General features: G+C 56.3%; 63 protein-coding genes and 4 tRNA genes (1 of these 67 running past the window's edge). 13 read left to right on the top strand and 54 right to left on the bottom strand.

Annotated elements, in window-relative coordinates; genetic code table 11:
• Positions 1–1,225, top strand: partial view of a cardiolipin synthase ClsB gene (clsB, locus tag IC37_RS24540; protein ID WP_030131191.1) — the 3' portion only. It extends 62 nt beyond the left edge of the window; the window shows 1,225 of its 1,287 coding nt (coding positions 63–1,287); the start codon falls outside the window, past its left edge; its stop codon occupies positions 1,223–1,225.
• Positions 1,222–2,208 (top strand): lysylphosphatidylglycerol synthase domain-containing protein, encoded by a 987-nt coding sequence (locus tag IC37_RS24535; protein ID WP_030131192.1) that lies wholly within the window; start codon positions 1,222–1,224, stop codon positions 2,206–2,208. The genes clsB and IC37_RS24535 overlap by 4 nt, the downstream gene beginning before the upstream one ends.
• Positions 2,209–2,337: 129 nt before the next feature.
• Here IC37_RS24535 and IC37_RS24530 read toward each other — a convergent pair whose 3' ends face one another.
• The 3 genes from IC37_RS24530 to IC37_RS24520 form a co-directional block, all read right to left on the bottom strand.
• Positions 2,338–3,096, bottom strand: coding sequence for a S9 family peptidase (locus IC37_RS24530; RefSeq protein ID WP_030131193.1), 759 nt, complete (start codon positions 3,094–3,096; stop codon positions 2,338–2,340).
• Positions 3,086–4,195, bottom strand: a complete 1,110-nt coding sequence (locus IC37_RS24525) for a DUF3182 family protein (protein WP_030131194.1) — start codon at positions 4,193–4,195, stop codon at positions 3,086–3,088. The genes IC37_RS24530 and IC37_RS24525 overlap by 11 nt, the downstream gene beginning before the upstream one ends.
• A gap of 336 nt (positions 4,196–4,531) precedes the next feature.
• Complete coding sequence (locus tag IC37_RS24520) at positions 4,532–5,527, bottom strand: GlxA family transcriptional regulator (protein WP_030131195.1); 996 nt, start codon at positions 5,525–5,527, stop codon at positions 4,532–4,534.
• Between the two features lie 102 nt (positions 5,528–5,629).
• On the opposite strand from IC37_RS24520, the gene IC37_RS24515 reads away from it, so the two are divergent.
• The 10 genes from IC37_RS24515 (at position 5,630) to IC37_RS24465 (ending at position 14,973) form a co-directional block, all read left to right on the top strand.
• Complete coding sequence (locus tag IC37_RS24515) at positions 5,630–6,178, top strand: cysteine hydrolase family protein (protein ID WP_030131196.1); 549 nt, start codon at positions 5,630–5,632, stop codon at positions 6,176–6,178.
• A gap of 302 nt (positions 6,179–6,480) precedes the next feature.
• Positions 6,481–7,062 (top strand): YjfI family protein, encoded by a 582-nt coding sequence (locus IC37_RS24505; protein WP_030131197.1) that lies wholly within the window; start codon positions 6,481–6,483, stop codon positions 7,060–7,062.
• A gap of 24 nt (positions 7,063–7,086) precedes the next feature.
• Positions 7,087–7,785 carry a PspA/IM30 family protein gene (locus tag IC37_RS24500; protein ID WP_030131198.1) on the top strand — a complete coding sequence of 233 codons (699 nt, stop codon included), beginning with the start codon at positions 7,087–7,089 and terminating at the stop codon, positions 7,783–7,785.
• 187 nt (positions 7,786–7,972) lie between these two features.
• The gene (locus tag IC37_RS24495; protein ID WP_030131199.1) at positions 7,973–8,536 is read left to right on the top strand and encodes a rhomboid family intramembrane serine protease; all 564 of its coding nucleotides are present in this window, start codon (positions 7,973–7,975) and stop codon (positions 8,534–8,536) included.
• A 70-nt stretch (positions 8,537–8,606) separates the two neighbouring features.
• Positions 8,607–9,641, top strand: coding sequence for an ion channel (locus IC37_RS24490; RefSeq protein ID WP_030131200.1), 1,035 nt, complete (start codon positions 8,607–8,609; stop codon positions 9,639–9,641).
• Positions 9,628–10,302, top strand: coding sequence for a DUF2491 family protein (locus tag IC37_RS24485; protein ID WP_030131201.1), 675 nt, complete (start codon positions 9,628–9,630; stop codon positions 10,300–10,302). The genes IC37_RS24490 and IC37_RS24485 overlap by 14 nt, the downstream gene beginning before the upstream one ends.
• Positions 10,303–10,316: 14 nt before the next feature.
• Positions 10,317–10,745, top strand: a complete 429-nt coding sequence (locus tag IC37_RS24480) for a DUF350 domain-containing protein (protein WP_030131202.1) — start codon at positions 10,317–10,319, stop codon at positions 10,743–10,745.
• A 19-nt stretch (positions 10,746–10,764) separates the two neighbouring features.
• Positions 10,765–11,490 carry a DUF1190 domain-containing protein gene (locus IC37_RS24475; protein ID WP_030131203.1) on the top strand — a complete coding sequence of 242 codons (726 nt, stop codon included), beginning with the start codon at positions 10,765–10,767 and terminating at the stop codon, positions 11,488–11,490.
• A gap of 12 nt (positions 11,491–11,502) precedes the next feature.
• Positions 11,503–12,660 (top strand): glutathionylspermidine synthase family protein, encoded by a 1,158-nt coding sequence (locus IC37_RS24470; protein ID WP_030131204.1) that lies wholly within the window; start codon positions 11,503–11,505, stop codon positions 12,658–12,660.
• Between the two features lie 108 nt (positions 12,661–12,768).
• Positions 12,769–14,973 carry an OsmC domain/YcaO domain-containing protein gene (locus tag IC37_RS24465; RefSeq protein WP_030131205.1) on the top strand — a complete coding sequence of 735 codons (2,205 nt, stop codon included), beginning with the start codon at positions 12,769–12,771 and terminating at the stop codon, positions 14,971–14,973.
• A 71-nt stretch (positions 14,974–15,044) separates the two neighbouring features.
• On the opposite strand, the gene IC37_RS24460 is transcribed toward IC37_RS24465, so the two are convergent.
• Both IC37_RS24460 and IC37_RS24455 read right to left on the bottom strand, forming a co-directional pair.
• Entirely contained in the window at positions 15,045–15,569 is a 525-nt protein-coding gene (locus IC37_RS24460) for a single-stranded DNA-binding protein (RefSeq protein WP_007896798.1), read from the bottom strand.
• Positions 15,570–15,578: 9 nt separating this feature from the next.
• Positions 15,579–16,976 carry an MFS transporter gene (locus IC37_RS24455; protein ID WP_030131206.1) on the bottom strand — a complete coding sequence of 466 codons (1,398 nt, stop codon included), beginning with the start codon at positions 16,974–16,976 and terminating at the stop codon, positions 15,579–15,581.
• Between the two features lie 191 nt (positions 16,977–17,167).
• Here IC37_RS24455 and uvrA point away from each other — a divergent pair, with 191 nt between their 5' ends.
• Positions 17,168–20,002, top strand: coding sequence for an excinuclease ABC subunit UvrA (uvrA, locus tag IC37_RS24450; protein ID WP_030131207.1), 2,835 nt, complete (start codon positions 17,168–17,170; stop codon positions 20,000–20,002).
• 157 nt (positions 20,003–20,159) lie between these two features.
• Here the strand turns inward: uvrA and bfr are convergent, their stop codons facing one another.
• The 49 genes from bfr to birA form a co-directional block, all read right to left on the bottom strand.
• Positions 20,160–20,624 (bottom strand): bacterioferritin, encoded by a 465-nt coding sequence (gene bfr / locus IC37_RS24445; RefSeq protein WP_030131208.1) that lies wholly within the window; start codon positions 20,622–20,624, stop codon positions 20,160–20,162.
• A 155-nt stretch (positions 20,625–20,779) separates the two neighbouring features.
• Positions 20,780–22,228 (bottom strand): catalase, encoded by a 1,449-nt coding sequence (locus tag IC37_RS24440; RefSeq protein ID WP_030131209.1) that lies wholly within the window; start codon positions 22,226–22,228, stop codon positions 20,780–20,782.
• Positions 22,229–22,467: 239 nt separating this feature from the next.
• Positions 22,468–22,854, bottom strand: a complete 387-nt coding sequence (rplQ, locus tag IC37_RS24435; protein ID WP_007924175.1) for a 50S ribosomal protein L17 — start codon at positions 22,852–22,854, stop codon at positions 22,468–22,470.
• 42 nt (positions 22,855–22,896) lie between these two features.
• Positions 22,897–23,898: a DNA-directed RNA polymerase subunit alpha gene (gene rpoA, locus IC37_RS24430; protein ID WP_003186012.1), complete on the bottom strand. Its 1,002-nt coding sequence runs from the start codon at positions 23,896–23,898 to the stop codon at positions 22,897–22,899.
• 22 nt (positions 23,899–23,920) lie between these two features.
• Positions 23,921–24,541: a 30S ribosomal protein S4 gene (gene rpsD / locus IC37_RS24425; RefSeq protein WP_003176404.1), complete on the bottom strand. Its 621-nt coding sequence runs from the start codon at positions 24,539–24,541 to the stop codon at positions 23,921–23,923.
• Positions 24,542–24,559: 18 nt separating this feature from the next.
• Positions 24,560–24,949 (bottom strand): 30S ribosomal protein S11, encoded by a 390-nt coding sequence (rpsK, locus tag IC37_RS24420; protein WP_002555466.1) that lies wholly within the window; start codon positions 24,947–24,949, stop codon positions 24,560–24,562.
• A gap of 30 nt (positions 24,950–24,979) precedes the next feature.
• Positions 24,980–25,336, bottom strand: a complete 357-nt coding sequence (gene rpsM / locus IC37_RS24415) for a 30S ribosomal protein S13 (RefSeq protein ID WP_003186020.1) — start codon at positions 25,334–25,336, stop codon at positions 24,980–24,982.
• 130 nt (positions 25,337–25,466) lie between these two features.
• On the bottom strand, positions 25,467–25,583 hold the full coding sequence (gene rpmJ, locus IC37_RS24410; protein WP_002555468.1) for a 50S ribosomal protein L36: 117 nt from the start codon (positions 25,581–25,583) through the stop codon (positions 25,467–25,469).
• Between the two features lie 27 nt (positions 25,584–25,610).
• Positions 25,611–26,939 carry a preprotein translocase subunit SecY gene (gene secY, locus IC37_RS24405; protein ID WP_007896784.1) on the bottom strand — a complete coding sequence of 443 codons (1,329 nt, stop codon included), beginning with the start codon at positions 26,937–26,939 and terminating at the stop codon, positions 25,611–25,613.
• Positions 26,940–27,377, bottom strand: a complete 438-nt coding sequence (gene rplO, locus IC37_RS24400; protein ID WP_007896782.1) for a 50S ribosomal protein L15 — start codon at positions 27,375–27,377, stop codon at positions 26,940–26,942.
• A gap of 3 nt (positions 27,378–27,380) precedes the next feature.
• Positions 27,381–27,557, bottom strand: a complete 177-nt coding sequence (rpmD, locus tag IC37_RS24395; RefSeq protein ID WP_003186033.1) for a 50S ribosomal protein L30 — start codon at positions 27,555–27,557, stop codon at positions 27,381–27,383.
• A gap of 2 nt (positions 27,558–27,559) precedes the next feature.
• Entirely contained in the window at positions 27,560–28,060 is a 501-nt protein-coding gene (gene rpsE, locus IC37_RS24390; protein WP_003186035.1) for a 30S ribosomal protein S5, read from the bottom strand.
• 3 nt (positions 28,061–28,063) lie between these two features.
• Positions 28,064–28,414 carry a 50S ribosomal protein L18 gene (rplR, locus tag IC37_RS24385; RefSeq protein ID WP_003186037.1) on the bottom strand — a complete coding sequence of 117 codons (351 nt, stop codon included), beginning with the start codon at positions 28,412–28,414 and terminating at the stop codon, positions 28,064–28,066.
• Between the two features lie 10 nt (positions 28,415–28,424).
• Complete coding sequence (gene rplF, locus IC37_RS24380) at positions 28,425–28,958, bottom strand: 50S ribosomal protein L6 (RefSeq protein ID WP_003176412.1); 534 nt, start codon at positions 28,956–28,958, stop codon at positions 28,425–28,427.
• Positions 28,959–28,970: 12 nt separating this feature from the next.
• A complete protein-coding gene (gene rpsH / locus IC37_RS24375) occupies positions 28,971–29,363 on the bottom strand; it encodes a 30S ribosomal protein S8 (RefSeq protein ID WP_008065722.1) in 393 nt (130 codons plus the stop codon).
• Positions 29,364–29,571: 208 nt separating this feature from the next.
• On the bottom strand, positions 29,572–29,877 hold the full coding sequence (rpsN, locus tag IC37_RS24370; RefSeq protein WP_003176414.1) for a 30S ribosomal protein S14: 306 nt from the start codon (positions 29,875–29,877) through the stop codon (positions 29,572–29,574).
• Between the two features lie 13 nt (positions 29,878–29,890).
• The gene (gene rplE / locus IC37_RS24365) at positions 29,891–30,430 is read right to left on the bottom strand and encodes a 50S ribosomal protein L5 (RefSeq protein ID WP_003176415.1); all 540 of its coding nucleotides are present in this window, start codon (positions 30,428–30,430) and stop codon (positions 29,891–29,893) included.
• Between the two features lie 22 nt (positions 30,431–30,452).
• Complete coding sequence (gene rplX / locus IC37_RS24360; RefSeq protein ID WP_003176416.1) at positions 30,453–30,767, bottom strand: 50S ribosomal protein L24; 315 nt, start codon at positions 30,765–30,767, stop codon at positions 30,453–30,455.
• A gap of 11 nt (positions 30,768–30,778) precedes the next feature.
• Complete coding sequence (rplN, locus tag IC37_RS24355) at positions 30,779–31,147, bottom strand: 50S ribosomal protein L14 (RefSeq protein ID WP_002555479.1); 369 nt, start codon at positions 31,145–31,147, stop codon at positions 30,779–30,781.
• Positions 31,148–31,170: 23 nt separating this feature from the next.
• Positions 31,171–31,437: a 30S ribosomal protein S17 gene (gene rpsQ, locus IC37_RS24350; protein WP_003176419.1), complete on the bottom strand. Its 267-nt coding sequence runs from the start codon at positions 31,435–31,437 to the stop codon at positions 31,171–31,173.
• A gap of 2 nt (positions 31,438–31,439) precedes the next feature.
• Entirely contained in the window at positions 31,440–31,631 is a 192-nt protein-coding gene (gene rpmC, locus IC37_RS24345; RefSeq protein ID WP_008030901.1) for a 50S ribosomal protein L29, read from the bottom strand.
• A complete protein-coding gene (rplP, locus tag IC37_RS24340) occupies positions 31,631–32,044 on the bottom strand; it encodes a 50S ribosomal protein L16 (protein WP_007943783.1) in 414 nt (137 codons plus the stop codon). The genes rpmC and rplP overlap by 1 nt, the downstream gene beginning before the upstream one ends.
• Before the next feature lie 12 nt (positions 32,045–32,056).
• On the bottom strand, positions 32,057–32,743 hold the full coding sequence (rpsC, locus tag IC37_RS24335; RefSeq protein ID WP_003176422.1) for a 30S ribosomal protein S3: 687 nt from the start codon (positions 32,741–32,743) through the stop codon (positions 32,057–32,059).
• Between the two features lie 13 nt (positions 32,744–32,756).
• Complete coding sequence (gene rplV / locus IC37_RS24330; RefSeq protein WP_003103908.1) at positions 32,757–33,089, bottom strand: 50S ribosomal protein L22; 333 nt, start codon at positions 33,087–33,089, stop codon at positions 32,757–32,759.
• Positions 33,090–33,100: 11 nt separating this feature from the next.
• The gene (gene rpsS / locus IC37_RS24325; RefSeq protein WP_003232420.1) at positions 33,101–33,376 is read right to left on the bottom strand and encodes a 30S ribosomal protein S19; all 276 of its coding nucleotides are present in this window, start codon (positions 33,374–33,376) and stop codon (positions 33,101–33,103) included.
• Between the two features lie 16 nt (positions 33,377–33,392).
• Positions 33,393–34,217, bottom strand: a complete 825-nt coding sequence (gene rplB / locus IC37_RS24320; protein ID WP_008030897.1) for a 50S ribosomal protein L2 — start codon at positions 34,215–34,217, stop codon at positions 33,393–33,395.
• A gap of 14 nt (positions 34,218–34,231) precedes the next feature.
• Positions 34,232–34,531, bottom strand: a complete 300-nt coding sequence (gene rplW, locus IC37_RS24315) for a 50S ribosomal protein L23 (protein WP_002555488.1) — start codon at positions 34,529–34,531, stop codon at positions 34,232–34,234.
• Entirely contained in the window at positions 34,528–35,130 is a 603-nt protein-coding gene (gene rplD / locus IC37_RS24310; RefSeq protein WP_003228735.1) for a 50S ribosomal protein L4, read from the bottom strand. The genes rplW and rplD overlap by 4 nt, the downstream gene beginning before the upstream one ends.
• A gap of 12 nt (positions 35,131–35,142) precedes the next feature.
• Positions 35,143–35,778, bottom strand: coding sequence for a 50S ribosomal protein L3 (rplC, locus tag IC37_RS24305; RefSeq protein WP_003186059.1), 636 nt, complete (start codon positions 35,776–35,778; stop codon positions 35,143–35,145).
• An 80-nt stretch (positions 35,779–35,858) separates the two neighbouring features.
• The gene (gene rpsJ / locus IC37_RS24300) at positions 35,859–36,170 is read right to left on the bottom strand and encodes a 30S ribosomal protein S10 (RefSeq protein WP_003186070.1); all 312 of its coding nucleotides are present in this window, start codon (positions 36,168–36,170) and stop codon (positions 35,859–35,861) included.
• A 157-nt stretch (positions 36,171–36,327) separates the two neighbouring features.
• Complete coding sequence (gene tuf / locus IC37_RS24295) at positions 36,328–37,521, bottom strand: elongation factor Tu (RefSeq protein ID WP_030131210.1); 1,194 nt, start codon at positions 37,519–37,521, stop codon at positions 36,328–36,330.
• Between the two features lie 31 nt (positions 37,522–37,552).
• The gene (gene fusA / locus IC37_RS24290; protein WP_030131211.1) at positions 37,553–39,658 is read right to left on the bottom strand and encodes an elongation factor G; all 2,106 of its coding nucleotides are present in this window, start codon (positions 39,656–39,658) and stop codon (positions 37,553–37,555) included.
• A 30-nt stretch (positions 39,659–39,688) separates the two neighbouring features.
• Positions 39,689–40,159 carry a 30S ribosomal protein S7 gene (gene rpsG, locus IC37_RS24285; protein ID WP_002555493.1) on the bottom strand — a complete coding sequence of 157 codons (471 nt, stop codon included), beginning with the start codon at positions 40,157–40,159 and terminating at the stop codon, positions 39,689–39,691.
• A gap of 118 nt (positions 40,160–40,277) precedes the next feature.
• Positions 40,278–40,649 carry a 30S ribosomal protein S12 gene (rpsL, locus tag IC37_RS24280; protein WP_002555494.1) on the bottom strand — a complete coding sequence of 124 codons (372 nt, stop codon included), beginning with the start codon at positions 40,647–40,649 and terminating at the stop codon, positions 40,278–40,280.
• A 216-nt stretch (positions 40,650–40,865) separates the two neighbouring features.
• A complete protein-coding gene (gene rpoC / locus IC37_RS24275) occupies positions 40,866–45,065 on the bottom strand; it encodes a DNA-directed RNA polymerase subunit beta' (protein WP_030131212.1) in 4,200 nt (1,399 codons plus the stop codon).
• 64 nt (positions 45,066–45,129) lie between these two features.
• The gene (rpoB, locus tag IC37_RS24270; RefSeq protein ID WP_095920387.1) at positions 45,130–49,203 is read right to left on the bottom strand and encodes a DNA-directed RNA polymerase subunit beta; all 4,074 of its coding nucleotides are present in this window, start codon (positions 49,201–49,203) and stop codon (positions 45,130–45,132) included.
• A gap of 220 nt (positions 49,204–49,423) precedes the next feature.
• On the bottom strand, positions 49,424–49,789 hold the full coding sequence (gene rplL / locus IC37_RS24265; protein ID WP_030131213.1) for a 50S ribosomal protein L7/L12: 366 nt from the start codon (positions 49,787–49,789) through the stop codon (positions 49,424–49,426).
• A gap of 75 nt (positions 49,790–49,864) precedes the next feature.
• Positions 49,865–50,365 (bottom strand): 50S ribosomal protein L10, encoded by a 501-nt coding sequence (gene rplJ, locus IC37_RS24260; protein ID WP_030131214.1) that lies wholly within the window; start codon positions 50,363–50,365, stop codon positions 49,865–49,867.
• A 198-nt stretch (positions 50,366–50,563) separates the two neighbouring features.
• A complete protein-coding gene (rplA, locus tag IC37_RS24255) occupies positions 50,564–51,259 on the bottom strand; it encodes a 50S ribosomal protein L1 (RefSeq protein WP_003186095.1) in 696 nt (231 codons plus the stop codon).
• The gene (rplK, locus tag IC37_RS24250; RefSeq protein ID WP_007933726.1) at positions 51,259–51,690 is read right to left on the bottom strand and encodes a 50S ribosomal protein L11; all 432 of its coding nucleotides are present in this window, start codon (positions 51,688–51,690) and stop codon (positions 51,259–51,261) included. Before rplK ends, rplA begins: the two co-directional genes overlap by 1 nt.
• Before the next feature lie 117 nt (positions 51,691–51,807).
• Positions 51,808–52,341, bottom strand: coding sequence for a transcription termination/antitermination protein NusG (gene nusG, locus IC37_RS24245; RefSeq protein ID WP_007933727.1), 534 nt, complete (start codon positions 52,339–52,341; stop codon positions 51,808–51,810).
• Between the two features lie 9 nt (positions 52,342–52,350).
• On the bottom strand, positions 52,351–52,719 hold the full coding sequence (secE, locus tag IC37_RS24240) for a preprotein translocase subunit SecE (RefSeq protein ID WP_030131215.1): 369 nt from the start codon (positions 52,717–52,719) through the stop codon (positions 52,351–52,353).
• A 45-nt stretch (positions 52,720–52,764) separates the two neighbouring features.
• Positions 52,765–52,840: transfer RNA gene (locus IC37_RS24235), tRNA-Trp, on the bottom strand.
• A 173-nt stretch (positions 52,841–53,013) separates the two neighbouring features.
• A tRNA-Thr gene (locus IC37_RS24230) sits at positions 53,014–53,089 on the bottom strand.
• Between the two features lie 26 nt (positions 53,090–53,115).
• Positions 53,116–53,189 (bottom strand) — tRNA-Gly (locus tag IC37_RS24225).
• 24 nt (positions 53,190–53,213) lie between these two features.
• Positions 53,214–53,298: transfer RNA gene (locus IC37_RS24220), tRNA-Tyr, on the bottom strand.
• Between the two features lie 143 nt (positions 53,299–53,441).
• A complete protein-coding gene (locus IC37_RS24215) occupies positions 53,442–53,882 on the bottom strand; it encodes a hypothetical protein (RefSeq protein ID WP_030131216.1) in 441 nt (146 codons plus the stop codon).
• A 7-nt stretch (positions 53,883–53,889) separates the two neighbouring features.
• The gene (locus tag IC37_RS24210; protein WP_030131217.1) at positions 53,890–54,639 is read right to left on the bottom strand and encodes a pantothenate kinase; all 750 of its coding nucleotides are present in this window, start codon (positions 54,637–54,639) and stop codon (positions 53,890–53,892) included.
• Positions 54,629–55,588: a bifunctional biotin--[acetyl-CoA-carboxylase] ligase/biotin operon repressor BirA gene (gene birA, locus IC37_RS24205; protein ID WP_030131218.1), complete on the bottom strand. Its 960-nt coding sequence runs from the start codon at positions 55,586–55,588 to the stop codon at positions 54,629–54,631. Before birA ends, IC37_RS24210 begins: the two co-directional genes overlap by 11 nt.
• Positions 55,589–55,727 lie beyond the last annotated feature (139 nt).

Below are 55,727 nucleotides of genomic sequence, written 5' to 3'. Positions count from 1 at the left end.
TAAGCCGGCGGTAGTTGGCGTCGAATACGGTTGGCACGGTAACAACCGGGTCGAATTGCTGGAGAACGGCGAGGAATACTTTCCACGGGTGTTTGAAGCGCTGCGCCAGGCCCAGAGTGAAATCCTGCTGGAGACCTTCATTGTGTTCGAGGACAAGGTCGGCAATGAGCTGCAAAAAATCCTGATTGAAGCGGCTCAACGCGGCGTGCGCATCACCGTCAGCCTCGACGGTTTTGGCTGTGGCGAGTTGAGTACGGAGTTCCTCGCCGCCCTGAGCAATGCCGGTGTGCGCCTGCAAATATTCGACCCCGCCCCGCGTCACTTTGGCATTCGCACCAACTGGTTCCGCCGCCTTCACCGCAAGATTGTGGTGGTCGATGGCACGATTGCGTTCCTCGGCGGAATCAACTTTTCCGCCGACCATTTGGCCGACTTCGGCCCCGAGGCCAAACAGGATTATTCGGTTGAAGTGCAAGGCCCGGCGGTGGCCGATATTCATCATTTCACCTTGTTGCAAAGCGGTCGCCCGGCCCGCGCCAAGTACTGGTGGCAACGCCGCAGACAGAGGCGCGCGGAACTGGCGGTCAGCGATCATGATGGCCAGGTACGGCTGGTGTATCGCGACAATGGCGAACACCCGGGCGATATCGAAGAGGTGTACTTGCAGGTCGTGCGCAGTGCCCGACGTCGCGTGGTGATCGCCAACGCCTACTTCTTTCCAGGCTATCGGCTGCTGCGCGAGATCCGCAACGCGGCGCGGCGCGGAGTCGAGGTGCGCCTGATTCTTCAGGGCCAGCCGGATTTGCGCGTGGCCAGACTCGCCGCACGCATGACCTACGATTACCTGTTGCGGGCCGGGGTAGCGATTTACGAATATTGCGACCGCCCACTGCATGGCAAAGTCGCCCTGGTCGACGAGGACTGGAGCACTGTCGGCTCAAGCAATCTCGACCCGCTGAGCCTGTCCCTGAACCTGGAGGCCAACGTGTTGATCCGCGACCGAGCCTTCAACCGCGACCTGTTCGAGCGTCTCGACGAATTGAGCAGCAACCACTGCAAGGTCATGTCGGCGGACAAGGCCCCTCGCGGATGGGTCTGGCACATGACCATCGGTTTTCTGGTGTTTCACTTCCTGCGGCATTTCCCGGCGTGGGCCGGTTGGCTGCCGGCGCATAAACCGCGCCTGAAACCCTTCATCCATCCGACCGGGAGCGATAAGGCATGAGCCATTCTGATGCGCGGCCTGCCCCTCACTCCGACACGCCGCGAAAATCCCACTGGCACCGCTGGAAAAAGCCGCTGACGATGCTGTTTTTTCTGGCGTTGATCGTGCTGTTCACGATGCTTGCCCAGCGCATCGAGTGGGGCGAAGTGTTCGATACCCTCGCCGATTTCAAAGTGCGCACACTGATCATCGCGTCCGGACTGACGTTGATGAGTTTTCTGGTGTACGCCTGTTTCGACCTGATCGGTCGCACCTATATCCGGCAGGACCTGACTTGGCGGCAGATCCTGCCGGTGGGCATCATCAGCTATGCCTTCAACTTAAACCTGAGCGCCTGGGTCGGTGGGGTCGCCATGCGTTATCGGCTGTATTCGCGGCTCGGCGTGAGCAAAAGCAACATCGCGAAAATCCTCGGGCTGAGCCTGGCAACCAATTGGTTTGGCTACATGGTGATCGCCGGCACAGTGTTCAGCAGCGGACTGGTGCGAATGCCGCCGGGCTGGAAGCTGAGCAGTGGTGCCCTGCAAGGCGTGGGCGCGTTGTTACTGCTGTTGAGCGCGGGGTATCTGGCGGCCTGTCGGTTTTCCAGGCGGCGGGAGTGGTCGATTCGCGGCGTGGAAATCAACCTGCCGTCGCTGCACATGGCAGTCCTGCAACTGGCCCTCGGCGCGCTGAACTGGTCGCTGATGGCAGCGGTGATCTTCACTCTGTTGCCGAGCAAGCTGGACTATCCGCTGGTGCTTGGCGTGTTGCTGATCAGCGCCATTGCCGGGGTCATCACCCACATTCCGGCCGGGCTCGGGGTGCTGGAGGCGGTGTTCGTGGCGTTGCTGCAACATGAGGCTTCGCGGGGAAGCCTGGTGGCGGGGTTGCTCGCTTATCGGGCGATCTATTTCCTCTTGCCGCTGCTGATTACTGTGGTGATGTATCTGGTGGTGGAGGCCAAGGCGAAGTCGTTGCGGATCCAGAAGAAACCTTCTTGAGAGATTGGTTGAAACGGATGCCGCTTTCGCGAGCAAGCCCGCTCCCACATTTGATCCGCGCAGCCTGTCTAAACGCGTTCAATGTGGGAGCGGGCTTGCTCGCGAATAATCGCAAGAACACTGCAAATCTCAACGCGACTGAATAATGCTCAACCGCTCGCCCACCACCATTTCCGTGATCCAGCCCACGAGGATCGAGGTGTACGCCTGTTGCGAGACAGGCTCGCTCAAGGCGTGATCGGCACCATCGATGATCCGGTGAGTCAGCGAGTGGGTCTGCTGACACGCCGCGCGGTAACTCATGATGGTCGCGTGGGGCACATAGGCATCGGTCTCGGACTCCACCAGCAATACATCCCCGGTGAATTGCGAACAGGCATGGAGCGCGCGATTGCTGTCGGCGCTGATCCGCGTGCTGCGGTAATCGCGCAAATCGAGCTTGTCCAGCTCACGCTTGGGCGTATGCCAGAAGTCGTCGCGATACAACGCCGGCACCCGCAGCGCCAACCAGCGCACCGGGCGCAACGACGTCAGGATCGACGCCAGATAACCGCCATAACTGGTGCCGACCACGGCAATCGCCGACGTATCGAGCGCTGGGTGTGCAAGCAAGCGGTCGTAGGCCGCCAGCAGGTCGCGCAGGTTGTCTTCGCGGGTTACCCGGGACAACGGAATACCGGTCCCGCCGGTGTGGCCGCGCAAGTCGAATGTCAGGCACACGCAACCCAACCCGGCAATGCCTTTGGCGCGCTCCAGGTCGCGCTCTTGACTACCGCCCCAACCGTGGACGAAAAGCACACCCGGGACTTTCGATTTGGGACTGAGAAAGGTCCCGCTCATCTGTTCATCGTCGATGTCGATCGCAATGGTTTCGCTTCTAGCCGTCATAGGATTTGACCGTTACGTACTTGAGAAGAAAGTCACTGTGTTCCGCTGGCCCGCGGTAGACCTCAATGGCGTTGGCCGGCAGCGGTTGATCGGTATAGGTTTCGACCGACGACACGCGAATCGCGCGCAAGCCGGGGTTGTTGACGAAGCTCTGCAGTGCCGCGACTTCAGCACTGCTGGCACCGCCCAGGCGCCAGGATTGTTCGAGCACGCCGCTGCGTTGTTTGCCGTCGCAATCCAGCCCCTGGGCGATGTCGTAGTTGCGCCGCGAGGCGTAGAAACCGGGGTAGGCTTCATCGGCCGCGCTGTCGAATACCTGCGCTTGCTGGATCGCCAGCCTCGTATCTTCCGGTAGTTCCAGCGCCAGCAGGTCCTCGTAATAACCCTGCACCACCAACAGATTGGACCCTCCATAAACCTGCTCGCCCTGATCGTCTTCGGTCAAGTATTGATCACCGCAATAACTCAGCACCTTGTCGCCGATAAAACTCTGGCCGACGCTGTGGGTGACCACCTCGGTCAAGTCTTGTTCCAGCACCACGCCTTCGGTGAACAAGGTTTTGGCATCGGGGCGAGCGAGGATGGCGTCGAACTGGTCGAGGCTTTTGATCACTTCCTGACCGCGTCCGGCGCAGGCATGAATAGGCTTCATGCGGATCGGACCGCTGTAGAGCAGATGCTCCGCTGCCGGGCGAGCATCGTCCAGGGAGAACACGCTGAGGCCATCGAGCACGACGCTGCGCACCCGTTCGGAAAACAACGACGACCAGCCTTCGGGCGCGAACGCATAGCGATTCAACAACCCATGGCTGATGGCTTTGGTGCAGATGAAATCGTGGTCGACGTAACCGCCCCACAAATCCTCCGGCCCTTTGACGCCCAACTGCCGGGCGGCAGCAACGCCCACCAGTGTTTGGGTCGGCAACAGATAAACGTCACGACTCCTGTGCAATTCGGGGTTGTAACTGCCACCGTATTCGAGCCCGGCGACCTGCGCCAGCCAACGGGCCAGCGCGCGATTGGTGTCGACTTCGTGCAGCGGGGCATCAGGCCGCACCGAATGGGCGAGCACCAGTTTCTTGCGGTTTGTTGGGGTCATGCGTTCCCCTTCAATCTGCGCTTGATAAATGTAGCTGAAGGAGGTGCAGAGATCAGGCCAATGGCGGCTGAAAAGAAACGGTTTTTAAATCAGCCAATTGCGAAATGGGTAGTAGCACAAGGCCTGTTTTATTCTGCACGACACCTTCCAATGCTCCCGGCATTTTGCACGATTCAAAGTCTGACATAGACCCAATGTGGGAGCGGCGGTGCGACGATTCGACTTGCTCGCGAATGCGGTGGGTCAGTTAGCATCAATTTCGACTGATAGACCGCTTTCGCGAGCAAGTCGAATCGTCGCACCGCCGCTCCCACACTTGTTCTACGGTGAGGCTGGCTACCGAGCTACGACTGCGGTCGGCGTCACACCAAACCGCCCCCGGTAATCACTCGGCGCCAGCCCGGTAATCTTCTTGAACGTTGCCCGAAACGCACTCGGGTCCTGGTAACCCACGGTCCAGGCAATGTGATCAATGGTGCCGTTGGTGAATTCGAGCATTTCCCGCGCTTTGCCGACCCGCAGGTGCTGGCAGTACTCGGTGGGTTTCAACCCGGTTGCCGCACGGAATCGTCGCAGGAAGGTGCGCTCTTCCAGCCCTGCCCGCTCGGCCATCGCCGCCAACGAGACATCGGTCGCACCGGTGCTTTGCAGCCAATGCTGAACCTTGAGAATCGACGCGTCGCCATGGCTGAGAATCGGTGAAAAATTACTGCCGCACTCGCTCGCGCTGTCGCTGTGTTCCACCACCAGAAACCGCGCCGTGCCGGTGGCGATGCTCGGCCCGAGCAAACGGTTCACCAATCGCAATCCCAGCTCTGACCAGGCCATCAAGCCGGCGGTGGTGATCAGGTCACCATCGTCGACAATGGGCGTGTCGGCCTTGAGCTTGATCGCCGGGTAACGCTCGGCGAAAGCCTTGGCCGAGGTCCAGTGGGTAGTCGCGCTACGGCCGTCGAGCAGACCGCTTTCGGCCAACAGAATAGAACCCACGCAGACCCCGCCGAGGGTCGCACCGTTGGCATGTTGCTGACGAAGCCAGCGAATCAGCCCTTGGGGCGCCTGCCCCTCGGAAAAACCTCCGATCGAGGGCGGGATCAACACGGCGACCAATGCGCCGGCCGGGCCGGGATGGGTGTCGTAGACCCGCTCGGGCACCTGATCGCCCTCGACCTGCCAATGACTGACCCGCAGCAACGGTAGCTGCGCCGCCTGATGCTCGTCGGCGATCCGGTTGGCCACGCCGAACAGGTCCGTCAGCCCATGCACCGCCGCCATCTGCGCACCGGGATAGATCAGCACCCCCAGTTCGGCGACTGCCCTTTCTACACCCATTGTCAGTTTTCCCCCTTCTATTGTCGGTGCGGCCAATCCTCGAACGGAGGGCCCGCGCCAATACTTCATTCCACACCCAACACACACTTCGAGGAAACAGTCATGGCCAAGCAAGCACTCATCGTAGTCGATATCCAGAACGACTACTTCCCCCAGGGCAAGTGGCCGCTGGTGGGCTCCGACGCCGCAGCGGACAACGCCGCACGGTTGATTCAGGCGTTTCGCGAGGCCGGTGATTCGGTGGTGCACATCCGCCACGAATTCACCTCCGACGCCGCACCGTTCTTCACTCCGGGCTCCGACGGCGCGAGGTTGCACCCCAAAGTCCTCAACCGCGCCGACGAGCCGGTGGTGCTCAAACATTTCGTCAACTCGTTCCGCGAGACCGAACTGGAGTCCATCCTCGACCAGCAAGGCATCGAGCACCTGGTAATTGTCGGGAGCATGAGCCACATGTGCATCGACGGCATCACCCGCGCCGCGGCCGACCTGGGCTACACCGTCACGGTGATTCACGACGCCTGCGCCACCCTTGACCTGGAATTCAATGGCATCACCGTCCCGGCCGCCCACGTTCACGCCGCCTTCATGTCAGCCCTGGGTTTTGCCTATGCCAGCGTGGTGTCCACCGACGACTTTCTGGCTGGTTAGATGAAGAACCTGTGGGAGCGGGCTTGCTCGCGAAAGCGGTGGGTCAGGCAACATCAATGTTGACTGTACTGCCGTCTTCGCGAGCAAGCCCGCTCCCACATGGACAAAAAATCTCACGCGTGAGCTATTGAGAGCTGCAAAAATTGCCTGTAGTGTTTCTCACGCGTGAGATTTTTCACAACGAGGCCAGCATCATGCAAAGCAGCTCTCCATCAGATCCGCCTACCGGATCTGTTACCGATTCAGCGAGCCAAAAGGGAGAGCGCTCGAAACCGTCCGCGAAAAAACCCTCCAGCTTCTACATGAAGCAGATGCGCGCGGGCCTGGGTGCCGCCGGGTATGTGAAACACGAGACTTGGGTGCTTCCCGAAAACCGAAGCCTGCTCAAGCAGATGGAGAAACAGCTACGCCAACCGATTCTGGCTGGCTCATTCATGTCGGAGAATTACATGAGCGCAGGTAATAACTGGAACATCGATCGCCTCTACAGTGCCCTTCAGGCCCTCGACGAAGTGGTTTCGAACGACATCACCCTCTCCCTCGTTCAAGGCTCCGAGTCCAGCATCAAGCTGGAAATGAACGATTTTGGTGGCTTGCCAATTTACATCGCGGTGGTTGGCGATCAGGTCATCGTGGACACCGTTCTGGTCGATGTCGAGTCCATCAACGACGTACCGGCCTTCAACGATGCCGTGCTGCGCAGCCGGGAAATGTTCCCGCTGTCCTCGATCGGTATCGAATCCATGCCCAACGGGCAGGTCGTTTACAACATGTTTGGCGCGCTGAGCTCCGACTCCAGCCTGACCAACGTCGTGACCGAGGTCAAAACCCTCGTCGACAACGTCCAGCGCGCCAGCGAAGCCTTCGAACGTTTCTTCATTTAATTTTTCGGGAACAGGAAATATCCAATGACTCAGTCCATCTGGAGCAAATTGTTCACCGCGTTGCGTGGCGGTGCCAACGAAGTCGGCGAATCGATCGTCGACCAACAGGCCCTGCGCATTCTCGACCAGGAAATTCGTGATGCTGACAGCGCGCTGGCCAACGCCAAGCGTGAGCTGGTCACCATCATGGCCAAGCACAAACTGTCGACTGATCGCGTCAGCGAGTACAACGCCAAGATCAAGGACCTGGAATCCAAGGCCCTGGCCGCGATCCAGGCCAACCGCGAAGACCTGGCACTGGAAGTGGCCGAAGCCATTTCGACCCTGACCAATGAACTGGATGTCGAACAAAAGCAGGCCACCGAATTCGGCGGTTACGCGGACAGCATGCGTAAAGACATCACCAAAGCCGAAAACCGCATCAAAAGCCTTCGTCAGCAAGTGGACATGGCCAAGGCGCGTGAAAGCGTACAAAAAGCCCAGGTCAGTGCTTCGATCGCCAGTGGCGGCGCCAACGGCAAACTGGAAACCGCCGTCGGTACGCTGAACCGCCTGCAAGCCAAACAGCAGCAACGCGCCGCTGAACTGCAAGCCCAGGACCAACTGGCCGATGCGTCGACCGGCACCGACCTGGAGCGCAAGCTGCGTGAAGCCGGCATCACGCCGAACGAAGGCAGCGCCAATGCGATTCTGGAACGCCTGAAGAAAAAATCGGTTGAGTAAGCAACACAGCAGCAGGAAGGGCATTTAATGCCGAGTTGCGGAACCTGTGGGAGCGGGCTTGCTCGCGAAGAGGGAGTGTCAGTCGACATCAATGTTGCCTGACACACTGCCTTCGCGAGCAAGCCCGCTCCCACAGGGGTTGCACTTAAGTAACGGGCATTCACTGCCCTTCGAGTCGAGGTCAAGGATGGATGCCCTGAAGGGGTTCAAGACAATCGCAGGCGTGGCCCTCTTCATGGTCGCGCTGCAACTGCTCAATGTAGTGACCGGCTACAGCCTTATTGCCTTCGGCCTGGTGCCGAGAACACTGCACGGATTGGCCGGCATCATCACCTCGCCTTTCTTGCACGGGTCCTTTGCGCACCTGAGCACCAACCTGATTGCCTTTTTGATCCTCGGCACCCTGGTCATCGTCGAAGGACTCCGCCGGTTCATGACCGTCAGCGCTATCGTTATTTTGCTGGGCGGCTCATTGGTCTGGCTGTTCGGTTTTGCAGGTGTACACATCGGTGCCAGCGGATGGGTATTCGGGCTGTGGGCGTACCTTCTGTCGCGCGCCTGGTTCCAGAGAAGCTGGAGCAACCTGATAACGGCCAGTGTTGTGGTCCTGCTCTATGGCGGCTTGATTTTTGGCTTCCTTCCTCGCCAGGGCATGTCCTTCGAAGGGCATATCTTTGGTGCGATCGCCGGATTTATTGCAGCCAAGGTACTGTTATCTACGCCGCGCAGCAGGTTTAATGCCGCCCGGTAACCGCACTTGAGCACTCAGACGCCAGAGCGATTACGTCGCCAGGAAGAGCCCCCACGGAGTCAGGGATGTAATGTCGATTTTCCTTTTGTTGCGCACGTACGCCTCATCCTTCTTCCATCGGTTCGGCTGGGCAGGCCTGGCCATTGCGTTGGGCATACACCTGACCACGGCCTATATCGGCCTGGTGCTTCTGGGCGAACAACACCTCATCTCCCCCGCCACGTTTACCTACTTCTATCTCACCACCACGCTCACCGTCGGCTATGGCGACCTCGCGCCACAGACATCGGCGGGACGAATTTTTGTGGCTACCTGGGTCATGCTCGGGGGCATTGCACTGCTGACGGCAGCCATCGGCAAAACCACCAGCAGTGTCATCGATGTATGGAGAAAAGGCATGAAGGGCAAAGGCGATTTCACCGGCAAGGTCGGCCATACGGTTCTCATCGGCTGGGAAGGCGCGTCCAGCGAGCGGGTCGTTGAATTATTGCTGCAGGACGAAACCTCCAATGACAACCTGATCGTCATTTGCGATTGCGACCTCGAAGAAAACCCCATGCCAGGCAAAGCGGACTTTATCAAAGGCGAAAGCCTGTCCTCTGCCGCGCTTTTGCTGCGTGCCGGCGTTCCCGGTGCCGAGCGCGTTCTGGTGCGAACCCATTCAGACGATCTGACCCTGGCCACCGTGCTGGCGATCAATCAACTGAGCCCTGTCGGGCATGTGGTCGCCCACTTCAATGAAAGTGAAATCGCTGCGCTCGCCAGCGCCTACGCGCCCCGCCTGGAATGCACCTCGAGCATGGCCATCGAGATGTTGGTGCGCGCCTCTCAGGATCCGGGCTCATCCGTGGTCATCAATGAATTGCTGTGCGTGGGTCAAGGCGCCACCCAATACCTGATGAAACTGCCCGACACCTTTGAAGCAACGTTCGGCGATCTGTACGCACGGATGAAAGAACACCACAACGCGACCCTGATCGGCTACCGCGCCAAGGGCGCCCGACAGCCTTGGATCAACCCGCCCGGCGCCACTCGCGTCGAGGGCGGCGAACTCTTCTACATCGCCTCCACGCGCCTCAAGGAAATCACCAATGGGATGGTTTAAACAGTTGATGGGGCTTGAGGCCCCGAAAGCGAATACGGAATCGAAATGGACAGCCGATGAAACCCTGCCCGTCATCGGTCCACTGGGCCTGGCATTGGGCAAAGGGGTGATGTTCGACACCAGCCTGAAATTGTTGCTCGACGGTAACACCACCGTGGTCATCCCTGGCTCCCAACAGATCTGGAGCGCCGGCACCATTGAGCTCGGGCAGTCGACCTGGCTGTCGCGCTATTACATGAACGACGAAGACTACTGGCTGCAAGTACACACTACCGGTCGCATCGCCGGACAGGTCGAGTCGGTGATCCTGTTCAATTACCTCAGTTACATCACCATCAACAGTGAAGCGGAGCTGAGTCGGCTGGCCGGCCCTCAAAGCTTGATTGGCCTGCCGACCTACAACCACGACGGCGTCGAATACACCCGCGAATGGGGCACCGAGAGCGGCCAGACAGAACTGGTGGCGCTGAGCGAACACCTGAAAAATCCGGATGAGTCCTACAGTATCGAGCACCGTTCGATGCTGTACGTCCGGGAAACCGGCCTGACCGATCGCCGGGAATTCCTGCTGTTTTCCGTCGAGGAAGACGCCGAAGGCACCATCAGCTTGAGCACTTCGCTGGGCATTTCGCTGTACACCACTGACCTGAACACTTTTTAAAAAGGAAGAAGTCCATGCTTGAAGCGCTCTCCATCTCCCTGAACAAAGCCGCCGTGCTCGGGTTTGTTTTGTACATCCTCGGCGCCGCCGTGCTGTTCGCGCTGTTCCAGTTCATCTACACCCGAATCACCCCGCACAAAGAGTTCGAACTGATCCGCTCGGGCAACGTTGCGGCAGCGATCGCGCTGGGAGGCGCCATGATCGGTTTCGCCATTCCGGCCAGCAATGTGATCGCTTACTCGATCAGCATTCTGGACTTCGTCGTCTGGGCAGTGATCGCCGCTTTCGTACAGCTGCTGGCGTTTCTGCTGACCAGCCTGGTGCTTAAAGGCGCCTCTGAACGCATTAAAAAGGGTGAAATCGCTGCGGGTATCTATATCGCGGCAGTGGCCATCAGTGTCGGCATGTTGAACGCCGCGTGCATGACCCCTTCCCAGAACTGATTGCGCCACGGAGATCCCGATGAAACGAAGCAAGTACGTTCAGCTCTCGCTGGCAGCGTCGGTCGCCATGGCGATATCAGGTTGCGGGCAGGAAGAAAAAACTTACGCGATGCAGAAGAAGTACAACTTCCAGTCTGTTCAGCAGTGTGCCGATGAAAAGCTCCCGGTGGACGTTTGCTCTGACGCCTACATGACCGCCATGGCTGAGCATCGCCGTATCGCGCCGGTGTACGACAACCAGGCCGATTGCGATGCCGACTTTGTCGCCGACTGGTGCCAACAGGACTCCGCCGGCAAGTTCATCCCCAAGCTGGGTGGTTTCGAACTGACCGCCGATGGCGAGGTGACGCAATCCCAGGTGGACGCGGCCAAGGCTCAATTGCCCGCCTCGGAAGCGAACAGTGGAGGCTCCGGGTTCTCCGGCACCAGCCTGCTGACCGGCCTGCTGATCGGCAACATGCTGAGCAACAACCGCAACAGCTATTACTCCCAGCCGGTCTACCGCTACCGCGATGATCGCGGCAACTACGGCTCCTCGACGCTCAACCAGCGGATTTCGAAAGGCTCAACCTTTACCAAGTCCAATCAGGCAAGGTACGGCAGCAGCAGCTATACCGACTCAATCCGTTCCGCCAGCAAGCCGATTTCCGTTGCCTCATCCACATCCCGTGGCGGCTTCGGCAGCAAAGCCAGCGCCCGCAGCGGTTGGGGCGGTTCAAGCAGCGCTGGCCGATCGAGCAGCTAAGGAACGAGCGCCATGAAGAAGATCCTCTGCGCCGAGCGTCATGACTGGAAACAGACCGCTGAAAGTCTTGGCTTTCTGTTCCATACCATCGACGACGAACCCTATTGGGACGAGAGCGCGTATTACCAGTTCACGCTCAAGCAGATCGAGAACGATCTCGAAGACCCGACCACCGAGATTCATGAGATGTGCATGGATCTGGTGGCCCGCGTGGTTCAGAGCGAGGAGTTGCTGCAGCGCCTGAGCATTCCTGCGCCATTCTTCGACATGGTTCGCACTTCATGGCTCGAAGGCCACCCGCATCTGTACGGGCGCATGGATTTTTCCTACAACGGCAGCGGGCCGGCCAAGTTGCTGGAACTCAACTACGACACGCCGACCAGCCTGTATGAGGCCGCGGCATTTCAGTGGGGCTGGCTGGAGCAATGCATCGAACGCGGTTTGCTGCCCAAACATGCCGATCAGTTCAACAGCATCGACACCAAGCTGCATCAGGCCTTTGCCCAACTGCAGCTCAAACAGCCCTTCTATTTCGCCTCGATGAAAGACTCGGTCGAAGACAAAGGCACCACCGACTATCTGCGCCTGATCGCGGAAAAAGTCGGCATCGAATCACGGCACATCGACATCGAGGACATCGGGCTCACCCATGAAGGACGTTTCGTCGACCTGGAAGATCGCTGGATTCCTCACCTGTTCAAGCTGCATGCCTGGGAGTTCATCTTCCACGAGCCCTTTGGTGCTGCGATTGCCCAGAGCGATACACAGTTTTTCGAACCAGCCTGGAAATCGATCATTTCCAACAAAGGCATTTTGCCGCTGCTGTGGGAGTTCAACAAAGGTCACCCGAATCTGCTCGCGGCGCACCTGGATACCGACCCGGGCAAAGCGGTACCCAAAGGCTGGGTGCGCAAGCCGTTCTTCTCCCGGGAAGGCGCCAACATTGAGCTGCAAACCGCTGACGGTCTGATCGTGAAAGAGGATGGGCCCTACACCGACGCACCTTTTATCCTTCAGGAGTTCGCCCCGCTGCCGAAGTTTGGCGACAGCTTTACGCTGGTTGGCTCTTGGGTGATCGGCGATCAGGCGGCCGGAATAGGTGTGCGGGAGGACAACAGTTTGATCACCAAGGATTCGAGCCGTTTCTTGCCGCATCTGATACTCGACTGACCCATCCATCGCCGGTGTGGACATATAACAAGACGCTCGCAAGACTTACGGCTGAAATACCGGATAATGGCGGCCAAATCGTCTAGCCCGTTATTCTGGTAATCCCCAATGGAAATCAAGGTCAACTTTCTCGACAACCTTCGGCTTGAAGCCAAGTTCGATGACTTCACGGTGGTGGCCGATCAACCTATCCGCTACAAGGGCGATGGCTCGGCACCGGGTCCGTTCGATTACTTCCTGGCTTCATCGGCTTTGTGTGCGGCTTATTTCGTGAAGTTGTACTGCGACACTCGCAGCATTCCCACCGAAAACATCCGCCTGTCGCAGAACAACATTGTTGATCCGGAAAACCGCTACAACCAGATTTTCAAGATCCAGGTCGAGTTGCCAGCGGACATCTCCGACAAGGACCGCCAGGGCATCCTGCGTTCTATCGACCGCTGCACCGTGAAAAAAGTGGTGCAAGCCGGGCCTGAGTTTGTGATCGAAGAGGTGGAAAACCTCGACGCCGATGCCCAGGCGTTGTTGATGCCTGCTTCTAATTCCGGGATGGGCACCTATATCGCGGGCAAGGATCTGCCGCTGGAGCAGACCATCGCCAATATGTCGGCCATTCTGGCGGACCTGGGCATGAAGATTGAAATCGCCTCGTGGCGCAATATCGTGCCCAATGTGTGGTCCCTGCATATCCGCGATGCGCACTCGCCGATGTGCTTTACCAACGGCAAGGGTACGACCAAGGAAGGCGCGTTGGCGTCGGCGTTGGGCGAGTTTATCGAGCGACTCAACTGTAATTTTTTCTACAACGACCAGTTCTGGGGCGAAGACATCGCCAACGCGCCGTTTGTGCACTATCCGGACGAACGCTGGTTCAAGCCTGGCCGCAAGGATGCGCTGCCGACTGAAATTCTCGACGAATACTGCCTGAAGATTTACAACCGTGACGGCGAGCTGCGTGGCTCCCATCTGATCGATACCAACTCCGGCAATGAAGAGCGCGGGATCTGCTCGCTGCCGTACGTGCGCCAGTCAGACGGTGAGGTGGTGTATTTCCCGTCCAACCTGATCGAAAACCTGTTCCTCAGCAACGGCATGAGTGCCGGTAACACGCTGGCCGAAGCCCAGGTGCAGTGCCTGTCGGAGATCTTCGAGCGCGCGGTAAAACGCGAAATCATCGAAGGTGAATTTGCACTGCCGGATGTGCCGGCCCACGTGCTGGCGAAGTACCCCGGGATACTGGCCGGTATTCAGGCGCTGGAAGAGCAAGGGTTCCCCGTGTTGGTGAAGGATGCTTCCCTGGGTGGTGAATTCCCGGTGATGTGCGTCACGTTGATGAACCCGCGTACCGGCGGTGTGTTCGCCTCGTTCGGCGCGCACCCGAGCCTGGAAGTGGCGCTGGAACGCAGCTTGACCGAATTGCTGCAGGGCCGCAGCTTCGAAGGCCTCAACGACTTGCCCCAGCCGACGTTTGAAGGTCATGCAGTGACCGAGCCGAATAACTTCGTCGAACACTTTATCGACTCCAGCGGCGTGGTGTCGTGGCGATTCTTCAGTGCCAAGTCGGATTACGAATTCGTGGAGTGGGACTTCTCCGGCCAGGGTGAAAACTCGAATGCCGAGGAGGCCGCGACCTTGTTCGGCATTCTCGAAGGCATGGGCAAGGAAGTGTACATGGCGGTCTACGAGCATATCGGCGCGAAGGCGTGCCGCATCCTGGTGCCGAACTATTCGGAAATCTATCCCGCGGACGATCTGATCTGGGATAACACCAACAAAGCGCTGTTCTTCCGCGCCGATATTCTGAACCTGCATCGCCTGGACGAAGACGAACTGCAAGCGCTGGTTGAGCGCCTGGTGGAAAGTGAGCTGGACGACTACACCGACATCACCACCTTGATCGGCATCGAATTTGACGACAATACCGCCTGGGGTCAGCTGACGATCCTGGAGTTGAAGCTGCTGATCTATCTCGCCTTGCAGCAATATGACGAAGCTAAAGAAGCGGTGGAAACCTTCCTGCAGTACAACGACAACACGGTCGAGCGCGGTTTGTTTTACCAGGCCGTGAATGTGGTGCTGGAGATGAAGCTGGACGAGGATCTGGAACTGGAAGACTACGAGGCCAACTTCCGCCGGATGTTTGGCAAAGAGCGAATGGACGCAGCGATCGGGTCCGTGGACGGCGTTGTGCGCTTCCATGGCTTGACGCCGACCAGCATGAAACTGGAGGGGCTCGACAGGCATCTGCGGTTGATCGATAGCTACAAGAAACTGCACTCGGCACGGGCCAATGTGACCCCTTTATTCAGTTAACAACGCCCACAAAAAAAGCGAAGCCAGATCACTGGCTTCGCTTTTTTTATTGCTGACTGGATAGCTGCTTTTTAGAACGGGATATCGTCATCAAAGCTGTCGAAATCCGGAGCCGGCTGAGGAGCGGCCTGCTGCTGTGGAGCCGGGCGCGACTGTTGCGGTGCCGACTGCTGCGGACGCGGCGCCTGTTGGCGTGGAGCCGGGGCGGACTGCTGGTAGTTATTGCCCCCGCCTTGTTGGTCGCCCTGCTGTGGACGGCCGCCCAGCAGTTGCATGGTGCCTTGCATGTCGACCACGATTTCAGTGGTGTAACGCTTGATACCGTCTTTTTCCCACTCGCGGGTCTGCAGCTTGCCTTCGATGTACACCTGCGAACCTTTACGCAGGTATTCGCCGGCAATTTCAGCAACCTTGCCGAACATCGACACACGGTGCCATTCGGTCTTTTCGACTTTCTGACCGGTTTGCTTGTCGGTCCACTGTTCGCTGGTCGCCAGACTCAGGTTGGTCACGGCGTTACCGTTAGGCAAGTAGCGAACTTCGGGATCCTGGCCGCAAGTGCCGACCAATATGACTTTGTTAACCCCACGGGCCATAACGTTCTCCTAGGCTACGCACGCTGCCCCGGCCGGGTTGTTCACCAGGCGCTCAAGGGTGGTGCGATCCAATAGTTCGGTGTCCAATTTGATGTAAATCGCCGCTTCATCAGCGACGATCACTGCATCTGTTACCCCTACGACGGCCTTCAGGCGCTCGACCAGACCCGCTTCGCGGATCGCCTCGGGCGACAACGGCAAGCGCAGGCTCGTGACGTAAGGTGGTTCGCGCATGGTAACAGCAAAGGCCAGCCAGAGGGCAGCCAGGCCGGCGCATCCGAGGAATACAACCGACAAACCGCCATGCTGGAATAGCCAGCCGCCGAGGATCCCGCCCAGTGCCGAACCGAGGAACTGACTGGTGGAATAAACCCCCATCGCCGTGCCCTTGCCGCCTGCCGGTGAAACCTTGCTGATCAGCGATGGCAAAGAGGCTTCCAGCAGATTGAACGCGGTGAAGAACACCACCGTGCCGATTACCAGAGCCCGCAAGCTATCGCCGAACTGCCAGAAGAATAGCTCAGTGAACATCAGCGTCACGACGGCACCGAGCAAAACTCGTTTCATTTTGCGTCGCTTCTCGCCGTAGATAATGAACGGGATCATGGCGAAGAAGGAAATCAGCAGCGCGGTCAGGTACACCCACCAGTGCTGCTCTTTGGGCAGCCCGGCTTTTTCGACCAGAGCCAAGGGCAATGCAACGAAGCTCGACATCAACATCGCGTGCAACACAAAAATTCCCAGGTCCAGGCGCAGCAGGTCCGGGTGCTTGAGCGTCGGTATCAGCGCCTGTCGCGCGACGCCGGACTCGCGGTGCTGCAACGGCCCGGTTGCGCGCGGCACCATGAACATCACGATGACGATGCCGACCAGCGCCATGCCACCGGTGGCGAAGAACAACCCGGACAGACCGAAGACACGGGTCAGCAATGGTCCTACAACCATGGCGACAGCGAACGACAGACCAATCGTCATGCCGATCATGGCCATGGCTTTGGTCCGATGCTGTTCGCGGGTCAGGTCTGACAGCAACGCCATGACCGCCGCGGAAATCGCCCCGGCACCTTGCAGGATGCGTCCGGCAATGACGCCCCAGATCGAATCGGCATTGGCCGCCAGCACACTCCCCAGGGCGAAGATGATCAGCCCCAGGTAAATCACTGGACGTCGACCGATGCGGTCGGAAATGAAGCCAAAAGGAATCTGAAAGATCGCCTGGGTCAGGCCGTAAGCGCCAATCGCCAACCCGATAAGGGCCGGGGTCGCTCCTGCCAGGTCCATCCCATAGGTCGCCAGAACCGGCAACACCATGAACATGCCAAGCATACGGAAGGCGAACACCAGGGCCAGACCGCTTGCTGCGCGGGTCTCACTGCCACTCATGCGTTCGCTGTGGGGATCGTGCATGGAAAAACCTCATGTGAACCGGCGGCGATTCTACCAGTCCCATCGATTGACGGGGTATATCGCGACGCTATGACGCGCACAGATGACGCAGTCTTCATGCAAGGCTGCGCGCCCCTCATTTGATAGTGTGCATCCATCCAGTATTTGGCCGTATACTCCTACGTTTTCGACGCCCGCCGAGCGAGGCCACTTTGGACAAGATCCTGATTCGTGGGGCCCGAACCCACAACCTGAAGAACATCGACCTGACCCTGCCACGGGACAAGCTGATCGTCATCACCGGCCTGTCCGGATCCGGCAAGTCGTCCCTGGCCTTCGACACGTTGTATGCCGAAGGCCAGCGCCGTTATGTCGAATCGCTGTCGGCTTACGCCCGGCAGTTCCTGTCGATGATGGAAAAACCTGACGTCGACACCATTGAAGGTCTGTCGCCAGCGATCTCCATCGAACAGAAGTCGACCTCGCACAACCCGCGCTCGACGGTCGGCACCATTACCGAAATCTACGACTACCTGCGCCTGCTCTACGCTCGCGTCGGTATTCCGCGCTGCCCGGATCACGACATTCCGCTGGAAGCCCAGACCGTCAGCCAGATGGTCGACCTGGTGCTGGCACAACCGGAGGGCAGCAAGCTTATGCTGTTAGCGCCGGTGATCCGCGAGCGTAAAGGCGAGCACCTCTCGGTCTTCGAAGAACTGCGCGCTCAGGGTTTTGTGCGGGCCCGCGTCAACGGCAGGCTCTGCGAGCTGGACGAGTTGCCGAAGCTGGATAAACAGAAGAAGCACTCGATCGATGTCGTGGTCGACCGCTTCAAGGTCCGCGCCGACCTGCAACAGCGCTTGGCCGAATCGTTCGAGACCGCGCTGAAACTGGCGGACGGTATCGCTCTTGTGGCGCCAATGGATGACGAGCCCGGCGAAGAAATCATCTTCTCTGCGCGCTTCGCCTGTCCGATCTGCGGCCACGCCATCAGCGAGCTGGAGCCCAAGCTGTTTTCCTTCAACAATCCGGCCGGCGCCTGCCCGACCTGCGATGGTCTGGGGGTTAAACAGTTCTTCGACACCAAACGACTGGTGAACGGTGAACTGACGCTGGCCGAAGGCGCTATTCGCGGCTGGGACAGGCGCAACGTCTATTACTTCCAGATGCTCGGGTCGCTGGCCTCGCACTACAAATTCAGCCTTGAAGTGCCGTTCAATGACCTGCCGGCCGATCAGCAGAAATTCATCCTGCACGGCAGTGGCTCGCAGAACGTCGACTTCAAATACCTGAACGACCGTGGCGACATCGTCAAACGTTCGCACCCGTTCGAAGGCATCGTGCCGAACCTGGAACGCCGCTACCGCGAAACCGAATCGGCTTCGGTCCGTGAAGAACTGGCCAAGTTCCTCAGCACCCAACCCTGCCCGGATTGCCGCGGCACCCGTCTGCGTCGCGAGGCGCGGCACGTGTGGGTTGGCGAGAAGACATTGCCCGCGGTAACCAATCTGCCGATTGGCGACGCCTGTGAATATTTTGGCGTGCTGAAACTGACCGGCCGCCGCGGCGAGATCGCCGACAAGATTCTCAAGGAAATCCGTGAGCGGCTGCAGTTTCTGGTCAACGTTGGCCTGGACTACCTGTCCCTGGATCGCAGTGCCGATACGCTGTCCGGCGGCGAAGCCCAGCGAATTCGTCTGGCCAGTCAGATTGGCGCCGGTTTGGTGGGGGTTCTGTACATCCTCGATGAGCCATCGATCGGTCTGCACCAGCGCGATAACGACCGGTTGCTGGGCACCCTCAAGCATCTGCGCGATATCGGCAACACGGTGATCGTGGTCGAGCACGACGAAGACGCGATTCGTCTGGCCGATTATGTGGTGGATATCGGCCCGGGCGCGGGTGTGCACGGTGGGCATATCGTCGCTGAAGGGACGCCGGCCGAGGTCATGGCTCACCCTGATTCGCTGACCGGCAAATACCTGTCGGGCCGTGTAAAAATCGCAGTTCCAGCTCAACGCACTCCGCGTAACAAGAAGTTGTCGCTGGCCCTCAAAGGCGCTCGCGGCAACAATTTGCGCAACGTTGACCTGGAGATCCCGATCGGTCTGCTGACCTGCGTGACCGGTGTCTCCGGTTCGGGCAAATCGACGCTGATCAACAACACACTGTTTCCTTTGAGCGCTACTGCACTCAATGGGGCAACGACCCTGGAAGCGGCTGCTCACGAGAGCATCAAAGGTCTGGAGCATCTCGATAAAGTCGTCGACATTGACCAGAGCCCGATCGGTCGCACGCCTCGCTCCAACCCGGCGACCTATACCGGACTGTTCACGCCGATTCGCGAATTGTTCGCCGGTGTGCCGGAATCCCGCTCCCGTGGTTACGGGCCGGGGCGTTTCTCCTTCAACGTGAAGGGCGGGCGCTGCGAAGCCTGCCAGGGCGATGGCCTGATCAAGGTAGAAATGCACTTCCTGCCGGACATCTATGTCCCGTGCGACGTCTGCAAGAGCAAGCGCTACAACCGCGAAACCCTGGAGATCAAGTACAAGGGCAAGAGCATCCACGAAACCCTCGAGATGACCATCGAGGAGGCGCGGGTGTTCTTCGATGCAGTTCCAGCTTTGGCGCGCAAGCTTCAGACCTTGATGGACGTAGGTCTTTCCTACATCAAGCTGGGGCAATCGGCGACGACGCTGTCCGGCGGTGAAGCCCAGCGGGTGAAACTGTCTCGCGAGCTGTCCAAGCGCGATACCGGCAAGACGCTTTACATCCTCGATGAGCCGACCACGGGCCTGCACTTTGCGGATATCCAGCAACTGCTCGACGTGTTGCATCGTCTGCGCGACCACGGCAATACCGTGGTAGTGATCGAGCACAACCTGGATGTGATCAAGACCGCCGACTGGTTGGTGGACCTGGGGCCGGAAGGTGGTTCCAAAGGCGGACAGATCATTGCCGTCGGTACACCGGAAGAAGTCGCCGAGATGAGTCAGTCTCACACCGGCTTCTATCTCAAACCGCTGCTGGAGCGTGATCGGGCCTGACCTTGCCCCATGAAAAAGCCCCTGTCACTTTCAACAGTGACAGGGGCTTTTTTGTACGCTTCTGTAGGAACGAGGCTTGCCCGCGAAGGCCTCACCTCGGTCTGGCTGATGCACCGCGGCGATCCCTTCGCGGGCAAGCCTCGCTCCTACAACAGCATCAGAACTGCGATTGCAGGTAATTTTCCAGACCAATCAGTTTGATCAGACCCAACTGCTTCTCGAGCCAGTAGGTGTGATCTTCTTCGGTATCGGCCAGCTGAATGCGCAGGATCTCGCGGCTGACGTAATCCTTGTGCAGCTCGCAAAGCTCGATGCCTTTGCAGAGAGCTGCGCGAACTTTGTATTCCAGTCGCAGGTCAGCGGCGAGCATCTCTGGCACCGTGGTGCCAACATCGAGATCGTCCGCACGCATGCGTGGCGTGCCTTCAAGCATCAGGATCCGGCGCATCAGCGCATCAGCGTGCCCTGCTTCTTCTTCCATCTCATGGTTGATTCGTTCGTAGAGCTTGGTGAAACCCCAGTCCTCATACATCCGCGAGTGCACGAAATATTGATCACGCGCGGCCAGTTCGCCTGTCAGCAACGTGTTGAGGTAATCGATTACGTCTGGGTGACCTTGCATCGCCCTACATCTCCCTGCTTGAAAGTCTGTAGTTTGAACCAACCTGACCGGAAGGTCACTCGCCCTACGCCACAAAAGCGAAGATATTCTGAGAAAACCAGTTTAAATAACGCAAAAACCGCCCAAATGAGGGCGGTTCTGCTTATCGTTTAGACTTAGTTAAGCTGTACGTTGAGCGCCTTTGCGATTGCTTCTCCATACGCCGGGTCGGCCTTGAAGAAATGCTGCAATTGGCGATCAACCACATCGCTGGAAACACCAGCCATTGCGCCAGCAATGTTGTTGATCAGCAGAGTTTTCTGCTCATCGCTCATCAAGCGGAACAACGCACCGGCGTGGCTGTAGTAATCGGTGTCTTCACGATGATCGTAACGATCAGCCGCACCACTCAAGGCCAAGGCAGGTTCCGTGTAGCGCGGTGCCTGTTTCGGTGATTCTACGTAGCTGTTCGGCTCGTAGTTTGGCGCTGCGCCGCCATTGGCGCCAAACGCCATGGAGCCGTCGCGCTGGTAAGTGTTGACTGGGCTGCGAGGCGCGTTCACCGGCAGTTGCTGGTGGTTGGTCCCCACACGGTAGCGGTGAGCGTCAGCGTAAGCGAACACGCGACCTTGCAGCATGCGGTCAGGCGACAGACCAACACCCGGGACCATGTTGCTCGGACCGAACGCCGCTTGCTCGACTTCAGCGAAGTAATTCAGCGGATTACGGTTGAGCTCCAATTCGCCCACTTCGATCAGTGGGAACTCTTTCTGCGACCAGGTTTTGGTCACGTCAAACGGGTTCTCGTAATGAGCCGCGGCTTGGGCTTCGGTCATGATCTGAATGTTGACACTCCATTTCGGGAAGTCACCGCGCTCAATAGCGCCGAACAGATCACGTTGTGCGTAATCCGGGTCGGTACCCGCCAGGCGCGCCGCTTCTGCCGGCGCGAGGTTCTTGATCCCTTGCCTGGTTTTGTAGTGCCACTTCACCCAGTGACGCTCGCCATTGGCGCTGATCAAGCTGTAGGTGTGGCTACCGAAGCCGTGCATATGGCGATAACCGTCGGGAATGCCGCGATCCGAAAACAAAATGGTGACTTGGTGCAGCGCCTCGGGCGAATGCGACCAGAAATCCCACATCGCCTGCGCGCTTTTCAGATTGCTTTGCGGCAGGCGCTTCTGGGTATGGATAAAGTCAGGGAATTTCAGCGGATCACGAATGAAAAACACCGGCGTGTTGTTACCGACGATGTCCCAGTTGCCTTCCTCGGTGTAGAACTTCAGGGCAAAACCGCGGGGATCACGTTCGGTGTCGGCCGAACCGCGTTCGCCACCTACGGTAGAGAAACGCAAGAATGTCGGGGTTTGTTTGCCGACGGACTCAAACAGCTTGGCGCTGGTGTACTGAGTGATATCTCGAGTCACAGTGAACGTACCGTAAGCACCCGAGCCTTTGGCGTGTACTCGACGCTCAGGGATGTTTTCACGGTTGAAGTGCGCAAGCTTCTCGATCAGGTGGAAATCATCGAGCAGTAAAGGGCCACGGGGGCCGGCGGAACGGGAATTCTGGTTGTCGGCGACAGGAGCGCCACTGGCGGTCGTAAGCGTTTTATTCTGGCTCATGCGATCTTCTTCCTCTGTCAGTCTTGAACTGCCGGCGAATCGGCTTGGCGGGAAGTATTGATCATCCAAATGACAGCTACAAATTCATTAACTTGCAGACATCAATAGAAAATTTCTAATGATCAACCCCACGCATATAGTGCATACCGAAAAAGGTTTGAAGCTTGTACGTACAGCGCGTTTCTTACAGGCACAAAAAACCGGGCACTAGGCCCGGTTTCTTGTTTCAGACTGACGTCTTACTCAGCGGATACAGCTTCACCGCCGACAGCACGATCAACCAACTCGACGTACGCCATAGGCGCGTTGTCGCCAGCGCGGAAACCGCACTTGAGGATGCGCAGGTAGCCACCCTCACGGGTAGCGTAACGCTTGCCCAGGTCGTTGAAGAGCTTACCAACGATAGCTTTCGAACGAGTACGGTCGAAAGCCAGACGGCGGTTAGCCAGGCTGTCTGTCTTGGCCAAAGTGATCAGCGGCTCAGCAACGCGGCGCAGTTCTTTGGCTTTTGGCAGTGTAGTTTTGATCAGCTCGTGCTCGAACAGCGACACCGCCATGTTTTGAAACATGGCCTTGCGGTGCGAGCTGGTGCGGCTCAGGTGACGACCACTTTTACGATGACGCATGGTTCATTCCTTACCAAACACTACGTTCGGTGATTACGACGATCAGGCAGTCGCCTTGTCGTCCTTCTTAAGACTTGCAGGCGGCCAGTTGTCGAGGCGCATGCCGAGGGACAGACCGCGGGAGGCTAGAACGTCCTTGATTTCAGTCAAGGATTTCTTGCCAAGGTTCGGAGTCTTCAACAGCTCTACTTCGGTACGCTGAATCAGGTCACCGATGTAGTAGATGTTTTCCGCCTTAAGGCAGTTAGCCGAACGTACAGTCAGTTCCAGATCGTCAACCGGGCGAAGCAGGATCGGATCGATCTCGTCTTCCTGCTCGACAACCACTGGCTCACTGTCACCTTTGAGGTCGACGAACGCAGCCAACTGCTGTTGCAGAATGGTTGCAGCACGACGGATAGCCTCTTCAGGATCCAGGGTACCGTTGGTTTCCAGATCAATAACCAGCTTGTCCAGGTTAGTACGCTGTTCGACACGGGCGTTTTCCACCACGTATGCGATACGGCGAACCGGGCTGAACGAAGAGTCAAGCTGCAAGCGACCGATGCTGCGGCTTTCGTCTTCATCGCTCTGACGCGAGTCTGCCGGTTCATAACCACGACCACGAGCTACGGTGAGCTTCATGTTCAGGGCGCCGTTAGACGCCAGGTTAGCGATTACGTGATCGGGGTTAACGATCTCGACATCATGATCCAGCTGAATATCGGCAGCGGTAACCACCCCCGAACCCTTCTTCGACAAGGTCAGCGTAACTTCGTCACGACCGTGCAGCTTGATAGCCAGACCTTTAAGGTTCAACAGGATTTCAATTACGTCTTCCTGTACGCCTTCGATGGCGCTGTACTCATGGAGTACACCGTCAATCTCGGCCTCGACTACTGCACAGCCGGGCATTGAGGACAACAGGATGCGGCGCAGCGCGTTGCCCAGGGTGTGGCCGAAACCACGCTCGAGAGGCTCGAGAGTGATCTTGGCGCGGGTTGGACTGACAACCTGCACATCAATATGGCGGGGTGTCAGGAACTCATTTACCGAAATCTGCATGGATGCACCTATTTTCTAGCCCTTACTTGGAGTAGAGCTCGACAATCAGGCTTTCGTTGATGTCGGCGGACAGATCACTGCGAGCAGGAACGTTCTTGAAAACGCCCGACTTCTTCTCAGTGTCTACTTCTACCCATTCTACGCGGCCACGTTGGGCACACAGATCGAGAGCTTGGACAATGCGAAGTTGGTTCTTTGCTTTCTCGCGAACTGCGACCACGTCACCAGCACGAACCTGGTAAGACGGAACGTTTACGGTCTGACCGTTAACGCTGATCGACTTGTGCGATACCAGCTGACGGGATTCGGCACGAGTAGAGCCAAAACCCATACGGTATACAACGTTGTCCAGACGGCATTCGAGCAGTTGCAGCAGGTTTTCACCGGTTGCACCTTTCTTGCCAGCAGCTTCTTTGTAGTAGCCGCTGAATTGACGCTCGAGAACGCCGTAGATACGACGGACCTTCTGCTTTTCACGCAGTTGGGTGCCGTAATCGGACTGGCGACCGCGGCGTTGGCCGTGGATACCAGGTGCTGCTTCGATGTTGCACTTCGATTCGATCGCGCGCACGCCGCTCTTCAGAAAGAGATCGGTGCCTTCGCGACGAGCGAGTTTGCATTTTGGACCAATGTAACGAGCCATTCTTTACAATCTCCTGGATTACACGCGGCGCTTCTTCGGCGGACGGCACCCGTTGTGCGGGATTGGCGTCACGTCGGTGATGCTGGCGATCTTGTAGCCACAGCCGTTCAAAGCGCGGACTGCGGATTCACGACCTGGGCCTGGACCTTTGACGTTAACGTCGAGGTTTTTCAGGCCGTATTCCAGCGCAGCTTGACCAGCACGTTCAGCAGCTACTTGAGCAGCGAACGGGGTGGACTTGCGGGAACCGCGGAAACCCGAACCACCGGAGGTAGCCCAGGAAAGAGCGTTGCCTTGACGGTCGGTGATGGTCACGATTGTGTTGTTAAAAGAAGCATGGATGTGGGCAATGCCATCAACCACTGTCTTTTTAACTTTTTTACGAGGACGAGCAGCAGGTTTAGCCATGATTAATTTCCTGTCGATTCGCTGGGGCGATTACTTGCGGATCGGCTTACGCGGACCTTTACGGGTACGCGCGTTAGTCTTGGTACGCTGACCGCGCACTGGAAGACCACGACGATGACGCAGACCGCGATAGCAACCGAGGTCCATCAAACGCTTGATTTTCATGTTGATTTCGCGACGCAGGTCACCTTCAGTGGTGAACTTCGCCACTTCGCCACGCAGCTGTTCAATCTGCTCGTCGCTCAGATCTTTGATCTTTGCGGCTGGGTTTACCCCAGTCACTGCACAAATTTTCTGTGCAGTAGTGCGACCAACACCATAGATGTAGGTCAGCGAGATAACAGTATGCTTGTTATCTGGAATGTTAACGCCTGCAATACGGGCCATTCAGTGGGACTCCAATTGACAGCTACCTACGCCCCGGAAGCCAAGAAATAGGGCGCGAGATAATATCGCTGTAATAACAAATAATCAACCCGGCAGCGCACTAGCTGCCGGGCTTGAAGCACAATCACACTCAGCCTTGGCGCTGTTTGTGACGCGGTTCCGCGCTGCAAATTACTCGAACAACACCTTCGCGGCGAATAATTTTGCAGTTACGGCACAGCTTTTTCACCGATGCACGAACTTTCATCACCAACTCCTCGAACCTTATGGGTACTCAGCGCAACATGCCGCTGCCGTAACCCTTCAGGTTGGCTTTCTTCATCAGGGATTCGTACTGGTGCGAAACGAGGTGCGATTGTACTTGGGACATGAAGTCCATCACAACCACGACGACGATCAGCAACGAGGTCCCGCCAAGGTAGAACGGAACGTTTGCTGCAACCACCAGGAACTGGGGCAACAAGCACACGGCCGTCATATATAGAGCACCGAACAGGGTCAAACGAGTCAGAACGCCATCAATGTAGCGCGCAGACTGCTCACCCGGACGGATGCCCGGAATAAAGGCACCGGACTTCTTCAGGTTTTCCGCTACGTCTTTCGGATTGAACATCAACGCCGTATAGAAGAAGCAGAAGAAAATAATCCCTGCACTAAACAGCAGAATATTCAACGGCTGACCAGGAGCGATCGACTGCGAGATGTCCTGCAGCCAGCCCATACCTTCAGACTGACCGAACCAGGTACCCAACGAAGCCGGGAACAGCAAAATGCTGCTCGCGAAAATGGCCGGAATAACACCGGCCATGTTCACCTTCAACGGCAAGTGGCTAGTCTGCGCAGCAAAGACCTTACGGCCCTGCTGACGCTTGGCGTAGTGAACAGCAATACGACGCTGGCCACGCTCAATGAACACCACGAAACCGATAATCGCTACTGCCAGCAAACCGATGGCAACCAGGGCGAAAATGTTGATGTCACCCTGACGTGCAGACTCGAAAGACTGCCCGATTGCTCTCGGAAGACCGGCGACGATACCTGCGAAAATCAACATCGAGATACCGTTGCCAACACCACGCTCAGTAATCTGCTCACCCAGCCACATCATGAACATCGCACCAGCCACAAACGTGGATACCGCGACGAAATGGAAGCCAAAGTCACCAGTGAACGCAACGCCCTGCCCTGCCAGACCAATGGACATGCCAATTGCCTGAACGAGAGCGAGGACGACAGTGCCGTAGCGGGTGTACTGAGCGATCTTGCGACGCCCAGCTTCACCTTCCTTCTTCAACTGTTCCAACTGCGGGCTGACGGCGGTCATCAGCTGCATGATGATCGATGCCGAAATGTACGGCATGATCCCCAGTGCAAAGATGCTCATCCGTTCCAGCGCGCCGCCGGAAAACATGTTGAACAAGCTAAGAATGGTCCCCTCATTCTGTCGAAACAGGTCCGCGAGTCGGTCCGGGTTGATACCTGGAACCGGGATGTGTGCGCCTATTCGGTAGACGATAATCGCCAAGAATAGAAAACGCAGACGAGCCCAGAGTTCAGACATACCGCCTTTGCCGAGCGCAGAGAGAGCACCTTGCTTAGCCATTTATTCCTCGAACTTGCCGCCAGCTGCTTCGATAGCCGCACGCGCACCTTTGGTGGCGCCGATTCCCTTTCCGATGGTGACAGCGCGAGTAACTTCGCCGGACAGCATGATTTTCACACGCTGAACGTTGACGTTGATCACGTTGGCATCTTTCAGGGACTGCACGGTGACGATGTCGCCTTCCACTTTAGCCAGCTCGGACAAACGCACTTCTGCGCGATCCATGGCTTTCAGGGAAACGAAACCGAACTTCGGCAGGCGACGATGCAGCGGCTGTTGACCGCCTTCAAAGCCTGGAGCAATGGTGCCACCGGAGCGGGAGGACTGACCTTTGTGGCCACGGCCACCGGTCTTGCCCAAACCACTACCGATACCACGGCCCGGACGATGCTTTTCGCGACGGGAACCCGGCGCTGGACTCAGATCATTGAGTTTCATCGATTAACCCTCGACACGCAGCATGTAGTAAGCCTTGTTGATCATCCCGCGGTTCTCGGGAGTATCAAGTACTTCTACAGTGTGACCGATGCGACGCAGACCCAGACCCTTAACGCACAATTTGTGGTTAGGGATGCGGCCGGTCATGCTTTTGATCAGCGTAACTTTAACGGTAGCCATGATCAGAAGATCTCCTTGACGCTTTTGCCACGCTTGGCGGCAATGGATTCAGGAGACTGCATAGCTTTCAAACCTTTGAAAGTGGCGTGAACCACGTTTACCGGGTTAGTCGAGCCGTAGCACTTGGCCAGAACGTTCTGAACGCCAGCAACTTCGAGGACAGCACGCATAGCGCCGCCAGCGATGATACCGGTACCTTCAGAAGCAGGCTGCATGTACACCTTCGAAGCGCCGTGAGCGGACTTCATCGCGTACTGCAGAGTGGTGCCGTTCAGATCAACTTGGATCATGTTGCGGCGAGCAGCTTCCATTGCCTTCTGGATCGCAGCAGGCACTTCACGCGACTTGCCACGGCCGAAGCCAACACGCCCTTTACCATCACCAACCACGGTCAACGCGGTGAAAGTGAAGATACGGCCGCCTTTAACGGTTTTGGCTACGCGGTTAACTTGAACCAGCTTCTCGATGTAGCCTTCGTCGCGCTTTTGGTCGTTATTTGACATAACTTAGAACTCCAGCCCAGCTTCACGAGCAGCATCAGCCAGCGCCTTGACGCGGCCGTGATACTTGAAGCCAGAGCGGTCGAAAGCCACCTGCGAGACGCCAGCGGCTTTAGCACGCGTAGCGACCAGCTGGCCAACCTTAGTGGCCGCGTCGATGTTGCCAGTGGCGCCATCACGCAGTTCTTTATCCAAAGTCGAGGCACTTGCCAGGACTTTGTTGCCGTCGGCCGAAATGACCTGGGCGTAGATGTGCTGCGACGAGCGGAACACGCAGAGACGCACGACTTCGAGTTCGTGCATTTTCAGGCGTGCTTTGCGAGCGCGACGCAGTCGAGTAACTTTTTTGTCGGTCATTTGCTATGCCCTACTTCTTCTTGGCTTCTTTACGACGGACGACTTCGTCCGCGTAGCGCACACCTTTGCCTTTGTACGGCTCTGGTGGACGGAAGTCGCGGATCTCGGCGGCCACTTGACCTACCAGCTGCTTATCGATGCCCTTGATCAGGATATCGGTCTGGCTAGGAGTCTCAGCGGTGATGCCTTCCGGCAGTTCATAATCCACTGGGTGCGAGAAGCCAAGAGCCAGATTCAGCACTGTGCCTTTTGCTTGCGCTTTGTAACCAACACCGACCAGCTGGAGCTTGCGCTCGAAGCCTTGGCTTACGCCTTGGACCATGTTGTTTACCAACGCACGAGTGGTACCAGCCATTGCGCGAGTTTGTTGATCGCCATTGCGAGCAGCGAAACGCAGCTCACCAGCTTCTTCAACGATCTCAACGGACGAATGGATGTTCAGTTCGAGAGTGCCCTTGGCACCCTTCACCGAAAGCTGTTGGCCTGCGAATTTGACTTCGACACCGGCTGGCAGCTTAACGGGGTTCTTAGCGACGCGTGACATGCTTATCCCCCCTTAGAACACAGTGCAAAGAACTTCGCCGCCGACACCGGCAGCGCGCGCAGCACGATCCGTCATCACACCTTTGTTGGTGGAGACGATAGACACACCGAGACCGCCACGAACTTTTGGCAGATCATCGACGGACTTGTACTGACGCAGGCCTGGACGGCTAACGCGCTTCACTTCTTCGATGACCGGACGGCCTTCGAAATATTTCAGCTCGATAGACAGCAGTGGTTTTGTTTCGCTGCTGATCTGATAACCCGCGATGTAACCTTCGTCCTTCAGGACTTTAGCTACAGCCACCTTCAACGTGGAAGAAGGCATGCTTACGACGGACTTTTCAGCCATCTGGGCATTACGGATTCGAGTTAGCATGTCCGCTAACGGGTCCTGCATACTCATGGGCTAGACGCTCCTAATACAAAAAAATAAGCCTTGCGGCTACTACCTTCGCCGAGAAACTCCATGCGAAAAAAGCACGGGCTCAGGCGAGCCGGGTATTCTAGACACACCCCACAAATGAATCAAGCCCCAAAAGGGGCTTGATTCAAGTTCAAGGTCACCGGTGGTCAGGAACTCGCGCTCCTGGACACCGGGACTTCGATATTGCTTACCAGCTGGCTTTAACCAGACCAGGTACGTCACCACGCATTGCAGCTTCACGCAGTTTGTTACGGCCGAGGCCGAACTTGCGGTAAACGCCGTGTGGACGACCGGTCAGGCGGCAGCGGTTACGCATGCGCGAAGCGCTTGCGTCACGTGGCTGCTTCTGCAGAGCTACTGTAGCTTCCCAACGCGCTTCTGGACTTGCGTTCAGATCAACGATGATAGCTTTCAGTGCTGCACGCTTTTTGGCGTACTTGGCAACCGTGAGCTGACGCTTCAGCTCGCGGTTTTTCATGCTCATCTTGGCCATTTTCCTACTCCAATCAGTTGCGGAACGGGAATTTGAAAGCACGCAACAGGGCGCGACCTTCATCATCGTTCTTGGCAGTGGTGGTCAGGGTAATGTCCAGACCGCGGAGAGCATCGATCTTGTCGTAGTCGATTTCCGGGAAGATGATCTGCTCTTTAACGCCCATGCTGTAGTTACCACGACCATCGAAGGACTTGGCATTCAGGCCGCGGAAGTCGCGGACCCGAGGCAGGGAGATCGACAGCAGACGATCCAGGAATTCGTACATACGCTCACGGCGCAGGGTCACTTTGACGCCGATCGGCCAACCTTCACGGACTTTAAAGCCAGCGATGGATTTCCGAGCGTAAGTCACAACGACTTTCTGACCGGTGATCTTTTCCAGGTCGGCAACAGCGTGCTCGATGACTTTTTTGTCACCGACTGCTTCGCCCAGACCCATGTTCAGGGTGATCTTTGTAACGCGTGGAACTTCCATCACGTTCGAAAGCTTAAGTTCTTCCTTAAGCTTCGGTGCGATTTCTTTCCAGTAAATCTCTTTTAGTCGTGCCATGGTCTCATCTACCTAGCAGTGTTCAAGCATCAACCGCTTTTTGGGTCGACTTGAAGACACGAATTTTCTTGCCGTCTTCTACTTTGAAACCAACGCGATCTGCCTTGTTGGTTTCGCCGTTGAAAATGGCGACGTTAGAAGCGTCCAGTGGAGCTTCTTTTTCGACGATACCGCCTTGTACGCCCGACATCGGGTTAGGCTTGGTATGACGCTTAACCAGGTTCAGACCGCCGATAACCAGACGGTTATTAGCGAGAACCTTAAGCACCTTACCGCGCTTACCTTTGTCTTTGCCGGCGATCACGATGATCTCGTCGTCACGACGAATCTTTTGCATGTCGGATCTCCTTACAGCACTTCTGGGGCGAGCGAGACGATCTTCATGAACTTCTCAGTACGAAGTTCACGGGTCACTGGCCCAAAGATACGGGTGCCGATCGGCTCTTGCTTGTTGTTCAGAAGAACAGCAGCGTTGCCATCAAAGCGGATAATGGAGCCATCAGCACGACGTACGCCGTGACGAGTGCGGACTACAACAGCAGTCATCACTTGGCCTTTTTTCACTTTACCGCGAGGAATTGCTTCCTTCACGGTAACTTTGATGATGTCACCGATACCAGCGTAACGACGATGGGAGCCACCCAGCACCTTGATGCACATAACGCGGCGTGCGCCGCTGTTATCGGCCACATCGAGCATGGATTGAGTCTGAATCATATAATTTCTCCGACCCCTAGTCCTTAGACTTCCACAGCGCGTTCGAGAACATCAACCAGCGCCCAAGACTTGGTCTTGGCCAAAGGACGAGTTTCACGAATAGTGACTTTGTCGCCGATGTGGCACTGATTGGTTTCGTCGTGCGCGTGCAGCTTAGTCGAACGCTTAACGTATTTACCGTAGATCGGGTGCTTTACGCGACGCTCGATCAGAACGGTGATGGTCTTGTCCATTTTGTCGCTGACAACACGGCCAGTCAGCGTACGGACGGTTTTTTCGGCTTCAGCCATGATTACTTACCTGCCTGCTGTTTGAGCACAGTCTTCACGCGAGCGATGTCACGCTTAACTTGCCGGAGCAGGTGAGACTGCCCCAACTGGCCAGTTGCTTTCTGCATGCGCAGATTGAACTGGTCGCGCAGCAGGCCGAGCAGTTGCTCGTTAAGCTGCGGCGCGTCTTTTTCACGAAGTTCGTTCGCTTTCATCACATCACCGTCCGTTTAACGAAGGCAGTGGCGAGCGGCAGCTTTGCAGCAGCCAGGGCAAATGCCTCACGCGCCAGCTCTTCAGAAACACCCTCGATTTCATACAGGACTTTGCCTGGCTGAATCTGGGCAACCCAGTATTCCACGCTACCTTTACCTTTACCCATCCGAACTTCGAGTGGTTTTTTGGAAATAGGCTTGTCCGGGAATACACGGATCCAGATCTTGCCGCCACGCTTAACGTGACGGGTCAGTGCACGACGCGCTGACTCGATCTGACGAGCGGTGAGACGACCACGAGCTACAGACTTCAGCGCATATTCGCCGAAGCTGACTTTGCTACCGCGCTGAGCCAAGCCACGGTTGTGGCCAGTCATCTGCTTGCGGAACTTCGTACGCTTTGGTTGCAACATTTGGCGTACCCCTTACTTAGCAGCTTTTTTACGAGGCGCTGGTGCTTGTGGTTTCAGTTCTTCTTGGCGACCACCAATTACTTCGCCTTTGAAGATCCAAACCTTTACACCGATCACACCATAAGTGGTGTGAGCTTCGTAGTTGGCATAGTCGATGTCGGCACGCAGGGTGTGCAGTGGCACACGACCTTCGCGATACCATTCAGTACGTGCGATTTCAGCACCGCCGAGACGACCGCTCACTTGGATTTTGATGCCTTTGGCACCAATGCGCATGGCGTTCTGTACAGCGCGCTTCATAGCGCGACGGAACATTACGCGACGCTCCAGCTGCTGAGCTACGCTCTGCGCAACCAACATACCGTCGAGCTCCGGCTTGCGGATTTCTTCGATATTGATGTGCACAGGCACACCCATTTGCTTGGTCAGGTCCTGACGCAGTTTCTCAACATCTTCACCTTTCTTCCCGATAACGATACCTGGACGAGCGGTGTGGATGGTGATACGTGCTGTTTGGGCCGGACGATGGATATCGATACGGCTTACGGACGCGCTTTTTAGTTTGTCTTGGAGATACTCACGCACCTTCAGATCAGCGAACAAATAGTCCGCATAAGTCCGACCGTCTGCGTACCAGACGGAGGTGTGCTCCTTGACGATTCCCAGGCGAATGCCAATGGGATGTACTTTCTGACCCATCTCTTCGACTCCGTTACTTGTCAGCAACCTTGACAGTGATATGGCAAGACCGCTTGACGATGCGATCAGCACGGCCTTTGGCACGTGGCATGATTCGCTTCAGCGAACGCCCTTCGTTGACGAAAACGGTGCTGACTTTAAGGTCATCAACGTCTGCGCCTTCGTTATGCTCGGCGTTGGCTACGGCCGACTCCAGCACTTTCTTCATGATCTCGGCGGCTTTCTTACTGCTGAAAGCCAACAGGTTGAGCGCTTCGCCCACCTTCTTCCCGCGGATCTGGTCGGCGACCAAGCGGGCTTTCTGGGCGGAGATTCGAGCGCCCGACAACTTAGCGGCTACTTCCATTTCCTAACCCCTTAACGCTTGGCTTTCTTGTCTGCCACGTGCCCACGGTAAGTGCGGGTACCGGCAAACTCGCCCAGTTTGTGGCCGACCATGTCTTCGTTAACGAGAACTGGGACGTGGAGACGACCGTTGTGTACAGCGATGGTCAGACCGACCATTTGTGGCAGGATCATCGAACGACGCGACCAGGTTTTCACCGGTTTGCGATCATTCTTTTCCGCCGCCACTTCGATCTTCTTCAGTAGGTGAAGATCGATAAAAGGACCTTTTTTCAGAGAACGTGGCACTGTCGTATCCCTCTATTTACTTGCGACGACGGACGATCATTTTGTCGGTACGCTTATTACCACGAGTCTTCGCGCCCTTAGTCGGGAAGCCCCATGGCGATACCGGATGACGACCACCAGAGGTACGACCTTCACCACCACCATGTGGGTGGTCAACCGGGTTCATGGCAACACCACGAACGGTTGGGCGAACGCCACGCCAGCGTTTGGCACCAGCTTTACCCAGCGAACGCAGGCTGTGCTCGGAGTTCGAGACTTCACCCAGGGTCGCGCGGCATTCAGCCAGCACTTTACGCATCTCACCAGAACGCAGACGCAGGGTCACGTAGACACCTTCACGAGCGATCAGCTGAGCCGAAGCACCAGCGGAACGAGCGATTTGCGCGCCTTTACCTGGCTTCAATTCGATGCCGTGTACGGTACTACCAACTGGAATGCTGCGCAGTTGCAACTGGTTACCTGGCTTGATCGGAGCCAAAGCACCCGAAATCAGCTGGTCGCCAGCGTTCACGCCTTTAGGGGCGATGATGTAACGGCGTTCGCCGTCTGCGTACAACATAAGAGCAATGTGAGCAGTACGGTTTGGATCGTATTCGATACGCTCGACAGTGGCTGGAATGCCATCTTTGTCGTTGCGACGGAAATCGACCAGACGATAATGCTGCTTATGGCCACCACCGATGTGACGAGTGGTAATACGACCATTGTTGTTACGACCACCAGACTTCGATTTCTTCTCGAGCAGCGGTGCGTGAGGAGCGCCTTTATGCAGCTCCTGGTTGACCACCTTGACCACATGACGGCGGCCAGGGGAAGTCGGTTTGCATTTAACGATTGCCATGATGCACCCCTTCCTTACTCAGCACTGCTGCTGAAATCGAGATCTTGGCCTGGCTGAAGGGAGATAACTGCCTTCTTCCAGTCATTACGCTTGCCCAGACCGCGAGCAGTGCGCTTGCTCTTACCCAGAACATTCAGGGTAGTAACACGCTCTACTTTCACGCTGAACAGGCTTTCGACGGCCTTCTTGATTTCCAGCTTGGTTGCATCAGTAGCAACCTTGAAAACGAACTGGCCTTTCTTGTCTGCCAGAACCGTAGCCTTCTCGGAAACGTGCGGGCCAAGCAGAACTTTAAATACGCGTTCCTGGTTCATCCCAGCAGCTCCTCGAATTTCTTCACGGCCGACACGGTGATCAACACCTTGTCGTATGCGATCAGACTAACTGGATCGGAACCTTGCACGTCACGTACATCTACGTGTGGCAGGTTACGAGCAGCCAGGTACAGGTTCTGATCAACAGCGTCCGACACGATCAGAACGTCGGTCAGGCTCATGTTGTTCAGCTTGCCCAGCAGGTCTTTGGTTTTCGGCGTTTCAACGGCGAAATCCTGAACCACGACCAGACGATCAGTACGCACCAGCTCAGCAAGGATGGAACGCATTGCTGCGCGATACATCTTCTTGTTCAGCTTCTGGGAGTGATCCTGAGGACGAGCTGCGAAAGTGGTACCGCCGCCACGCCAGATTGGGCTACGGATAGTACCGGCACGAGCACGGCCAGTACCTTTCTGACGCCATGGACGCTTACCGCCACCACGAACGTCGGAACGGGTCTTTTGCTGCTTGCTACCTTGACGGCCGCCGGCCATGTAGGCCACGACTGCTTGGTGAACCAGCGTCTCGTTGAATTCGCCGCCAAATGTCAGTTCGGAAACTTCGATCGCTTGAGCGTCATTTACATTTAATTGCATGTCAGCTTCCCCTTAACCGCGAGCCTTGGCTGCTGGACGTACAACCAAGTTGCCGCCAGTAGCGCCAGGAACAGCGCCCTTGACCAACAACAGATTGCGTTCAGCGTCCACGCGCACTACTTCGAGGGACTGCACGGTCACGCGCTCAGCGCCCATATGACCGGACATTTTTTTGCCCTTGAATACACGACCAGGAGTCTGGCACTGGCCGATAGAGCCTGGAACGCGGTGGGATACGGAGTTACCGTGGGTGTTATCTTGCCCGCGGAAATTCCAACGCTTGATCGTACCCTGGAAGCCTTTACCTTTGGACTGACCGGTTACATCAACCAGTTGACCAGCGGCGAAGATTTCAGCGTTGATCAGATCGCCGGCCTGGTATTCACCTTCTTCAAGGCGGAACTCCATTACGGTACGACCAGCGGCAACGTTCGCTTTAGCGAAGTGGCCAGCCTGAGCTGCTGTTACACGCGAAGCACGACGCTCGCCTACAGTGACTTGCACTGCACGATAGCCATCGGTCTCTTCAGTTTTGAACTGGGTGACGCGATTCGGCTCGATCTCAATGACCGTGACCGGAATGGAGACACCTTCTTCGGTGAAAATACGGGTCATACCGCATTTACGACCGACTACACCAATAGTCATGTTGTAAACCTCATGAGTGTACGGGGCTTTCACCCGCTATGGCCGCCCATTTCAGAGCGTTACACGACTAAGACCGAGTCTTAGCCGAGGCTGATCTGCACTTCCACACCGGCCGCGAGATCAAGCTTCATAAGAGCATCAACGGTTTTATCCGTTGGCTGGACGATGTCCAGAACGCGCTTATGAGTACGGATCTCGTACTGGTCACGCGCGTCTTTGTTGACGTGCGGGGAGACCAGAACGGTGAACCGCTCTTTACGGGTAGGCAGTGGAATTGGACCACGCACTTGAGCACCAGTACGTTTCGCGGTTTCCACGATTTCCTGGGTGGATTGGTCGATCAGGCGATGGTCAAAAGCCTTCAACCTGATACGGATTTGCTGATTTTGCATTGGATTTCAGACTCCGGCTGCTATTCCCACCGAGCGCAATACGCCCGTTAAAAGGAGGCGCAATTCTATAGACGCCCCAGATAGGTGTCAACCCAATAAAAAAGCCCCCGCTGAGCGGGGGCTTTTTCAAAGCATCGAAGCTATCTCAACAAAGAGATTACTCGATGATTTTGGCTACGACGCCAGCGCCGACGGTACGACCGCCTTCACGGATAGCGAAACGCAGACCATCTTCCATCGCGATGGTTTTGATCAGGGTAACAGTCATCTGAATGTTGTCACCTGGCATTACCATTTCAACGCCTTCTGGCAGCTCGCAGTTACCGGTCACGTCAGTAGTACGGAAGTAGAACTGTGGACGGTAGCCTTTGAAGAACGGAGTGTGACGACCGCCTTCTTCCTTGCTCAGAACGTAAACTTCTGCGGTGAACTTGGTGTGCGGCTTAACCGAACCCGGCTTAACCAGAACCTGACCACGCTCAACGTCGTCACGCTTGGTGCCACGCAGCAGAACGCCGCAGTTCTCGCCAGCACGACCTTCGTCAAGCAGCTTGCGGAACATTTCAACACCGGTGCAGGTGGTGACGGTGGTGTCACGCAGACCAACGATTTCCAGTGGATCTTGAACGCGAACGATACCGCGCTCGATACGACCAGTCACAACAGTACCGCGACCGGAGATCGAGAATACGTCTTCGATTGGCATCAGGAACGGCTTGTCGGTCAGACGAACTGGTTCTGGGATGTAGCTGTCCAGAGTCTCAACCAGTTTACGAACGGCAGTGGTGCCCATTTCGTTATCGTCTTTGCCTTCCAGCGCCATACGAGCCGAACCGATGATGATCGGAGTGTCGTCGCCTGGGAAGTCGTAAGTGCTCAGCAGGTCGCGAACTTCCATCTCAACCAGTTCCAGCAGCTCAGCGTCGTCTACCAGGTCAGCCTTGTTCAGGAAGACCACGATGTACGGAACGCCTACCTGACGGGACAGCAGGATGTGCTCACGGGTTTGTGGCATCGGACCATCAGCGGCCGAGCAAACCAGGATAGCGCCGTCCATTTGAGCAGCACCGGTGATCATGTTCTTCACATAGTCAGCGTGACCTGGGCAGTCGACGTGAGCGTAGTGACGGATCTTGGAGTTGTACTCAACGTGCGCGGTGTTGATGGTGATACCGCGAGCTTTTTCTTCTGGTGCGCTGTCGATTTTATCGAATTCAACGACGGCCGAACCGAAAACTTCGGAGCAGACGCGAGTCAGAGCAGCAGTCAGAGTGGTTTTACCGTGGTCAACGTGACCGATGGTGCCAACGTTGACGTGCGGAAGGGAACGATCAAATTTTTCTTTAGCCACGACAATTAACTCCTAGCCTAAAGGGGCTGAATCAGCCTTGTTTTTTGGTTACAGTTTCGACGATGTGCGACGGAGCTGTATTGTATTTTTTGAATTCCATAGAGTAGCTTGCGCGACCCTGGGACATGGAACGAACGTCGGTCGCATAACCGAACATCTCGCCCAGCGGAACTTCGGCGCGAATAACCTTGCCGGAGACCGTGTCTTCCATACCCAAAATCATGCCGCGACGACGGTTAAGGTCGCCCATCACGTCACCCATATAGTCTTCAGGCGTAACAACCTCTACCGCCATGATCGGCTCGAGCAACTCACCACCGCCCTTCTGGGCCAGTTGCTTGGTCGCCATGGAAGCAGCCACCTTAAACGCCATCTCGTTCGAGTCGACGTCGTGGTAGGAACCATCAAACACGGTAGCCTTCAGGCCGATCAGCGGATAGCCGGCAACAACACCGTTCTTCATCTGCTCTTCGATACCCTTCTGGATAGCCGGGATGTATTCCTTAGGAACCACACCACCCACTACTTCGTTCACGAATTGCAGACCTTCCTGACCTTCGTCAGCAGGAGCAAAACGGATCCAGCAGTGACCGAACTGGCCACGACCGCCGGACTGACGAACGAACTTGCCTTCGATTTCACAGTTCTTCGTGATGCGCTCACGATAGGAAACCTGAGGCTTACCGATGTTGGCTTCGACGTTGAACTCACGGCGCATCCGGTCAACCAGGATGTCCAGGTGCAGCTCGCCCATGCCGGAGATGATCGTTTGACCAGTCTCTTCATCAGTTTTGACGCGGAAAGACGGGTCTTCCTGAGCAAGCTTGCCCAGAGCGATACCCATTTTTTCCTGGTCATCCTTGGTCTTTGGCTCAACGGCAACCGAAATAACCGGCTCCGGGAAGTCCATACGAACCAGGATGATTGGCTTGTCAGCGTTGCACAAAGTCTCACCAGTGGTGACGTCCTTCATGCCGATCAAGGCCGCGATGTCGCCAGCGCGCACTTCCTTGATCTCTTCACGGGCGTTTGCGTGCATTTGCACCATACGACCCACGCGCTCTTTCTTGCCCTTGACCGAGTTGATCACGCCGTCGCCGGAGGCCAACACGCCCGAGTACACACGGACGAAGGTCAAGGTACCCACGAATGGGTCGGTAGCGATCTTGAACGCCAGAGCCGAGAACGGCTCGTTGTCATCTGCATGACGCTCCATCTGCTTTTCCTCGTCATCCGGGTCAGTACCCTTGATGGCAGGAATGTCAGTTGGTGCAGGCAGGTAGTCGATAACGGCGTCGAGAACCAGGGGAACACCCTTGTTCTTGAAGGAAGAACCGCAAACAGCCAGAACGATCTCACCAGCGATAGTACGCTGACGCAGAGCGGCCTTGATTTCCTCGATAGTGAGTTCTTCACCTTCAAGGTACTTGTTCATCAGCTCTTCGCTGGCTTCGGCCGCAGCCTCAACCATGTTGCTGCGCCACTCTTCAGCCAGCTCCTGCAGTTCAGCAGGGATAGCTTCACGACGTGGAGTCATGCCCTTGTCAGCATCATTCCAGTAAACCGCTTCCATGGTCATCAGATCGATCTGACCCTGGAAGTTGTCTTCGGAACCGATAGCCAACTGGATAGGCACCGGAGTGTGACCCAGGCGCTGCTTGATCTGAGCAATCACGCGCAGAAAGTTCGCACCGGCACGGTCCATCTTGTTCACGTAAACGATACGTGGAACACCGTACTTGTTGGCTTGACGCCACACGGTTTCGGACTGCGGCTCAACGCCCGAAGTACCACAGAACACAACGACAGCGCCGTCGAGTACACGCAGGGAACGTTCAACTTCAATAGTGAAGTCTACGTGACCCGGGGTATCGATGACGTTGAAGCGGTATTGGTCCTTGTGCTGCTTCGCAGAACCCTGCCAGAAGGCGGTAATAGCAGCAGAAGTAATGGTAATACCACGCTCCTGCTCCTGAACCATCCAGTCGGTGGTCGCGGCGCCGTCATGCACCTCGCCCATCTTGTGGCTTTTGCCAGTGTAAAAAAGGACGCGCTCGGTGGTGGTGGTTTTACCAGCATCCACGTGAGCAACGATACCAATGTTACGGTAGCGGTTAATCGGTGTAGTACGAGCCATAAAGCCCTCGCAAAATTAGTGACGCTAAAATTAGAAGCGGTAGTGCGAGAAAGCCTTGTTGGCTTCAGCCATACGGTGCACGTCTTCACGCTTCTTAACTGCAGCACCTTTGCCTTCAGCGGCGTCCAACAGTTCGCCAGCCAAACGCAGAGCCATAGACTTCTCGCCGCGCTTGCGAGCGAAGTCTACCAACCAGCGCATTGCCAGAGCGTTACGACGGGACGGACGAACTTCGACCGGAACCTGGTAAGTAGCACCGCCTACACGGCGCGACTTCACTTCGACCAGCGGAGCGATGGCGTCGAGAGCTTTCTCGAAGATTTCCAGGGGATCGCTGTTCTTGCGTTCTTTAACCTTTTCCAGCGCGCCATAAACGATACGCTCGGCAACGGCTTTCTTGCCGCTTTCCATTACGTGGTTCATGAACTTGGCCAGGATCTGGCTGCCGTATTTTGGATCGTCAAGCACTTCGCGCTTGGCTGCTACGCGTCTTCTTGGCATGGATAAGCCCTCAAACGGTCTTCAGGTTCGCTCGGAATCGGTGCCCTTTCGGGACGCCTCCGACCTTACTCTTATCGACTCAGAAAAATAGAAAATCAGTTTTTACAAAAAGCCACTACTACTTAGGCTTCTTGGTACCGTACTTCGAACGACCCTGGTTACGACCTTTAACGCCGGAAGTATCCAAAGAACCGCGTACGGTGTGGTAACGAACACCTGGCAAGTCTTTTACACGACCGCCGCGGATCAGTACCACGCTGTGCTCTTGCAGGTTGTGGCCTTCACCGCCGATGTACGAGGAAACCTCGAAACCGTTGGTCAGACGCACACGGCATACTTTACGCAGTGCCGAGTTAGGTTTTTTCGGCGTGGTGGTATACACACGGGTGCATACGCCACGACGTTGCGGGCAGTTCTGCAGCGCAGGTACGTCGGATTTCTCGACGATACGCTTACGCGGCTGACGTACCAGCTGGTTGATAGTTGCCATCTACTAGCTCCACTGTTGTCTTGCGACGCTATTGTCTTGCAAGAAAAGCAAAATGGCAGGAACGAATTCCCGCCAAATTTAGGGGTACAAGAGTCTAAAGAGGATCTTGCCCCCAGTCAAGGCAAGGCCCCGACCTCCCCGCTCATCCAACCTCGACAAATTGTCTCGATTCGATGAACGGAACGGCCAGGGCCTTACGCTCATTTATCGCAAAACTCAGTTACCGCTTGAGTTCAGCGCTTCGGTCAGTGCAGCTTCCACTTCACTGGCGCTTACGCGCAACGGTTTGTCCGCTTCACGGCGGCGCTTGCGCTCGCTGTGATAAGCCAGACCGGTACCTGCCGGGATCAGACGACCCACGACTACGTTTTCTTTCAGGCCGCGCAGGTAATCGCGCTTGCCGGTTACCGCCGCTTCGGTCAGTACGCGAGTGGTTTCCTGGAAGGAAGCCGCCGAGATGAACGATTCGGTGGACAACGACGCCTTGGTGATACCCAGCAGTACGCGAGTGAACTTGGAAACGAATTTCTCGTCGCCAGCCAGACGCTCGTTCTCTACCAGAACGTGAGTCAATTCCATCTGGTCGCCCTTGATGAAACTGGAATCGCCGGATTCAGCGATTTCAACTTTACGCAGCATCTGACGCAGGATGGTCTCGATGTGCTTATCGTTGATCTTCACGCCTTGCAGACGATAAACGTCCTGGATCTCGTTCACGATGTACTTGGCCAGCGCACTCACACCCAGCAGACGCAGGATGTCGTGTGGATCGCTCGGGCCGTCGGAGATAACTTCGCCGCGGTTTACCTGTTCGCCTTCGAACACGTTCAGGTGACGCCACTTCGGAATCAGCTCTTCGTACGGATCGCTACCGTCATTCGGGGTGATAACCAGACGGCGCTTGCCTTTGGTCTCTTTACCGAACGCGATGGTGCCGCTGACTTCAGCCAGAATCGAGGCTTCTTTCGGACGACGGGCTTCGAACAAGTCGGCAACACGCGGCAAACCACCGGTGATGTCGCGGGTTTTCGAAGTCTCTTGCGGAATACGAGCGATAACATCACCGATCGCGATTTTCGCACCGTCCGCTACACCAACCAGGGCGTTAGCAGGCAGGAAGTACTGAGCAATTACGTCGGTACCCGGCAGCAAGAGATCCTTGCCGTTGTCATCAACCATCTTCACAGCAGGACGGATATCTTTACCGGCAGCTGGACGGTCTTTGGCGTCGAGTACTTCAATGTTGGTCATACCGGTCAATTCGTCAGTCTGACGCTTGATCGTGATGCCTTCTTCCATGCCCACGTAGGTCACGGTACCTTTCATTTCGGTAACGATTGGGTGAGTGTGCGGATCCCACTTGGCCACGATTGCGCCAGCGTCGACCTTGTCACCTTCTTTAACCGAAATCACAGCACCGTACGGCAGCTTGTAACGCTCGCGCTCACGACCGAAGTCATCAGCGATTGCCAGCTCACCGGAACGGGACACAGCAACCAGGCAACCATCCACTCGCTCAACGTGCTTCAGGTTATGCAGACGGACGGTACCGCCATTCTTCACCTGAACGCTGTCGGCCGCGGAGGTCCGGCTTGCCGCACCACCGATGTGGAACGTACGCATGGTCAGCTGGGTACCCGGCTCACCGATGGACTGGGCAGCGATAACGCCGACCGCTTCACCGATGTTCACCTGGTGACCACGAGCCAGATCACGGCCGTAGCACTTGGCGCAAATGCCGTAGCGGGTTTCGCAGCTGATCGGCGAACGCACGATCACTTCATCGATGCTGTTCAGCTCGATGAACTCGACCCACTTCTCGTCTACCAGCGTACCGGCAGGAACGATAACTTCTTCAGTACCTGGCTTGAACACGTCACGGGCAATGACACGACCCAATACGCGCTCACCCAACGGCTCAACAACGTCACCGCCTTCAATGTGCGGAGTCATTACCAGGCCATGCTCGGTGCCGCAATCGATCTCGGTCACAACCAGATCCTGCGCAACGTCTACCAGACGACGAGTCAGGTAACCGGAGTTCGCAGTTTTCAACGCGGTATCCGCCAAACCTTTACGAGCACCGTGAGTGGAGATGAAGTACTGAAGTACGCTCAAACCTTCACGGAAGTTCGCAGTAATTGGCGTTTCGATGATGGAACCGTCCGGCTTGGCCATCAGGCCACGCATACCGGCGAGCTGACGGATCTGCGCAGCAGAACCCCGTGCGCCCGAGTCGGCCATCATGTACATCGAGTTGAAAGACTCTTGGTCGACTTCGACGCCATGACGGTCGATGACTTTCTCTTTCGAGAGGTTGGCCATCATCGCCTTGGAAACTTCGTCGTTCGCCTTGGACCAAAGGTCGATCACTTTGTTGTACTTCTCGCCCTGGGTTACCAGGCCGGAGGCGTACTGACTTTCGATCTCTTTCACTTCGTCGGTGGCTGCACCGATGATGCGGGCTTTTTCGTCCGGGATAACGAAGTCGTTAACACCGATGGAAACGCCGGAGATGGTCGAATAAGCAAAACCGGTGTACATCAACTGGTCAGCGAAGATTACGGTCTCTTTCAAACCAACCACGCGATAGCATTGGTTGATCAGCTTGGAGATCGCCTTTTTCTTCATCGGCTGGTTGACGACGTCGTACGACAGGCCTGGTGGAACAACCTGGAACAACAGCGCACGGCCGACAGTGGTGTCGACGATACGGGTGTTCTTGACGCTGCCACCATCACGATCGTTGACGGTTTCGTTGATCCGCACTTTGACCTTGGCGTGCAGTGCGGCTTCGCCGGCACGGAACACACGGTCAACTTCCTGCAGATCCGCGAACACACGACCTTCGCCCTTGGCGTTGATCGCTTCACGAGTCATGTAGTACAAACCCAATACAACGTCCTGCGACGGAACGATGATTGGCTCACCGTTGGCTGGCGACAGAATGTTGTTGGTCGACATCATCAACGCACGCGCTTCCAACTGGGCTTCCAGTGTCAGCGGTACGTGCACGGCCATTTGGTCGCCGTCGAAGTCGGCGTTGTACGCAGCACAGACCAGAGGGTGCAGCTGGATAGCCTTACCTTCGATCAGTACCGGTTCAAACGCCTGGATACCCAGACGGTGAAGGGTCGGTGCACGGTTGAGGAGAACCGGGTGTTCGCGAATCACTTCAGCGAGAACGTCCCAAACCTCTGGCAGCTCGCGCTCGACCATCTTCTTGGCAGCTTTGATGGTGGTAGCAAGACCACGCATTTCCAGCTTGCCGAAAATGAACGGCTTGAACAGCTCGAGGGCCATCTTCTTCGGCAGACCGCACTGGTGCAGACGCAGGGTCGGACCAACGGTAATTACCGAACGACCGGAGTAGTCAACACGCTTACCGAGCAAGTTCTGACGGAAACGACCCTGCTTACCCTTGATCATGTCAGCCAGGGATTTCAGAGGACGCTTGTTGGAACCGGTGATAGCGCGACCACGACGACCGTTGTCGAGCAGTGCGTCGACAGCTTCCTGCAACATACGCTTTTCGTTGCGCACGATGATGTCCGGAGCGGACAGATCGAGCAGACGCTTCAAGCGGTTGTTACGGTTGATCACTCGACGATACAGATCGTTGAGGTCGGAAGTCGCGAAGCGACCGCCATCCAGCGGGACCAGTGGACGCAGATCTGGCGGCAGAACCGGCAGAACGGTCAGCACCATCCACTCTGGCAGGTTGCCGGAACCCTGGAAGGCTTCCATCAACTTCAGACGCTTGGACAGCTTCTTGATCTTGGTTTCGGAGTTGGTTTGCGGAATTTCTTCACGCAGGCGGCCAATCTCGTGCTCCAGGTCGATAGCGTGCAGCAGTTCACGGACAGCTTCGGCACCCATGCGGGCATCGAAATCATCGCCGAACTCTTCCAGCGCTTCGAAGTACTGCTCGTCGTTGAGCAGCTGACCTTTTTCAAGGGTGGTCATGCCTGGATCGATAACGACATAGCTCTCGAAGTAGAGAACGCGTTCGATATCACGCAGGGTCATGTCCATCAGCAAACCGATACGGGACGGCAGCGATTTCAGGAACCAGATGTGGGCAACTGGCGAGGCCAGTTCGATGTGCGCCATGCGCTCACGACGAACTTTTGCCAGCGCGACTTCAACGCCGCACTTCTCGCAGATCACACCACGGTGCTTCAAGCGCTTGTACTTACCGCACAGGCACTCGTAATCCTTTACCGGGCCAAAGATCTTGGCGCAGAACAGGCCGTCACGCTCAGGTTTGAACGTACGGTAGTTGATGGTTTCCGGCTTTTTAACTTCACCGAACGACCACGAACGGATCATCTCAGGCGATGCCAATCCGATACGGATGGCGTCGAACTCTTCGACTTGACCCTGGTTTTTCAGCAAATTCAGTAGGTCTTTCAAGGCCTTTCCTCCTGGCGGAGCAGAGAGCGGGCAATCCTGCCCCGCTCTCGATTCGCGTCACGTGTTATTCGGTTTCCAGATCGATATCGATGCCGAGGGAACGAATTTCTTTGATCAACACGTTGAAGGACTCGGGCATGCCCGGCTCCATACGGTGATCGCCGTCCACGATGTTTTTGTACATCTTGGTCCGACCGTTCACATCGTCCGACTTCACTGTGAGCATTTCTTGCAGAGTGTAAGCAGCACCGTATGCTTCCAGTGCCCAGACCTCCATCTCCCCGAAACGCTGACCACCGAACTGTGCCTTACCACCCAGCGGCTGCTGGGTAACCAGGCTGTACGAACCGGTAGAACGAGCGTGCATCTTGTCGTCTACCAAGTGGTTCAGCTTCAGCATGTACATGTAGCCAACAGTAACCGGGCGCTCGAACTTGTTGCCGGTACGGCCGTCAGTCAGCTGCATCTGGCCGCTTTCTGGCAGGTCTGCCAGTTTCAGCATTGCCTTGATTTCGCTTTCCTTGGCGCCGTCGAACACTGGAGTGGCCATTGGTACGCCACCACGCAGGTTCTTCGCCAGATCCAGGATTTCCTGGTCGGAGAAGCTATCCAGATCTTCGTTACGACCGCCGATCTGGTTGTAGATCTCGTCCAGGAAGGTGCGAAGTTCGGCAACTTTACGTTGCTCCTCGACCATCCGGTTGATCTTCTCGCCCAGACCTTTGGCCGCGAGGCCCAGGTGGGTTTCAAGGATCTGACCAACGTTCATACGCGAAGGTACGCCCAATGGGTTGAGGACGACGTCGACCGGGGTGCCATTGGCATCGTGCGGCATGTCTTCAACCGGCATGATCACGGAGACCACACCTTTGTTACCGTGACGACCGGCCATCTTGTCGCCCGGCTGGATGCGACGACGGATTGCCAGGTAAACCTTGACGATTTTCAGCACGCCTGGAGCCAGGTCATCGCCTTGCTGCAGTTTGCGCTTCTTGTCTTCGAACTTGTCGTCCAGCAGACGGCGACGATCAACGATGTAGGCCTGAGCCTTCTCGAGCTGCTCGTTCAGAGCATCTTCAGCCATGCGCAGTTTGAACCACTGACCATGCTCAAGACCGTCGAGAATTTCGTCGGTGATGTCCTGACCTTTCTTCAGACCGGCGCCGCCTTCGGCTTTGTGGCCGACCAGAGCGGAACGCAGACGTTCGAAAGTAGCGCCTTCAACGATACGGAACTCTTCGTTCAGATCCTTGCGGATCTCGTCGAGTTGAGTCTTCTCGATCGACAGTGCACGAGCATCACGCTCAACGCCGTCGCGGGTGAAGACCTGTACGTCGATGACGGTACCCTTGGTGCCGGTAGGCACACGCAGGGAGGTGTCCTTAACGTCGCTGGCTTTTTCACCGAAGATCGCACGCAACAGCTTCTCTTCTGGAGTCAGTTGAGTCTCGCCTTTCGGAGTGACCTTACCGACCAGAATGTCGCCTGCGCCAACTTCAGCACCTACGTAAACGATACCGGCTTCGTCCAGTTTGTTCAGTGCAGCTTCACCCACGTTCGGGATGTCTGCAGTGATTTCCTCTGGCCCAAGCTTGGTGTCACGTGCCACACAGGTCAGTTCCTGAATGTGGATCGTGGTGAAGCGGTCTTCCTGAACAACACGCTCGGACAGGCAGATGGAGTCTTCGAAGTTGAAGCCGTTCCATGCCATGAACGCGATACGCATGTTCTGACCCAGAGCCAGTTCACCCATATCCGTGGACGGACCGTCGGCCATGATGTCGCTGCGCTGAACCCGATCACCTTTACGCACCAGCGGACGCTGGTTGATGCAGGTGTTCTGGTTGGAGCGGGTGTACTTGGTCAGGTTGTAGATGTCGACACCAGCTTCGCCGGTTTCAACTTCGTCATCAGCAACACGAACCACGATACGGCTGGCGTCGACGGAATCGATCACGCCGCCACGACGAGCCACGACGCAAACGCCGGAGTCACGGGCTACGTTACGCTCCATGCCGGTACCGACCAGCGGCTTGTCAGCGCGCAGGGTTGGTACAGCTTGACGCTGCATGTTCGAACCCATCAACGCACGGTTGGCGTCGTCGTGCTCGAGGAACGGGATCAGCGACGCTGCAACCGAAACTACCTGCTTCGGCGATACGTCCATCAAGGTGACGTCTTCCGGCGCCTTGACGGTGAACTCGTTCAAGTGACGAACAGCTACCAGCTCGTCGATCAGGACTTTCTTGTCGTTCATCGTGGCCGAAGCCTGAGCGATCACGTGATCAGCTTCTTCGATGGCGGACAGGAACACGATCTCGTCGGTGACCAGAGCGTCTTTCACCACACGGTACGGGCTCTCGAGGAAGCCGTACTGGTTGGTGCGCGCATAGGCAGCCAAGGAGTTGATCAGACCGATGTTCGGACCTTCCGGCGTTTCAATCGGACATACACGACCGTAGTGAGTCGGGTGTACGTCACGAACTTCAAAGCCAGCACGCTCACGAGTCAAACCGCCAGGGCCGAGTGCAGAAACACGACGCTTGTGGGTGATCTCGGACAGCGGGTTGTTCTGGTCCATGAACTGGGAAAGCTGGCTGGAACCGAAGAACTCTTTCACCGCCGCAGCCACTGGCTTGGCGTTGATCAGGTCTTGCGGCATCAGGCCTTCGCTTTCAGCCATCGACAGACGCTCTTTGACCGCACGCTCAACACGTACCAGGCCAACGCGGAACTGGTTCTCGGCCATTTCGCCTACACAGCGAACACGACGGTTACCCAGGTGGTCGATGTCATCGACGATGCCTTTACCGTTACGGATGTCGACCAGAGTCTTCAGTACCGCGACGATGTCTTCTTTGCACAACACGCCCGAACCTTCGATCTCGGTACGACCGATACGACGGTTGAACTTCATCCGGCCGACCGCAGACAGGTCATAGCGCTCAGGGCTGAAGAACAGGTTGTTGAACAGGGTTTCGGCAGCGTCTTTGGTTGGCGGCTCGCCAGGACGCATCATGCGATAGATCTCGACCAGCGCTTCCAATTGGTTGCTGGTGGAGTCGATCTTCAGAGTGTCGGAGACGAACGGACCGCAGTCGATATCGTTGGTGTACAGAGTTTCGATACGAACAACCTGAGACTTGGCGATTTTTGCCAGGATTTCGGTGTTCAGCTCGGTGTTGCACTCTGCCAGGATTTCGCCGGTTGCCGGATGCACGATGACCTTGGCGGTAGTGCGACCCAGGACGTAGTCCAGAGGCACTTGCAGCTCTTTGATCCCTGCTTTTTCCAGCTGGTTGATGTGGCGAGCAGTAATACGACGACCTTGCTCGACAATAACCTTGCCTTTGTCATCCAGGATATCCAGGACAGCAATTTCACCACGCAGGCGCTGAGGCACCAGTTCCAGGCTGAGGTTTTCACCTTGCACGTGGAAGACGTTGGTGGTGTAGAACGCGTCCAGCACTTCTTCAGTGGTATAGCCCAGCGCGCGCAGCAGTACCGATGCAGGCAGCTTGCGACGACGGTCGATACGCACGAACACGCAGTCTTTCGGGTCGAACTCGAAGTCCAGCCACGAACCGCGGTAAGGAATGATGCGCGCGGAGTACAGGAGTTTGCCAGAGCTGTGCGTCTTGCCACGGTCGTGGTCGAAGAACACGCCCGGGGAACGGTGCAGCTGGGAAACGATTACACGCTCGGTACCGTTGATTACAAAGGTACCGTTCTCAGTCATCAGGGGGATTTCACCCATGTAGACTTCTTGCTCTTTGATGTCCTTGATCGCTTTGTTCGACGATTCTTTGTCGAAAATGATCAGGCGCACTTTTACCCGCAAAGGTACGGCGTAAGTTACACCGCGCAATACGCATTCTTTGACATCAAATGCCGGTTCGCCCAGGCGATAACCGACGTACTCCAGCGCAGCATTGCCGGAGTAGCTGATGATCGGGAAAACGGATTTGAAGGCCGCATGCAGGCCCACGTCGCGGAACTGATCTTTAGTCGCTCCCGCCTGCAAGAATTCACGATACGAATCCAGCTGGATTGCCAGGAGATACGGCACATCCATGACGTCCGGCAACTTGCTAAAGTCCTTGCGGATACGTTTTTTCTCAGTATATGAGTAAGCCATCAGCGTTCCCCAGCTTGGTCACCTGCTTGTTTGGCCCCTCCCGACGGGAGCAGCCAGAAAATCGTGCAAACCCCATGGTTTGCGCCACCGCATCGGGTGGTTACAGCTCGTTACCAGCACCGACCCAGTCGGCTGCCAATAACGGAAAAAGGCCGGTGGCAAGAGCCACCAGCCATCAGCCTTTCGCTTAACGCTCGGGCTGGAGGTGCAAAGTCGATGCTTACTTCAGCTCGACTTTAGCGCCTGCTTCTTCCAGAGTTGCTTTGGCTTTGTCAGCTGCGTCTTTCGAAACAGCTTCCAGAACCATGGCAGGAGCGCCATCAACTACAGCCTTGGCTTCTTTCAGGCCCAGACCGGTCAGTTCACGTACTGCCTTGATCACGTTTACTTTCTTCTCGCCAGCTTCTTGCAGCATGACGTTGAATTCGGTTTGCTCTTCAACAACAGCGGCAGCAGCAGCTGGACCAGCCGATGCAGCAGCAGCGGTAACGCCGAATTTTTCTTCGAAAGCTTTGATCAGCTCAACAACTTCCATTACGGACATGTTGCCAACTGCTTCAAGGATATCGTTCTGAGAGATAGACATGAATCTAATTCCTGATATTGGGGACGGCCTACGCGACCATCGAAAAAAACAAAAAACGCGAGAAGTTGACGAGCCTTAGGCTGCAGCAGCTTCTTTCTGGTCGCGAATTGCCGCCAGAGTACGAGCCAACTTGCTGGTAGCGCCTTGAATCACGCTCATCAGCTGAGAAATTGCTTCGTCACGGGTCGGCAGGGTTGCCAGTACGTCGATCTGATTAGCTGCGAGGAACTTGCCCTCGAACGCAGCTGCCTTGATCTCGAACTTGTCCTGACCCTTTGCGAATTCCTTGAAGATACGAGCAGCAGCGCCCGGATGTTCTTTGGAGAATGCAATCAAGGTCGGGCCGGTGAACACGTCATTGAGAACACTGTATTCAGTGTCAGCAACAGCGCGCTTGAGCAGGGTGTTACGTACGACACGTACGTAAACGCCAGCTTCACGAGCCTCTTTACGGAGTCCGGTCATTGCGCCTACTGTTACGCCACGGGCATCAGCCACGACAGCGGACAGAGCGACTTTGGCAGCCTCGTTGACTTCAGCGACGATGGCCTTCTTGTCTTCGAGTTTAATTGCCACGGGTTTAACTCCTGCTTGTTACCGTTTCATCCAACCGAAGCCGGATGTCGTTTTGGTGTCTGATTCGGTAAGGAACCGGGAGCACCATCTGCGTAGGCTTGTGGTTTAAGACTTGCGCCGCCTACGGTCTTGGATAGCCCCCGCCAGGCAGGGACCCCAATCTTTCAATTGGCGCAATCGCTTGCGCCAACCTGTGTCTTACGCGTCGAGCGAGCTTTGGTCGATGACCAGACCTGGGCCCATAGTGGTGCTCAGGGTAACGCGCTTGACGTAAATGCCTTTCGAGGAAGCTGGCTTGATACGCTTCAGATCAGCGATCAGGGCTTCAACGTTTTCCTTCAGCTTGACGGCGTCGAAGCCGATCTTGCCAACGGAAGTGTGGATGATACCGTTTTTGTCGGTGCGATAACGAACCTGACCAGCCTTGGCGTTTTTAACCGCAGTAGCTACGTCTGGAGTTACAGTGCCGACTTTAGGGTTAGGCATCAGACCACGTGGACCGAGGATCTGACCCAACTGACCAACAACGCGCATGGCATCCGGGGATGCGATAACTACGTCATAGTTCAGGTCGCCGCCTTTCATTTCGGCAGCCAGGTCGTCCATACCTACACGGTCAGCGCCGGCGGCCAGAGCAGCCTCGGCAGCTGGGCCCTGGGTGAACACAGCAACGCGAACAGTCTTGCCAGTGCCATGCGGCAGCACGGTAGCGCTACGAACAACCTGGTCGGATTTACGCGGGTCAACACCCAGGTTCACAGCAACGTCGAACGACTCGCTGAACTTGACAGTCGACAGCTCAGCCAGCAGAGCAGCAGCATCTACAAAGTTGTAGGCCTTGCCTGCTTCGATTTTGCCGGCGATAGCCTTTTGACGCTTGGTCAGCTTAGCCATTACACACCCTCCACGTTAAGGCCCATGCTACGAGCAGAACCGGCGATAGTACGCACGGCTGCTTCCATATCAGCTGCAGTCAGATCCGCGTTTTTGGTTTTCGCGATTTCTTCCAGCTGAGCACGGGTCACGGTGCCAACCTTAACGGTATTCGGACGAGCGGAACCGCTAGTCAGACCAGCAGCCTTCTTCAGCAGAACCGAAGCAGGTGTGGATTTGGTTTCGAAAGTGAAGCTACGGTCGCTGTAGACAGTGATGATCACTGGAGTCGGCAGACCTGGCTCAAGACCCTGAGTACGGGCATTGAAAGCCTTGCAGAATTCCATGATGTTCACGCCATGCTGACCCAGAGCAGGACCAACAGGTGGGCTTGGGTTAGCCTGAGCGGCCTTCACTTGCAGCTTGATGTAAGCGGTAATCTTCTTGGCCATGAGGCACTCCAATTACGGGTTCGAACGCCTCGAAAGGCTCCCCGGTTACTTGCGCGTTTATCCCAGTGACGACAAAACCCCACAGCCTAAGACTGTGGGGTTGGGATGCTTGATCAGCTAGACCTTTTCGACCTGGCTGAACTCTAGCTCTACCGGAGTAGAGCGACCGAAAATGAGCACCGCCACTTGGATCCGGCTCTTCTCGTAGTTAACTTCTTCAACCGTGCCAGTAAAATCAGCAAACGGCCCGTCATTGACACGCACCGACTCGCCTGGCTCGAACAACGTCTTCGGCTTCGGCTTATCGCTACCATCAGCAACGCGACGCAGAATCGCTTCTGCTTCTTTATCGGTAATTGGGGCTGGCTTGTCGGCGGTACCGCCAATGAAACCCATCACCCGAGGCGTATCCTTGACCAAGTGCCAAGTACCCTCGTTCATATCCATCTGCACCAGCACGTAACCTGGGAAGAATTTGCGCTCGCTTTTGCGCTTCTGGCCATTGCGCATTTCAACCACTTCTTCAGTGGGGACCAGAATCTCGCCGAAGCCATCTTCCATGCCAGCCAGCTTTACGCGCTCAATGAGCGAGCGCATTACATGCTTCTCGTAACCGGAGTAAGCATGCACAACATACCAACGCTTAGCCACGGGACACCCTTAGCCGACAATCAAAGAAACAAGCCAGCCGAGCAGGGAATCAAGCCCCCACAACAGCAACGCCATAACCAGAACAACAGCCACAACGATCAACGTGGTCTGCGTGGTTTCCTGGCGAGTTGGCCATACGACTTTACGAATCTCGGTGCGTGCCTCTTTGACAAGCACAAAGAAAGACTTGCCCTTGATTGTCTGCAGACCTACAAAGGCAGCTACAGCAGCAATCACGAGCAAAGCGAGTACACGGTACAGGATCGGCGAAGCAGAGTAATACTGATTGCCAACAACGCCAACAACCACCAAAGCGACTACTACTAGCCACTTGAGCAGATCGAAGCGAGAGCCTTGAGCTTCAGCTTTAGGAGTCATCTATGAAGATCCTGTGAAAAGAAAGCCAGATACACCTGGTGAATCTGGCAGGTCAGGAGGGAATCGAACCCCCAACCTACGGTTTTGGAGACCGTCGCTCTGCCAATTGAGCTACTGACCTAAAACGAAATCAGGCCGACCATTATGCCGATCCGAAAAAGACTTTACAACAACTTACTCAATGACCTCGACTGCCCAACCGACACCAGAGCAAACAATCACCCCCGCGCACAGCACAGAACAACCACAAGCCATTAAAACAAAGGCAGATATTTTCATATCTGCCTTGTTATATGGAGCTCTTGAGCGGATTTGAACCGCTGACCTCACCCTTACCAAGGGTGTGCTCTACCAACTGAGCTACAAGAGCGCAACACTTTGAAAAACCTGCAAACTTGGAGCGGGTAGCGGGAATCGAACCCGCATCATCAGCTTGGAAGGCTGAGGTTCTACCACTAAACTATACCCGCGAGGCTTGCAGCTCTCGCTAAAAATGGTGGAGGGGGAAGGATTCGAACCTTCGAAGTCGTAGACGTCAGATTTACAGTCTGATCCCTTTGGCCGCTCGGGAACCCCTCCTAAGCGAGCCGGCATTCTACATCATGCCAGCCTTCTGTCAAGCATTTTTCTCATTAAAAACCTGAGCTTAGCTGCGTTGACCTCGCTTCGCGCTGTTGACCGTTAAAGGTCTTCACTGCGGAGCGGGCGCCATTCTATGCAAACTATTCGGCGGGTGCAACCCCCTCGCACGGCATTATTTTGTGTTTTAACTCATTGAATTCTTTAGAAAGGTTTTGCAACTGCAAGTCACCCAGCAAACGCCGGCTTTCCGGGGCTATGCGCACCCAGTAACCATCAGACTCGGCGGGAGCCCTCAGCAAGGACTCGAACTTGATTTCCATGCCACTCAATCGCCGCTCAACCGCCTGAGCCGCTTCCTGACGAGCAAAACCGCCAAGATAGAGGCATCCATCGTCTGCCTGGGCAGGCTTTCCTTTATCACGAGCCGCGTCAGTCGTTTCACTCAACAAGCGAATGTCCTGCTGCGAACCCCGATACAAACTCAAAGGGGTTACATCCTTTGCGCGCAGAGGAGCCTCTTGTTGGTGCCAGATGTAATAGAACACATTGAGAACAAGCAACAGCAGGAACAACCAACGCATAAAAACCTCAGGACAAGGGACACGCCATCGCCAAACCTACAAATACCAGGTCTGGAACCACCCTGGCCTCGGGCACAATCTCGGAGACCAGATCAGCATCCCCTCCAGTCAGGAAGACTGCGAACTGTTCTCCCCAGTAGCTGCGCGCCAACTCTAGCTGAGTCAGGACAAACCCTCTCAACATTAGCAAACAACCCCGCTCGACCGCCTCGACGGTTGTGCGCCCAGGAACAAGATTCTCCAAGGCGCGCTCGGCAGCAAGATCTCCATAGCGAATTCTACGGGTATGGGTACGCAGCTGGTTGCGCATCAAAGGCATCCCCGGACAGATAAATCCTCCGAGATGCTCACCATCCCCTGCAATAAAGTCAGCCGTAACAGCCGTACCAAAGTCGAGCACCAGACAAGCACCCGAAGCGAGATGAAATCCTCCGAGCATTGCAAGCCAGCGATCAAGCCCTAGCCGCTCAAACTCCTCATAGCCATTTCGAACCCCGGACACCTCCCGAGCCGGTGTCGCGCACACTACGGAAACGCCGAAAGCCTCGGTCAGCAGAGAAATCAGCGCACTGGTTTCTTCGGCGGTTCTGACACTGACTAAACGACAGTGTATGAGCGCGAGCCCCTTGAGCCCTTTCAAGCTCTCCAGCAATGCGAGATCTGAATCAACGACCCCCTCGCCAACCACCCGCCTGACATCCTCGCCGAGCACACGCCACTTGATGAAACTGTTTCCACAATCGAGCTCAAGAATCATCACGTAACCTCAGACTGAGCTCGCCACCACTAAAGACCTTCTCCACACCATTCACCTTCAAGCGCAAGGCACCCTGGCCATCGATACCCAGCACCTCACCATCTATCTGACTAACACCGGCAATCAACGATACCGCCCGCCCCTGCCATAGATGATTTTGCTCCCACTCCGCCTGGATAACCGGAAATCCGCCGGCCTGGTGGCGATTTAAATAGGTCTGGAGCATCAACCCTAACTCCGCAACCAGATGATTGCGATCAACAGCCTTACCCGACTCGAGGCGCATGGACGTCCATTGCTGATCAACCTCATCGGTCATCTGCATGTTCACATTTATTCCGACACCGATCACCACGTGACACACATCAGCAGGATCCCCAACTAATTCGAGCAGTATTCCAGCAATCTTTTGCTGACCCACCAGAACATCATTCGGCCACTTCAACCCCACACCTGAGACACCAAGCTCTCGCAAGGCCTGCATTACGGCAAGCCCAACAACAAGACTCAAGCCTTCCAGCTGCCGCATCCCACCATCAATACGCAGCACCAGACTGTAATAGATGTTTTCCGCGAACGGGCTGACCCATTTGCGCCCACGCCGCCCACGACCGGCCGTTTGTCGCTCAGCGAGCACCAGAAATGGCGCAGGCTGGCCACGCTCAATAGCGCGCAAGGCTTCAGCGTTGGTGGAGTCAATTGAGTCGAAGACTAGAATGGGCCACTCACAAGAAGGCGCCCGCGCGCTTATTTCCGCAGGATCAAGCAGTGTCAATGGCGCAGCTAGTTGATAGCCGCGACCGCGCACTTTGTGAATGGATAAACCGAGTTCAGCTTCCAAGTGCTGAAGCTGCTTCCATACAGCGCTACGACTGACGCCCAAGGCAGCACCCAGGGCCTGGCCCGAATGGAATCGACCATCCTTAAGAAGCTTTAACAACGTCAGCATGCAAGTCTCGCCTCACAATGAGGCCCGCATGATAGCCATGCCCCGGGCTGTTGCATAGAAACCCTACAAGCGAGATTTTCCTGCGGACAAAACAAAACCCCTACCTGCATACGCAGATAGGGGTTTCGGAATTTAATCT

This window comes from Pseudomonas sp. QTF5 (assembly GCF_000512695.2).
GTDB lineage: Bacteria > Pseudomonadota > Gammaproteobacteria > Pseudomonadales > Pseudomonadaceae > Aquipseudomonas.
The sequence above is the reverse complement of the archived record's forward strand: the minus strand, read 5'-3'. Positions and strand labels throughout refer to the sequence as shown.

Coding starts and splice junctions, on each gene's coding strand:
- rpsK (WP_002555466.1), bottom strand. CDS start 24,949: ATGGCTAAACCTGCTGCTCGTCCTCGTAAAAAAGTTAAAAAGACAGTG.
- rplP (WP_007943783.1), bottom strand. CDS start 32,044: ATGTTGCAACCAAAGCGTACGAAGTTCCGCAAGCAGATGACTGGCCAC.
- IC37_RS24210 (WP_030131217.1), bottom strand. CDS start 54,639: ATGATTCTTGAGCTCGATTGTGGAAACAGTTTCATCAAGTGGCGTGTG.
- rplF (WP_003176412.1), bottom strand. CDS start 28,958: ATGTCACGCGTCGCTAAGAACCCCGTTAAGCTGCCAGCCGGTGTCGAA.
- secY (WP_007896784.1), bottom strand. CDS start 26,939: ATGGCTAAGCAAGGTGCTCTCTCTGCGCTCGGCAAAGGCGGTATGTCT.
- rplL (WP_030131213.1), bottom strand. CDS start 49,789: ATGTCTATCTCTCAGAACGATATCCTTGAAGCAGTTGGCAACATGTCC.
- rplO (WP_007896782.1), bottom strand. CDS start 27,377: ATGAAACTCAATGATCTGAGTCCAGCGCCGGGTTCCCGTCGCGAAAAG.
- secE (WP_030131215.1), bottom strand. CDS start 52,719: ATGACTCCTAAAGCTGAAGCTCAAGGCTCTCGCTTCGATCTGCTCAAG.
- rpmC (WP_008030901.1), bottom strand. CDS start 31,631: ATGAAAGCGAACGAACTTCGTGAAAAAGACGCGCCGCAGCTTAACGAG.
- rpsH (WP_008065722.1), bottom strand. CDS start 29,363: ATGAGTATGCAGGACCCGTTAGCGGACATGCTAACTCGAATCCGTAAT.
- IC37_RS24465 (WP_030131205.1), top strand. CDS start 12,769: ATGGAAATCAAGGTCAACTTTCTCGACAACCTTCGGCTTGAAGCCAAG.
- bfr (WP_030131208.1), bottom strand. CDS start 20,624: ATGCAAGGTCACCCAGACGTAATCGATTACCTCAACACGTTGCTGACA.
- IC37_RS24505 (WP_030131197.1), top strand. CDS start 6,481: ATGAAGCAGATGCGCGCGGGCCTGGGTGCCGCCGGGTATGTGAAACAC.
- rplV (WP_003103908.1), bottom strand. CDS start 33,089: ATGGAAGTAGCCGCTAAGTTGTCGGGCGCTCGAATCTCCGCCCAGAAA.
- rpsQ (WP_003176419.1), bottom strand. CDS start 31,437: ATGGCTGAAGCCGAAAAAACCGTCCGTACGCTGACTGGCCGTGTTGTC.
- IC37_RS24530 (WP_030131193.1), bottom strand. CDS start 3,096: ATGACGGCTAGAAGCGAAACCATTGCGATCGACATCGACGATGAACAG.
- IC37_RS24470 (WP_030131204.1), top strand. CDS start 11,503: ATGAAGAAGATCCTCTGCGCCGAGCGTCATGACTGGAAACAGACCGCT.
- IC37_RS24475 (WP_030131203.1), top strand. CDS start 10,765: ATGAAACGAAGCAAGTACGTTCAGCTCTCGCTGGCAGCGTCGGTCGCC.
- IC37_RS24215 (WP_030131216.1), bottom strand. CDS start 53,882: ATGCGTTGGTTGTTCCTGCTGTTGCTTGTTCTCAATGTGTTCTATTAC.
- fusA (WP_030131211.1), bottom strand. CDS start 39,658: ATGGCTCGTACTACACCGATTAACCGCTACCGTAACATTGGTATCGTT.
- rpmJ (WP_002555468.1), bottom strand. CDS start 25,583: ATGAAAGTTCGTGCATCGGTGAAAAAGCTGTGCCGTAACTGCAAAATT.
- rpsG (WP_002555493.1), bottom strand. CDS start 40,159: ATGCCAAGAAGACGCGTAGCAGCCAAGCGCGAAGTGCTTGACGATCCA.
- IC37_RS24440 (WP_030131209.1), bottom strand. CDS start 22,228: ATGAGCCAGAATAAAACGCTTACGACCGCCAGTGGCGCTCCTGTCGCC.
- IC37_RS24485 (WP_030131201.1), top strand. CDS start 9,628: ATGGGATGGTTTAAACAGTTGATGGGGCTTGAGGCCCCGAAAGCGAAT.
- birA (WP_030131218.1), bottom strand. CDS start 55,588: ATGCTGACGTTGTTAAAGCTTCTTAAGGATGGTCGATTCCATTCGGGC.
- IC37_RS24455 (WP_030131206.1), bottom strand. CDS start 16,976: ATGCACGATCCCCACAGCGAACGCATGAGTGGCAGTGAGACCCGCGCA.
- rpsE (WP_003186035.1), bottom strand. CDS start 28,060: ATGTCAAATAACGACCAAAAGCGCGACGAAGGCTACATCGAGAAGCTG.
- IC37_RS24515 (WP_030131196.1), top strand. CDS start 5,630: ATGGCCAAGCAAGCACTCATCGTAGTCGATATCCAGAACGACTACTTC.
- IC37_RS24500 (WP_030131198.1), top strand. CDS start 7,087: ATGACTCAGTCCATCTGGAGCAAATTGTTCACCGCGTTGCGTGGCGGT.
- rpsM (WP_003186020.1), bottom strand. CDS start 25,336: ATGGCCCGTATTGCAGGCGTTAACATTCCAGATAACAAGCATACTGTT.
- rplB (WP_008030897.1), bottom strand. CDS start 34,217: ATGGCAATCGTTAAATGCAAACCGACTTCCCCTGGCCGCCGTCATGTG.
- IC37_RS24535 (WP_030131192.1), top strand. CDS start 1,222: ATGAGCCATTCTGATGCGCGGCCTGCCCCTCACTCCGACACGCCGCGA.
- rpmD (WP_003186033.1), bottom strand. CDS start 27,557: ATGGCTACCGTTAAAGTTACGCTGATCAAAAGCATGACCGGCCGCATC.
- IC37_RS24525 (WP_030131194.1), bottom strand. CDS start 4,195: ATGACCCCAACAAACCGCAAGAAACTGGTGCTCGCCCATTCGGTGCGG.
- IC37_RS24460 (WP_007896798.1), bottom strand. CDS start 15,569: ATGGCCCGTGGGGTTAACAAAGTCATATTGGTCGGCACTTGCGGCCAG.
- rplD (WP_003228735.1), bottom strand. CDS start 35,130: ATGCAATTAAATGTAAATGACGCTCAAGCGATCGAAGTTTCCGAACTG.
- rpsN (WP_003176414.1), bottom strand. CDS start 29,877: ATGGCCAAGATGAGCATGAAAAACCGCGAGCTGAAGCGTCAGCTCACG.
- rplX (WP_003176416.1), bottom strand. CDS start 30,767: ATGCAAAAGATTCGTCGTGACGACGAGATCATCGTGATCGCCGGCAAA.
- IC37_RS24520 (WP_030131195.1), bottom strand. CDS start 5,527: ATGGGTGTAGAAAGGGCAGTCGCCGAACTGGGGGTGCTGATCTATCCC.
- rplW (WP_002555488.1), bottom strand. CDS start 34,531: ATGAACCAGGAACGCGTATTTAAAGTTCTGCTTGGCCCGCACGTTTCC.
- rplR (WP_003186037.1), bottom strand. CDS start 28,414: ATGACCGACAAAAAAGTTACTCGACTGCGTCGCGCTCGCAAAGCACGC.
- rpsC (WP_003176422.1), bottom strand. CDS start 32,743: ATGGGTCAGAAAGTACATCCCATTGGCATTCGCCTGGGAATCGTCAAG.
- IC37_RS24480 (WP_030131202.1), top strand. CDS start 10,317: ATGCTTGAAGCGCTCTCCATCTCCCTGAACAAAGCCGCCGTGCTCGGG.
- rplN (WP_002555479.1), bottom strand. CDS start 31,147: ATGATTCAGACTCAATCCATGCTCGATGTGGCCGATAACAGCGGCGCA.
- rpoB (WP_095920387.1), bottom strand. CDS start 49,203: ATGGCTTACTCATATACTGAGAAAAAACGTATCCGCAAGGACTTTAGC.
- rplK (WP_007933726.1), bottom strand. CDS start 51,690: ATGGCCAAGAAGATTACCGCTTACATCAAGCTGCAAGTGAAGGCCGCT.
- IC37_RS24490 (WP_030131200.1), top strand. CDS start 8,607: ATGTCGATTTTCCTTTTGTTGCGCACGTACGCCTCATCCTTCTTCCAT.
- rplE (WP_003176415.1), bottom strand. CDS start 30,430: ATGGCACGACTAAAAGAGATTTACTGGAAAGAAATCGCACCGAAGCTT.
- rpoA (WP_003186012.1), bottom strand. CDS start 23,898: ATGCAGATTTCGGTAAATGAGTTCCTGACACCCCGCCATATTGATGTG.
- IC37_RS24495 (WP_030131199.1), top strand. CDS start 7,973: ATGGATGCCCTGAAGGGGTTCAAGACAATCGCAGGCGTGGCCCTCTTC.
- rplQ (WP_007924175.1), bottom strand. CDS start 22,854: ATGCGTCATCGTAAAAGTGGTCGTCACCTGAGCCGCACCAGCTCGCAC.
- rpsD (WP_003176404.1), bottom strand. CDS start 24,541: ATGGCTCGTTACATTGGTCCAAAATGCAAACTCGCTCGTCGCGAAGGC.
- rplC (WP_003186059.1), bottom strand. CDS start 35,778: ATGACTATTGGTGTAGTCGGTCGTAAATGCGGTATGACCCGTATTTTC.
- rpsJ (WP_003186070.1), bottom strand. CDS start 36,170: ATGCAAAATCAGCAAATCCGTATCAGGTTGAAGGCTTTTGACCATCGC.
- rpsL (WP_002555494.1), bottom strand. CDS start 40,649: ATGGCAACTATCAACCAGCTGGTACGTCAGCCGCGTAAGCGTATCGTC.
- rplA (WP_003186095.1), bottom strand. CDS start 51,259: ATGGCTAAGCTGACCAAGCGTCAAAAGGCTATCGCCGGCAAAATCGAA.